This window comes from Undibacterium hunanense (genome assembly GCF_014284335.1).
GTDB classification, from domain to species: Bacteria; Pseudomonadota; Gammaproteobacteria; order Burkholderiales; family Burkholderiaceae_D; genus Undibacterium; species Undibacterium hunanense.
Genome location: NZ_JACOGF010000007.1, coordinates 221262 through 278932, shown reverse-complemented (window position 1 = coordinate 278932; position 57671 = coordinate 221262). Strand labels below are relative to the sequence as shown.

The 57671-nt window shown below is 52.6% G+C and carries 38 protein-coding genes and 1 pseudogene (1 of these 39 only partly in view); 23 read left to right on the top strand and 16 right to left on the bottom strand.

The window, feature by feature from the left end; translation table 11 throughout:
• Positions 1-608 carry the 3' portion of an HDOD domain-containing protein gene (locus H8L32_RS15490; protein WP_186948143.1) on the top strand. The gene continues 265 nt to the left of window position 1, outside the view, so only the last 608 of its 873 coding nucleotides appear in the window; its start codon lies beyond the left edge, outside the window; the stop codon is at positions 606-608.
• 127 nt (positions 609-735) lie between these two features.
• Here the strand turns inward: H8L32_RS15490 and H8L32_RS15485 are convergent, their stop codons facing one another.
• Positions 736-930 carry a hypothetical protein gene (locus tag H8L32_RS15485; RefSeq protein WP_186948142.1) on the bottom strand — a complete coding sequence of 65 codons (195 nt, stop codon included), beginning with the start codon at positions 928-930 and terminating at the stop codon, positions 736-738.
• 402 nt (positions 931-1332) lie between these two features.
• Between H8L32_RS15485 and H8L32_RS15480 the strand changes: the two genes are divergently transcribed.
• The 4 genes from H8L32_RS15480 to H8L32_RS15465 are packed head-to-tail and all read left to right on the top strand — an operon-like array spanning position 1333 to position 5117.
• On the top strand, positions 1333-1977 hold the full coding sequence (locus tag H8L32_RS15480; protein ID WP_186948141.1) for a TetR/AcrR family transcriptional regulator: 645 nt from the start codon (positions 1333-1335) through the stop codon (positions 1975-1977).
• Positions 1970-3010, top strand: coding sequence for an HlyD family secretion protein (locus H8L32_RS15475; protein ID WP_186948140.1), 1041 nt, complete (start codon positions 1970-1972; stop codon positions 3008-3010). Before H8L32_RS15480 ends, H8L32_RS15475 begins: the two co-directional genes overlap by 8 nt.
• Positions 3007-3987: an ABC transporter ATP-binding protein gene (locus tag H8L32_RS15470; RefSeq protein WP_186948139.1), complete on the top strand. Its 981-nt coding sequence runs from the start codon at positions 3007-3009 to the stop codon at positions 3985-3987. The genes H8L32_RS15475 and H8L32_RS15470 overlap by 4 nt, the downstream gene beginning before the upstream one ends.
• The gene (locus H8L32_RS15465; RefSeq protein ID WP_186948138.1) at positions 3984-5117 is read left to right on the top strand and encodes an ABC transporter permease; all 1134 of its coding nucleotides are present in this window, start codon (positions 3984-3986) and stop codon (positions 5115-5117) included. Before H8L32_RS15470 ends, H8L32_RS15465 begins: the two co-directional genes overlap by 4 nt.
• Here H8L32_RS15465 and H8L32_RS15460 read toward each other — a convergent pair.
• Genes H8L32_RS15460 through H8L32_RS15450 form a run of 3 tightly spaced genes read right to left on the bottom strand, consistent with a single transcriptional unit; the run spans position 5114 to position 7496 of the window.
• The gene (locus H8L32_RS15460) at positions 5114-5638 is read right to left on the bottom strand and encodes a M15 family metallopeptidase (RefSeq protein WP_186948137.1); all 525 of its coding nucleotides are present in this window, start codon (positions 5636-5638) and stop codon (positions 5114-5116) included. The two genes, H8L32_RS15465 and H8L32_RS15460, sit on opposite strands and share 4 nt — an antisense overlap.
• The gene (locus tag H8L32_RS15455; RefSeq protein ID WP_329605191.1) at positions 5635-6510 is read right to left on the bottom strand and encodes an N-acetylmuramoyl-L-alanine amidase; all 876 of its coding nucleotides are present in this window, start codon (positions 6508-6510) and stop codon (positions 5635-5637) included. The genes H8L32_RS15460 and H8L32_RS15455 overlap by 4 nt, the downstream gene beginning before the upstream one ends.
• Positions 6507-7496 carry an N-acetylglucosamine kinase gene (locus tag H8L32_RS15450; protein ID WP_230412243.1) on the bottom strand — a complete coding sequence of 330 codons (990 nt, stop codon included), beginning with the start codon at positions 7494-7496 and terminating at the stop codon, positions 6507-6509. Before H8L32_RS15450 ends, H8L32_RS15455 begins: the two co-directional genes overlap by 4 nt.
• Positions 7497-7737: 241 nt before the next feature.
• Here H8L32_RS15450 and H8L32_RS15445 point away from each other — a divergent pair, with 241 nt between their 5' ends.
• The 5 genes from H8L32_RS15445 (at position 7738) to H8L32_RS15425 (ending at position 14117) form a co-directional block, all read left to right on the top strand.
• A complete protein-coding gene (locus H8L32_RS15445; RefSeq protein WP_186948136.1) occupies positions 7738-9033 on the top strand; it encodes an MFS transporter in 1296 nt (431 codons plus the stop codon).
• 3 nt (positions 9034-9036) lie between these two features.
• Positions 9037-10038: a M14 family metallopeptidase gene (locus H8L32_RS15440; RefSeq protein ID WP_186948135.1), complete on the top strand. Its 1002-nt coding sequence runs from the start codon at positions 9037-9039 to the stop codon at positions 10036-10038.
• On the top strand, positions 10035-11870 hold the full coding sequence (locus H8L32_RS15435; protein ID WP_186948134.1) for an ABC transporter substrate-binding protein: 1836 nt from the start codon (positions 10035-10037) through the stop codon (positions 11868-11870). Before H8L32_RS15440 ends, H8L32_RS15435 begins: the two co-directional genes overlap by 4 nt.
• A 185-nt stretch (positions 11871-12055) precedes the next feature.
• Complete coding sequence (locus H8L32_RS15430; RefSeq protein WP_329605190.1) at positions 12056-12655, top strand: M15 family metallopeptidase; 600 nt, start codon at positions 12056-12058, stop codon at positions 12653-12655.
• Between the two features lies 1 nt (position 12656).
• Positions 12657-14117: a serine hydrolase domain-containing protein gene (locus H8L32_RS15425; protein ID WP_230412242.1), complete on the top strand. Its 1461-nt coding sequence runs from the start codon at positions 12657-12659 to the stop codon at positions 14115-14117.
• Between the two features lie 14 nt (positions 14118-14131).
• Here the strand turns inward: H8L32_RS15425 and H8L32_RS15420 are convergent, their stop codons facing one another.
• Positions 14132-15034 carry a LysR family transcriptional regulator gene (locus tag H8L32_RS15420; protein WP_186948132.1) on the bottom strand — a complete coding sequence of 301 codons (903 nt, stop codon included), beginning with the start codon at positions 15032-15034 and terminating at the stop codon, positions 14132-14134.
• A 60-nt stretch (positions 15035-15094) separates the two neighbouring features.
• Positions 15095-15985, bottom strand: a complete 891-nt coding sequence (locus tag H8L32_RS15415; RefSeq protein WP_186948131.1) for an N-acetylmuramic acid 6-phosphate etherase — start codon at positions 15983-15985, stop codon at positions 15095-15097.
• A 202-nt stretch (positions 15986-16187) separates the two neighbouring features.
• Here H8L32_RS15415 and H8L32_RS15410 point away from each other — a divergent pair, with 202 nt between their 5' ends.
• Positions 16188-16757 (top strand): L,D-transpeptidase, encoded by a 570-nt coding sequence (locus H8L32_RS15410; protein ID WP_186948130.1) that lies wholly within the window; start codon positions 16188-16190, stop codon positions 16755-16757.
• 112 nt (positions 16758-16869) lie between these two features.
• On the top strand, positions 16870-18204 hold the full coding sequence (locus tag H8L32_RS15405) for a serpin family protein (RefSeq protein ID WP_186948129.1): 1335 nt from the start codon (positions 16870-16872) through the stop codon (positions 18202-18204).
• 77 nt (positions 18205-18281) lie between these two features.
• On the opposite strand, the gene H8L32_RS15400 is transcribed toward H8L32_RS15405, so the two are convergent.
• The 3 genes from H8L32_RS15400 to H8L32_RS15390 all read right to left on the bottom strand — a co-directional run bounded on the left by H8L32_RS15400 (position 18282) and on the right by H8L32_RS15390 (position 24370).
• Entirely contained in the window at positions 18282-21122 is a 2841-nt protein-coding gene (locus H8L32_RS15400) for a TonB-dependent receptor domain-containing protein (RefSeq protein ID WP_186948128.1), read from the bottom strand.
• A gap of 395 nt (positions 21123-21517) precedes the next feature.
• Positions 21518-23137, bottom strand: coding sequence for a glycoside hydrolase family 10 protein (locus tag H8L32_RS15395; protein ID WP_186948127.1), 1620 nt, complete (start codon positions 23135-23137; stop codon positions 21518-21520).
• Positions 23138-23215: 78 nt separating this feature from the next.
• On the bottom strand, positions 23216-24370 hold the full coding sequence (locus H8L32_RS15390) for an acyltransferase family protein (RefSeq protein ID WP_186948126.1): 1155 nt from the start codon (positions 24368-24370) through the stop codon (positions 23216-23218).
• Between the two features lie 666 nt (positions 24371-25036).
• Between H8L32_RS15390 and H8L32_RS15385 the strand changes: the two genes are divergently transcribed.
• The 3 genes from H8L32_RS15385 to H8L32_RS15375 are packed head-to-tail and all read left to right on the top strand — an operon-like array spanning position 25037 to position 33614.
• Positions 25037-26650 (top strand): ShlB/FhaC/HecB family hemolysin secretion/activation protein, encoded by a 1614-nt coding sequence (locus H8L32_RS15385; protein ID WP_186948125.1) that lies wholly within the window; start codon positions 25037-25039, stop codon positions 26648-26650.
• Between the two features lie 36 nt (positions 26651-26686).
• Complete coding sequence (locus H8L32_RS15380; protein WP_230412241.1) at positions 26687-32902, top strand: beta strand repeat-containing protein; 6216 nt, start codon at positions 26687-26689, stop codon at positions 32900-32902.
• Complete coding sequence (locus H8L32_RS15375; RefSeq protein ID WP_186948124.1) at positions 32871-33614, top strand: FecR family protein; 744 nt, start codon at positions 32871-32873, stop codon at positions 33612-33614. Before H8L32_RS15380 ends, H8L32_RS15375 begins: the two co-directional genes overlap by 32 nt.
• Positions 33615-33673: 59 nt before the next feature.
• Here H8L32_RS15375 and H8L32_RS15370 read toward each other — a convergent pair whose 3' ends face one another.
• The 5 genes from H8L32_RS15370 to glyQ form a co-directional block, all read right to left on the bottom strand.
• Complete coding sequence (locus H8L32_RS15370) at positions 33674-34588, bottom strand: M48 family metallopeptidase (RefSeq protein ID WP_230412240.1); 915 nt, start codon at positions 34586-34588, stop codon at positions 33674-33676.
• A gap of 173 nt (positions 34589-34761) precedes the next feature.
• Positions 34762-35511, bottom strand: a complete 750-nt coding sequence (locus H8L32_RS15365; RefSeq protein ID WP_186948123.1) for a lysophospholipid acyltransferase family protein — start codon at positions 35509-35511, stop codon at positions 34762-34764.
• Between the two features lie 32 nt (positions 35512-35543).
• Complete coding sequence (gene gmhB, locus H8L32_RS15360; RefSeq protein WP_186948122.1) at positions 35544-36107, bottom strand: D-glycero-beta-D-manno-heptose 1,7-bisphosphate 7-phosphatase; 564 nt, start codon at positions 36105-36107, stop codon at positions 35544-35546.
• Between the two features lie 109 nt (positions 36108-36216).
• Complete coding sequence (gene glyS / locus H8L32_RS15355) at positions 36217-38301, bottom strand: glycine--tRNA ligase subunit beta (protein ID WP_186948121.1); 2085 nt, start codon at positions 38299-38301, stop codon at positions 36217-36219.
• 69 nt (positions 38302-38370) lie between these two features.
• Entirely contained in the window at positions 38371-39333 is a 963-nt protein-coding gene (gene glyQ / locus H8L32_RS15350; RefSeq protein ID WP_230412239.1) for a glycine--tRNA ligase subunit alpha, read from the bottom strand.
• A 496-nt stretch (positions 39334-39829) separates the two neighbouring features.
• On the opposite strand from glyQ, the gene H8L32_RS15345 reads away from it, so the two are divergent.
• Both H8L32_RS15345 and H8L32_RS15340 read left to right on the top strand, forming a co-directional pair.
• Positions 39830-42313 carry a GGDEF and EAL domain-containing protein gene (locus tag H8L32_RS15345; protein ID WP_186948120.1) on the top strand — a complete coding sequence of 828 codons (2484 nt, stop codon included), beginning with the start codon at positions 39830-39832 and terminating at the stop codon, positions 42311-42313.
• Positions 42306-42578 (top strand): hypothetical protein, encoded by a 273-nt coding sequence (locus tag H8L32_RS15340; protein WP_186948119.1) that lies wholly within the window; start codon positions 42306-42308, stop codon positions 42576-42578. The genes H8L32_RS15345 and H8L32_RS15340 overlap by 8 nt, the downstream gene beginning before the upstream one ends.
• Positions 42579-44172: 1594 nt before the next feature.
• Here H8L32_RS15340 and H8L32_RS15335 read toward each other — a convergent pair.
• Complete coding sequence (locus H8L32_RS15335) at positions 44173-44610, bottom strand: PGDYG domain-containing protein (RefSeq protein WP_186948118.1); 438 nt, start codon at positions 44608-44610, stop codon at positions 44173-44175.
• A gap of 193 nt (positions 44611-44803) precedes the next feature.
• Here H8L32_RS15335 and H8L32_RS15330 point away from each other — a divergent pair, with 193 nt between their 5' ends.
• Genes H8L32_RS15330 through H8L32_RS15320 form a run of 3 tightly spaced genes read left to right on the top strand, consistent with a single transcriptional unit; the run spans position 44804 to position 51212 of the window.
• Positions 44804-46192 carry a toll/interleukin-1 receptor domain-containing protein gene (locus H8L32_RS15330; protein WP_186948117.1) on the top strand — a complete coding sequence of 463 codons (1389 nt, stop codon included), beginning with the start codon at positions 44804-44806 and terminating at the stop codon, positions 46190-46192.
• Positions 46189-50310: a YHS domain-containing (seleno)protein gene (locus tag H8L32_RS15325; RefSeq protein WP_186948116.1), complete on the top strand. Its 4122-nt coding sequence runs from the start codon at positions 46189-46191 to the stop codon at positions 50308-50310. The genes H8L32_RS15330 and H8L32_RS15325 overlap by 4 nt, the downstream gene beginning before the upstream one ends.
• A gap of 14 nt (positions 50311-50324) precedes the next feature.
• Positions 50325-51212 (top strand): hypothetical protein, encoded by an 888-nt coding sequence (locus H8L32_RS15320; RefSeq protein WP_186948115.1) that lies wholly within the window; start codon positions 50325-50327, stop codon positions 51210-51212.
• A 411-nt stretch (positions 51213-51623) separates the two neighbouring features.
• Here the strand turns inward: H8L32_RS15320 and H8L32_RS15315 are convergent.
• Positions 51624-51950: pseudogene (locus H8L32_RS15315) on the bottom strand (helix-turn-helix domain-containing protein); the annotation flags it as partial.
• Between the two features lie 391 nt (positions 51951-52341).
• On the opposite strand from H8L32_RS15315, the gene H8L32_RS15310 reads away from it, so the two are divergent.
• The 3 genes from H8L32_RS15310 to H8L32_RS28170 all read left to right on the top strand — a co-directional run bounded on the left by H8L32_RS15310 (position 52342) and on the right by H8L32_RS28170 (position 56975).
• Entirely contained in the window at positions 52342-52920 is a 579-nt protein-coding gene (locus tag H8L32_RS15310) for a 3'-5' exonuclease (protein WP_186948114.1), read from the top strand.
• 60 nt (positions 52921-52980) lie between these two features.
• A complete protein-coding gene (locus H8L32_RS15305; protein ID WP_186948113.1) occupies positions 52981-53751 on the top strand; it encodes a hypothetical protein in 771 nt (256 codons plus the stop codon).
• A gap of 131 nt (positions 53752-53882) precedes the next feature.
• Positions 53883-56975, top strand: coding sequence for a S9 family peptidase (locus H8L32_RS28170; protein WP_222619374.1), 3093 nt, complete (start codon positions 53883-53885; stop codon positions 56973-56975).
• Positions 56976-57671 lie beyond the last annotated feature (696 nt).

The window sequence follows — 57671 nt, the reverse complement described above, 5'->3', positions numbered from 1 at the left end:
TGCTGGGTATAACCCAGTGCGGTAATTTGATGACCGGCATTATTGCCCGGCAAAGCATACAGGTGGAAAAAGTATCCCTGGTCAAGTTCTGGGACTTTTCTACCAAACGGGCGCAGGCCATGACGCAACTGGCACGCCGCATGCGCGTCTGCCCTGGTGATCTGGCGCACACTTTTGGCCTGTTTTGCGATATTGGCATTCCATTATTGCTGGAACGTTTTCCCGATTATGCAGAAACGCTGGAACTGGCGTACAAAGAGGCGAATGAAAGCTTCACAGCAGTAGAAGAGCGACGTCATGCCACATCGCATGCAGCAATCGGCTCTCTTATGGCACGTACCTGGGGTTTGCCAGAAAACGTCTCAATGGCAATCCTGTTGCACCATGATTATGGCGTGCTGAATGACCCGGGCACCGAAGAATCAGTGAAAAGCCTGATTGCACTGGCCTTGCTGGCCGAATACGGCATACAGAAATACCATGGGCAGGAATTTTCCTGTGAATGGGAAAAGGGTGGGGAAGCCGCCTGTGAATTCCTGGGTTTGTCGGCAGATGATGTCGAAGACCGCTTTGAGGAATTGCACGAACTATTCAATCATAGCCAATAACGTATAGCACATAACGAATAAGCATTAGCCAGTATCAGTTGATATTAACTGAATGAGCTGAATTAGCTGACTTAGCTGGAATTAAGCTTGACCAGGTAAGTACTTGGTCGGCATTGTACAGCGCCCATCAAGGCCGGTTCCCCAGTATGCGGGATGGCAACAGGAAGATGGCGCGCAATAATTCAAACACGCCATCAACGGCAAAACCCAGTATCCGGAACGGTAGCAGCAGTAACCATACTACCGGGTAGATCACCAGCGCCAGCAATGCCAGTGGCCAGCACAAGACAAATAAAGCCAGCCAGATCAGAAATGTCAGCATGATCTGCTTTCCTTAAGCGATCAGGACATGCAAGAGATTACTCAGCATGACCAGGGCGATAGTAGCGATGACTACGGCGTCCATGTTTGCGGTGATGTTCATGATATTTCCTTTCAATTCGGGTGGGAGTGATTGCACTGTAGTTGTTTGCAGAATTGCTTGCCATGGCAACGCGACGAAATGCATTTTTACAGGTGCAGATTGCTTTTGCAGCGGATGGATTGAGAGTGACTTTGAGCATCTTGCCCGGATGGCTTTTCATCTTCAATCCAGGCCCTTCGATTTTTTAATATGGGCTTTGCAAATTCACAGGTGCTTAAAAAATATGCTTGACATGCAGGTCCGGTGATTGCAAACTTCAATTATTAGTCAGCTGCATAGTAATGATGGAATTGAAACAGCATGGCACGCCCCTCACAACAACTTGATGAAGTCCTGCTGCAAAGTGGGCGAGTGTTATTTGCCCAATATGGCTGTAGCGGCTTGTCCCTGCGCCTGCTGGCAGAACATGCGGGTGTCAATGTCGGCATGTTTCATTATCACTTTCGCAGCAAGGACAATTACCTGACCCAGTTGCTACAGACCATGTATGAAGAAATGTTTGTGCAATTGCAGGCCGAAGTGGATCACGCCGGTTCACCACGACAGCGCTTGCGTCAGGCCTTGTGTCTGCTGGGTCGTTTACTGCGTGAGCACGGCAACTGGATAGGGCGGGTCTGGACCGATGCCAGCATGGGTGAAACCGTGGCGACACAGTTCCTGCAAAAAAACGGATCACGTCATGTGCAACTGATTGTCGGCCTGCTGATGGAAGCCATGCAGGCAGGTGAGCTGGCCATGCAGCCACCCATGCAAGCTCTGACCTTTCTCATGGGCAGTGTTGCTGCCCCCATGCTGGTGGCACCACGTGCGCTGGAACTGGGTTTTGTACCCGCCATATTGCAACTGCCCTTGCAGCATGTACTCAGTGATGAAGGCATTGCTGACCGCGTCAACCGCGCCCTGTATGCCCTGGCCGCAAGCAAAGAGGATATGAATCATGACTGATCAATTTCGCCGCATCAAAAATGTCCTGAGTGTACTGAATGTATTGTCACTGGGCAGCCTGCTCTTGTTGCTGAGCGCCTGCAAGGACAAGATTACGACAGGCTGGTCTGGCTATGTTGAAGGCGAATACGTCTATATCTCGGCCCCGCTGGGTGGCCGCCTGGACCAGATCAGGGTGCAGGTTGGTCAGCAAGTAAGCAAGGATGCTCCCTTGTTTTCATTGGAAGCCGAAGTGGAAAATGCCGCACGTGATGAAGCACAGGCACGTCTCTTGAGCGCCAGGGCGCAGGCCAGCAATACCGAAAAAGGCAGGCGCAGCGAAGAGATCGCTGTCAGCCAGGCACAGCTTACCAGCGCCCAGGCCCAGGCCGCACTGGCAAGACAGGAACTGGCGCGCCAGCAGCAATTATTGACCCAGGGTTTTGTATCGAAATCACGTATCGACGATGCTCAGACCAATGTCAAACTGAGCGAGGCAAGAGTTGCCGAACTAAACGCAGCCCTGAGTGTAGCGCGTTTGCCTGCACGGGTAGATGAACGGGCGGCGGCACAGGCCAGTGCTGATGCTGCAAAGGATGTGGTACGTCAGAGCGCATGGCGTTCCGACCAAAAAAATCAGGCCTCGCCCACGAATGCCCTGGTGGCTGAAGTGTTTTACCGTCAGGGCGAATACATACAGGCAGGCCAGCCTGTACTGTCCTTGTTGCCACCAGAAAATCGCAAAGCCAGGTTCTTTGTGCCCGAAGGCGAGCTTGGCAGTGTCACGGTTGGCCAGGCTGTCAAATTGAATTGTGATGGTTGCGGTGCCGCTATTCCTGCCCATATCTCGCGCATTGCCAGCAAGGCTGAATATACACCGCCCGTCATTTATTCGAATGTTCAAAGAGCAAAACTGGTTTTCCTGGTGGAAGCCATACCCGATCAGCCCGCTCGTTTGTTGCTGCATCCGGGGCAGCCACTGGATGTCAGTCCTGTCAGCCCTGTCAGTCCCGTGAGTGCTGTCAGTAATGGCACTACCGGAGCATCAAGGTGAGCGCAGTCAGCACGTTCACTGAGCAGGGCCAACTGGCCATAGACGTTCACAGCCTGAGCAAATCATATGGAGGACGTGCCGTTGTCGACAAGGTCGAATTGCAGGTCGCCAAAGGCCGTATCTGTGGCTTCCTGGGGCCGAACGGCAGTGGCAAGACTACCACCATACGCATGCTGTGCGGCTTGTTGACTCCCGATGCCGGCGCTGGTACCTGCCTGGGGCTGGATATCATCAAACCGGCGGAACAGATCAAACGCCAAGTCGGTTACATGACACAAAAATTCGGTCTGTATGATGATTTGTCGATACGCCAGAACCTGGATTTTGTCGCCCGCCTGTTTGAATTGCCATCCCGTAAAAATGCAGTCGATCAATCGCTGGAAAGACTGGGCCTGACGGCACGCCAGCATCAACTGGCCGGTTCATTATCCGGTGGCTGGAAGCAAAGGCTGGCATTGGCTGCCTGCCTTATCCATGAACCGCGTCTGTTGCTGCTGGACGAACCAACTGCCGGGGTAGACCCCAAGGCACGCCGTGATTTCTGGGACCAGATCCATCTGCTGGCTGATCAGGGTATTACCGTACTGGTCTCCACCCATTACATGGATGAAGCAGAGCGCTGTCATGAACTGGTGTACATCGCCTACGGTAAAATTCTGGCGCGCGGTACAGAACAGGAAATCATTCGTGACTCCAAACTCAAAGTCTGGACTGTACAGGGCGAACAATTGGGTAGTCTGCTGGCACCTTTGAAATCCGCACCGGGCGTATTGAGTGTTGCTGCCTTTGGCAATGCCGTACATGTGGCCGGGCTGGATGAAGCGTTGGTGTTACAGGCGCTGGACAGTATCAGCAGCAAGGCTGCTATCCAGATATCGGCATCCGCAGTCAATCTCGAAGATGTCTTCATCAGCCTGATAGCCAGCGCGCCCGACAATTTCTCGAAAGATGAACTACGGCAGAAGGTGGGCGCATGAAGCGTTTTTCCTGGGCGCGCATGTTTGCCATCTTCATCAAAGAGTTTCAGCAAATGATGCGCGACCGTCTGACCTTTGGCATGGCAGTCGGCATTCCCATCTTGCAGCTCATCCTGTTTGGTTATGCCATCAACACCGATCCCAAGGGTTTGCCAACCGCAGTCGTCAGCACAGACAACAGCCCCATGGCACGCAGCTTTGTGGTCGCCCCGCAAAACACGGGCTACTTCCGCGTCGATTCAGTCGGGCAAAGTGAAAAAGAAGCCGAGGCCCTGCTCGAAACAGGCAAAGTGCAATTCCTGCTGGTGATACCACCCCAATTCACCCAGCAACTGGTGCGCGGTGAAAAACCCGCCTTGCTGGTGTCGGTAGATGCGACCGATCCTTCCGCATCCGGCAATGCCATCGCTGCCCTGAACGTGATTGCCACCCAGGCCCTGCAACATGACCTGACCGGCCCTTTACGTTATTTGCAGACCGGCTCACCCGCGTATGAGGTCAGGGTCCACCGTCGCTACAACCCCGAAGGCCTGTCGCGCTACAACATCGTCCCCGGTCTGATAGGCACCATACTCACCATGACCATGGTGATGCTCACTTCACTCGCCATGACACGTGAGCGTGAGCGCGGCACCATGGAAAACCTGCTGGCAACGCCAGTACGTCCGGCCGAAGTCATGGTAGGTAAAATCCTGCCCTATGTATTGATGGGCTATATTCAATTGGCCGTCATCATCACGGCGGCATTCCTGTTGTTTGAAGTCCCCATGGTGGGTAGTTTCAGTCTGCTGATGGCGATGATAGGGGTGTTCATTCTTGCCAACCTGGCGGTAGGCTTCACTTTTTCCACCATCGCCAGGAATCAGTTGCAGGCCATGCAGATGACCTTCTTTTTCTTTCTGCCATCCATGCTCTTGTCCGGCTTCATGTTCCCTTTTCGCGCCATGCCGGAATGGGCACAGGTCCTGGGAGAAGTACTGCCACTGACCCATTTCCTGCGCATCGTGCGCGGGATTTTGCTCAAAGGAAATGATGCAGGCCAGCTCTTGCCTGAACTCTGGCCCATGTTGGTATTTTTATTGCTGGCGGGGGTGTTGGCCTTGAAGAGATACAGGCAGACCTTGGATTAATTTTTTTGATGAGCAGTCTTTGTTTCAGCAAAACACCAATGCCATGGTTCATACTGAAAGCCGCTGCTATTGCCCGGTGGGTAAGACAGATGAAAGCCAAAACGGCTGGCATTTGCTTGTAGCCAGGCGAAAGCCGCAGTGGTGTCGAAAGAAATTTCCAGTTCCGGATCTTCCGGTGTGGCGATGTCGATGGCGCGGCCTGTATGGTGTTCGCTGTAGCCAGGTGGTGCGCATACCTGCAGGATGTCCTGCAATACCATGCCTGCAGCCAGCTTGTCGCTGATGATGTCAGTCTGCCTGGCGATGCTGCGAAAGGCCGATATCATCAGCAGGGCGATACCATCCTGCGTGGCAGCGGTTTTCATCGCTTGCCATGCCTGATTGGTGGCAGGGGTCAGAAAATATTCCCTGCCATCTTCGCCAGTTTCTGCCAGTACCAGTTCCTGTGCTTCATCCTGCTCTGTCAGACCACGTTGCTGTATCAGTTGCGGCGGGATGACGAAGCTAGCAGCCATTTTCATTTGGCTTTCAGATTGGCGAGCAGGGTATCAAGCATGGCAGCGGTTTCTGCATCAGGGGTACCATCAAACTTTGCCGGACGATACTTGGTCTGGAAGGCCACCAGCACGCTGCGGGTCGCTGGATCAAGCACGCCATTTTGCGGGACGCCATAACCATATTGTGCCAGCTTTTGCTGGAACCATTTTACGTCGGGCAACTGCGATTCGAAGGCTGACATGCGTTGCGCTACTTCCGCTGGCTGTGGCCACGGTATCAAACCGGCATCGGCCAATTGCTTCCATGGGAACATGGGGCCCGGATCAGATTTGCGTTGTGGCGCAATGTCGGAATGGCCGAGTATGTATTCAGGGCGTATCTGATAACGGGCAGAGATATCTTTCACCAGTGTGATGACGCGGTCTATCTGCGCTTGCGGGAAGGGGAAGTAGATGCGGCCTTCGGGCGTATCCTTGAAACCCTGGTTGACGATTTCTATACCTATGGAACTGGCATTCAGGCGGCTATAGCCTTTCCATTCGCTCAGGCCAGCGTGATAGGACATGCGATTTTCTGGCACCAGTTGCCAGACCTTGATGGGGTCTTCATCACCGACCAGATAATGGGCGCTGACACCTTGTTCGCTCAGCACCCGCAAAGAAGTGGGCTGATCGATGGCGGTGTAATGCAGGATCAGGAACTGCACACGTTCTTCCTGGCTTTTGGCAAAAATACTTTTGTCTATCCCATTTTCAATATAGGGCGCCGCCACTTTGACAACAGGTGGTTTTGGGATCGTGTTGATGGTCGTTGCGGTATTCACGCTTGTGCTGGCACAGCCGCTGATGAAGATGCTGAATGCTGCCATCAGGCTATATAGATTGGTTTTTTTCATGGTCTGTTTTTGAGTTGTCGGGCAGCCAGTCTGGCTGCGGAAAAGTGGGCCTGACAGGTACTCTGGCGCAGGCTGATTTCTGGCGGCAGATGGGTGCGCAGGGATTCAACGATGGCGGGGTGCAGCTCCTGTACCCTGCCACTTAGTGCAATCGGTTTATTGCCAAAACGGGTGCACATGGCCATGCCGAGACGCGCCAGTTCCTTGCCCGCGCTTTGCAATATCTCCATGGCTACCGGGTCGCTGTTGGCGGCAGCGGCAACCGCCAGCGCCAGTTTGCCGATATCGCCACGGCTGCGGTGGTAGATGAAATCACGCGAGATATTCCAGTCATTGCCACCTATCAGTTTGAACAGGCGTCTCGCCATGTCAGATTCTTTCCAGTGGTCAGGATATTCATCTTCGGCGCGCCATAATTTGCGCATGGCTTCACGGGCGATCCAGAAACCACCACCGGCATCATCCAGCAAATAACCACGCCCACCGGCACGATGGAATTTGCCTTCGGCATCAATATAGGCGGCGATGGAACCGGTGCCGGCATAGATCAGATAACCGGTACCGGGTTTGAAAATGTCCAGATAGGCGATTTCTATGTCATTGCTGACGGAAATGCAGTTGTCTTCCAGACCAAAACTGTCGGCCAGCATATCCGGCAAGGTATGGGCATCGCCGCCAAAGCCGGTAATGCCGGCACGTATGCTGCCGACTTGCCCATGGCTGCCTGCGGTGGCCGCCAGGCCGGCAAAAATCTCGCGTAATGCTTCTATGCCTTCGACAGTATCGGTTTGCAGGGCGGTCAGGCCAGCGGCTGTGCCACTGGCAAGTATCTGTTCATCCTGGGTTGCCAATGCCCAGCGTGTTTGCGTGCCGCCTGCATCTATGCCCAGAGCAATCGGCCTGGTCTGGCCTGGCGCCTGTTCCTGCTGGTCAGATGCCATTTCAGCGAGCATAAACGGATAATTCCTGGGAAATTGATGGGCCATCGTTGAACTGAATCGTAATAACGTGCAGTTGTTCGTTTATCATAGGGCGCTTCTGGCGCTGGCTACGAATGAAAAGATGCACCCGGGTTATAACTTTTTGCTATGAACCGGTCGCAAAATTTCAATCGCGTTCTTCCTGCTTTACTGGGAACATGTACCGTAAATATGTTCTAAGGCCCGCCTTGTAACCTGGTTCAAAATCAGATCAGAATCAAAATCAGCTCTCAAGAAAAAGACGACAATGACAAGCGAGATAGCAAACAGCAAGCAATCCACCCAGGTACCAGAATTATGGCGCTGGATACCGTCATTGTATTTCAGTCAGGGAATTCCATACGTAGTCGTCATGACACTTTCCGTCATTATGTACAAAAAGCTGGATATTTCCAATGCAGACATTGCTTTTTACACAAGTTTGCTCTATTTGCCTTTTGTGATCAAGCCCTTGTGGGCACCTTTCGTGGATATGTACAAGACCAAGCGTTTCTGGATCATCACGCTGGAATTGCTGATCGGTGCGCTGTTTGGGGTAGTGGCGCTGATCATACCCATGCCCGGCTTCTTCCAGGCGACGCTGCTGGTATTCTGGTTGCTGGCATTCAGCGCGGCCACGCATGACATCAGTTCTGACGGTTTTTATATGCTGGCGCTGGAGCAGCATCAACAGGCGGCATTTGTCGGTGTACGCAGCATGTTCTTCCGCATGGCCATGCTGACCGGCCAGGGCGTCCTGGTGTATCTGGCTGGCACCTTGCGCGATCTGACCGGCAATCCCAGATTGGGCTGGATTGCAGTTTTTGCTGTGCTGTCGGTGATGTTCATCGGCCTGTCTGCCTACCATAAATATGCCTTGCCACAGCCTGACAGTGACCGTGCGCATGGTGATCCGAATCAGGTGGTCGCTACTTTCCTGACGATCTTTGGCAAATTCATCAAAAAGAAAAATGTGTTGATCAGCATTGCCTTTCTCTTGCTGTATCGTTTTGGTGAGGCACAACTGGTAAAGATAGCGCCGCTGTTTTTGGTGGATACGGTTGATAAGGGCGGGCTGGGGCTGACGACACAAGGTGTAGGCCTGATCTATGGCTCCATGGGCATGGGAGCACTTACCGTGGGCGGGTTGGCCGGCGGTGCACTGATTGCACGTTATGGCCTGAAGCGCTGTCTGTGGCCCATGGCCATGGCGATCAATGTGCCCCATCTCGTGTATGTGTACCTGGCATTTGTGCAGCCCCAGAGCGAAATACTGATCGCTATTGCCGTCGCTTTTGAGCAAATGGGTTATGGCTTTGGTTTTACCGCCTATGTGCTGTATATGATCATGATTGCAGATGGTGAACACAAGACTGCCCATTATGCAATCTGTACCGGTTTCATGGCCATGAGCATGATGCTGCCGGGTCTGTTCAGCGGCTGGTTGCAGGAGTTTTTGGGCTATTCCCACTTTTTTGTCTGGATTTGTATCGCTGCCATCCCCACCTTTGTGGTGACGGCCCTCATTAAAGTAGACCCGGCTTTTGGCAAGAAAGCCGAATGAACCATGAATACAAGAAACTATCCTTATGTCTTCCAGAGCAGTAGCTTCCAGTCACCCCAGACCGGGACTACCGTCATCATTACTGGTGCCGTACATGGTAATGAAACCTGCGGTACCAAGGCTATCCGGCGCGTAATCAGCGAACTCGAAAGTGGCATCCTGCAACTGGTTGCCGGTCGCGTGACTCTGGTGCCGGTATGTAATCCACTGGCTTACCAGTTAGGACAACGCGAAGGCGAACGCAATCTGAACCGTCGCCTGATCCCTACGGAGGATGTCAGCGAATTTGAAGATCATGTCGCCAACTGGCTATGCCCTCTGTTTGCCCAGCACGAAGTCTTGCTTGATCTGCACTCTTTCCGCAGTCAGGGGGAGGCCTTTGTGCTGATCGGACCGGAAAATAACCGTGGTCCGCTCGAATCCTTCAGTTACGCCAAACATGAACTGGCCATGGCCATGCGTCTGGGCGTACACCGGTTGGTCGATGGCTGGCTGAGCACCTATGCGCGCGGTGTGCAGCGGCGCCAGCAGCGACTTGCTCATGATGCGGATGTCAAAACCCTGGCGAATGCGAATACCCAGTTTGGTGTCGGCACTACAGAATATATGCGTTCTGTCGGTGGTTATGCGATGACACTGGAATGTGGTCAGCATCTTGATCCGCAGGCGCCTGAAGTCGGCTATCAGGCTATCGTCAACAGTCTGCGTCATCTTGGCGTGATTACCGGTACCGTACCCGAACCAGTGACACAGATGGAGGCATTGAGAATCTATGATGTCATCGATAAATTCCATGTGGATGACCGCTTCGTACGTGAATGGCGCAGTTTTGATGCATTGAAGCAGGGTGACCTGATCGCCATCAGGGCAGATGGCAGCGAGCTCAGGGCTGACCAGGATGGTCGCATCATCTTCCCCGATGCCGGCGCCAGCCCGGGCGAAGAATGGTTTTACCTGACCATGGCGAACCCGCGTCTGGCCAGTTTGTCTGAGGTCAGTGCATGAGCCACCGTCTGCTTGTTAGTCTGAGCTCGAGCCTGTTTTTGTCGCTGGCTGCCGCCGGTATTGTGTCCCTGGCACATGCAGCACAGACCGCACAGGCCACACAAACTGCACCCGCTGCCGATAAGGTATTGCGGGTGCTGGTCACCACGCCCGAAGGTGCGCTGGACCCGGCTGTGGCATCGGATGTGCCCTCGGTCAGCATTAATGAAAATATTTTCGAGCCCATGCTGCGCTATGACTACCTGGCGCGGCCGCTCAAACTCAAGCCAAATACCCTGAAATCCATGCCCGAGGTGACGGATGAAGGCAAGACTTATACCCTGCATTTGCAGCAGGGTATTTTCTTTACACCCGACCCGTCACTCAAGGGCAAGCCGCGCGAACTGACCGCGGATGATTACATCTACAGCGTCAAGCGTCTGTATGACCCTGCCGTCAAATCACCCTGGCTCTTCATGTTTGAAGGCAAGTTGCTGGGTGATGAGAAACTGCGCCCGGGCAAAGATGGCAAGGGGCAGGAATTCAGTCTGCAGACCAGTATCCCCGGCTTGCAGGCGCTGGACCGGTATACCTTGCGTATACGTCTGAATGCACCGGACAGCAATTTCCTGTTTATTCTGGCCACCACTGCCACGGGGGCGGTAGCGAGGGAAGTAGTTGAGGCTTACCCTAATCAGGTAGGCAACCATCCGGTGGGCACCGGCCCGTTCATGCTGGGTCAATGGCAACGCAGTTTCAGGATTGAACTGCTGGCCAATCCGCAGTATCGCAAGGTGGTCTTCAATGATCAGGGTATCGATGATGTCTCCCGCAAGATCGCAACTGAGCTTGCCGGGCAGACTTTGCCACGCGTCAGCAAGGTGGAAATCAAAGTCATGGAAGAACAGCAGTCGCGCGTGCTGGGATTCCTGAACCACGAATTTGATTACCTGGAGCAGGTGCCAGCACCCTTGTCGAATATGGTGCTGGACAATGGCAAGCTGAAACCTGCGCTGCAGCAGCAAGGCGTGCGGCTGTCTTTGTTCACACCCTTGCAAACCTATTACATGTGGATGAATATGGAAGATCCGGTCATAGGTGGCTATACCCCGGAAAAAATCGCCCTGCGCCGCGCAATTGCCTTGGGCTATGACAGCCGTGAAGATATCGCTCTGATGGAAAAAGGCCTGGCCATGCAGGCGCAATCTCCTTTGCCGCCAAATGTGCTGGGTTACGATGCTGCTTATAAAAGCCCGGTGCAATATGACCTGAAACTGGCGAATGCCTTGCTGGATAAATTTGGCTATAAACGTGGTGCGGACAATTATCGCAAGCTGCCGGATGGCCAGCCCCTGCAATTGCAGATGCATACGCTGGCCAGCACCACCGGACGCCTGCGTGATGAAGTCTGGCGCAAGAATCTGGATGCACTGGGTATCCATGTCAGTTTCAAGACCGACAAACATTCGGAAATCATACGGGCAGCCCGCCTGGGCAAAGTGCAGATGACCGAGGCCAACTGGATCGCTGATTTCCCCGATGCCGAGAATTTTTACCAGCTATTGTATGGCCTCAATGCAGGCCGTGCCAACTATGCACGTTTTAACCTGCCCGCATTCAACAAACTGTACGAGCAGGCAATACGCCTTAGTGATTCGCCGGAACGTACTGCCCTGTACCGCCAGATGGCACAACTCATGCATGGCTACACGCCGTGGGTGACACGTATTCATCCGGTTACGGCCGATCTGACGCAAGCCTGGCTACAGAACTATTATCGTCATCCGGTGGACTTTACCAATTGGCGTTATCTGGATATTGATACTGCGGCACGTAGCAAGGCGCTTAAATAGCGGCTGTAATTCGCTGCTGTAATTCGTGGCTGTAAATCGCGACTTTAAATAGATGTTGGACGGCAGGAGGAGCATGAAAAATGATTATTCCTTCTGGTTATATGTTATCGGTAAGTTTTCATTGGCAGGGGCGGGGGACTATCCCTATGCTGCCAGTATGAAAAACTCTGTTGTATGGAGCCTTTGTGCGTTGTGAAATCATTGCTGATCATCCGGATTTTTGCCGGCTCGATACTGTAGACGGTGTTGTCATCGATTTGCGTTATGTCGGCGACGACAATTTTGTCGGGCGCGATTTATATGGCGATCTCGACTGTCGCTGGTTGCACCGGGAAGCGGCACAGGCTTTGCAGTCAGCCGTCAACTGGCTGCGCGAACATTATCCCGCGTACCGTATTCTGGTACTGGATGCTTTGCGTCCGCACCGCATTCAGGAAATGCTGTGGCAGCATCTGGATGGCACCCCGCTGCGCATGTATGTTGCTGACCCTGCACGTGGCTCCATCCATTCCTTTGGCATGGCGGTCGATGTCACACTGATCGATGCTGATGGCAAGGAACTGGACATGGGCAGTGGCTTTGATGCCATGGAAGAAAAATCCCATCCTGTACTGGAACAAAAAATGCTGGCAGAGGGGCAATTAAGCCAGATTCACCTTGATCAGCGTAATATTCTGCGACAAGCCATGTTTCATGGTGGTTATCGCGGTATCAACAGCGAATGGTGGCATTTCAATTGTGGCGACCCGGTCGTCGTGCGCCAGACCTATCTGCGTATAGACTGATATGCACACCATCATGCAGGCTGGGCAGCCAGGCCGGCGCCAGAAGGTATGTCAGCGCCTGTTGCTCATCTGTGCATCAGCCGCTGCAATAACTGCACTGGCCATGCCATTCTGGACCGGGACAGCCATGGCACAAACATCTTCTGCATCTTCTACGTCTTTTGCATCTTCTGTTCACCAGTCCAGTCTTGACAGCCAGGTGACAAAAAAACTGGCAAGCATCGTCGCAGACCCCCAATTACCCCTTGCCGGACTATCGGTACTGAGCATTAAAAACGGCAAAATCATTTACCAGCAGCAGTTTGGTCAGCGTTATATAGACCGCGAGAATGCTGGCAATAATCTGGCGGTGGATGCGCGCACGCTGTTCCGTGTGGCGTCCGTGTCCAAGATGGTGGCTGCCATAGGAGCGATGTGCCTGGTCGAACAAGGCAGGCTGGACCTGGATGCCGATATCAGTCGCTACCTTGGTTATCAAGTCAGAAATCCGCATTTCCCCGATGTCGCTATTACTACCCGCATGCTGCTCAGTCATACTTCATCGCTGCGGGATGATGGCGGCTACAATTTCCCAGCCAATGTGAGCTTGCAGAGTTTTCTGTTGCCTGCTGGCGCACATTTTGATCGTGGTCTGCAATGGGCTAGTCCCTCCGGCGAGCAGGCGGATGAATCTCGCGCGCCGGGTAAGTACTTTCATTATGTGAACCTGAACTGGGGTGTCCTCGGTACCGTCATGGAAGCTGCCAGTGGTCAGCGTTTTGATATGTTCATGCGGGATACCGTTTTGCGTCCGCTGGGTGTGACAGGTGCTTACCATCCCGAACTGCTGTCGCCGGATGAATTATCCAGGCTGGCCGTGTTATACCGCAAGCAGGAAAATGAAATCTGGAACCTGCAAGGCCCCTGGGTCGCCCAGACCGACGATTTTCGTACAAAGCCGCTGATCAAAAGGTCGCTGGATAATTATGTCCCTGGCAGCAATGCTACCTTATTCAGCCCGCAAGGTGGCTTACGGATTGATGTACAGGGCCTGGCCCGCATCATGCTGATGTTGATGAATGAAGGCGAGCTGGATGGCAGGCGCTTCCTGCAGCCTGCCAGTGTCCGTGCGTTGCTCAGTGAACAATGGCGCTATGATAAAAATGCCCGCAACGGTGATGATTATCACGGATTGTTCCAGGCCTGGGGTCTGGGTTTTCAGCGTTTCAGCGATGTCAGCGCCCAGCACTATGGTGACAGGCTGGTATCACCGGTGAAGGGGAAATCTGCATTCAAGGCAGTCGGGCATCTGGGTTTTGCCTATGGCCTGCAGTCCGGCTTCATGTTTGACCCGACAACACGCAATGGCATGATTTACATTATCAGCGGTGTTGCTGCCGACCCCGAAAAAAATCCGGGCAACTATTCCAGCCTTAGTCTGTGGGAAGAGCAGATACTGACTGCCCTGTATCGTTTTTATTGATATGAATTAGGACCTTACGAGGTGCGGGCAATAAACTCTGTACCGGCTTCCTTGATGGATTCTACAAACGCCCGTGCCGAACGTGACAGGGGCGTAGCTTTGACGGTCAGCAAATACAAATCTACCGGTACATTGGGCGACAGCGGGCGGCACTGCACCTTGCTGTGATCTGATGTCGCCGCAGTGAAGGGGTCAATGACTGCCGCACCGGCACCCAGTTCCACCAGAGTCCTTGCCAGCAGGTAGGTTTGCACTACCGTGTAGGACGTAAAACTCAGGCCCTGTTCTTCGCAGGCGTCCATGACACGACTGACCAGATGGTCATCCAGATCGAGTGCGATCAGGTTCTTTGGTAAATCACTGACCGGCAAGGCCGTGTTATCCAGTTGTCTGGACCAGGTACCTATGGGCGCAATGGCTGTCATGCAGCCGCGTATCAGCGGTTCAGATGCAATATTCGGGTGGCAGGGATCATACAGGGACAGGGCAAAATCCACGTCACCCAGCAACAGGGCGTTCACGATTTCACTGGTATGGTGAGTCGCCAATGTGCAGTGGACATGGGCAAATTTCTTGCGCCATGCTGCCAGTGCCGCAGGCACGACCGTAATCGACAGCGTAGGGGTGGATGCCAACCGCACCGCTTCGTCGGGATGGTTTTTCAGGTTGCTGGCCAGCCGGCGTACTGATTGCAGGTCGCGGTTCAGGCGGTCCACTTCGGCAAACAGCTTGTGTGCTTCCGGTGTCGGATGCAATTTTCCCTTGATGCGCTCAAACAGCTTCAGGCCCAACTGAATCTCGCAATGTTGCAGGACCTTGGTTGCTGCCGGTTGTGAGATATTCAGCAACTGCGCAGCGCCACTGATCGTGCCTGCCTGCATGATGGCATGGAAAACTTCTATGTGACGCAGTCGCATGATTCAACCTGGGAGACAAAAGACGAACTAAATTGTAACGCGTTGCCAGCCTTGCTGTGCTTACTTTTGCTGTACCTGCAAGGCGCGTCGCAAATCGTCACCACATGCGGCCAGCCTGGCGCTGGCAGTTGCGACGCTGATATCGCTCAAAATGGCAAGAATGGCGGTCTTTACATGGAAGTCACATTCTTCCAGCACACGGCGGCATTCGGCTTCGTCACGACCGGTGGCATGCATGGTCAGGCTGACTGTGCGTCGCAACAGTTTGACATTGGTCGGTTTGACATCCACCATCAGGTTGCCGTAGACCTTGTGTAGTCTCACCATCAATGCGGTAGAAAAACTGTTCAGTGCCACCTTTTGTGAGGTACCTGCCTTTAATCTGGTACTGCCGGAAATAACTTCATTGCCGGTATCGAGGGTAATACCGATGTCGGCAGCGCCGGTCACTTGCGCATCTGGATTATTCGCAAAACCTATGGTCAGGGCGCCGCTGGCGCGTGCTGCCTGCAAGGCCCCCAGCACGTACGGGGTGGCACCGGATGCCGCGACCAGCAACACCACATCATTTGCGGTCAATGCCAGTTCACGAATTTCGCTGGCACCCTTTTCGGCATCATCTTCCGCCCCTTCAACCGCAACAAACATGGCTTGTTTACCGCCTGCCAACAGGGATAACGCACGCTCGTTGGGCCAGGAAAATGTCGGCAGCAATTCCACGCCATCGAGTACCCCCAGGCGACCGGATGTGCCAGCACCTACATACACTAGCCGGCCACCAGCCAGTATGCGCGGGGCAGCCGAATCCACTGCGCCAGCAATGCGGGCTGCTACCTGGCGCACGGCCCGTATGGCATTGAATTGGTCATCAATCAGAACGTGCAGCAATTCTTCAGTGGGATACAAGTCCAGATCGGTATGGCTGCTGCTGGGTGTTTCGGTATTCAACATGGTGTTCTTTCCAGTGCTTCAGCACCCGCATGCAAGAGGCATTCAGGTACACATTCCCATAACTTATAGGCTGGGAATGAAGTGCACAAATGAAAGCTCATAGCTGGTCCATAACTTCAGGTAATGCATCAAACCACAAGAATTATTTGCCGGCAGCTTTTGTTCAGCTTATGCTCGGTTTCTATTCAAGGAGAGATGAACAATGCTTACACTGTGTCGTAACAATTTCATCGCGCTGATGTCAGCATTGCTTCTGGCAGGTTGCCAGTCAACCTGGTTTCGGTCAGCCGATACGCGACATCAGTTGATCATTTCCGTTTCCGAACAAAGAATGCATGTGCTGGAAGACGGCAAGGAAGTTGCCAGCTATCCGGTATCGACGGCCAAGCGCGGCGTCGGAGACATGCCAGACAGTTATATGACCCCGGGTGGTCGCATGCAGGTGGCCGAGAAATTTGGTGACGGTATGCCTATGGGCACCGTTTTCAAGGACCGCAAGCCAACTGGCGAGATCGTGGCAGTCGATGCGCCTGGCCGTGACCCCGTCGTTACCCGCATCTTCTGGTTGCGCGGGCTGGAAGAACGTAACCGCAATGCCTATCCCCGCTTTATCTATATCCATGGCACACCACAGGAAAGCCTGCTTGGTACACCGGCCAGCTTTGGCTGCATACGCATGCGCTCAGTCGACATTGCCGAACTCTATGAGCGTGTCGGTACCGGTGCCCAGGTGGATGTCATAGAAACGCCATTTGTTGCCAGCCTGCTATAAAACAGGTTTACTGCCTGGCCTTACAATTTAATGACAAATTGAATACATTTGTAAGCTGATTTGTTTTTTTGTTCTGCATATGATCGCCGTGTAGTTGTTACGGAGACAAACAATGCATACAAAAAAATCTAATCACTGCCTGACCTGCTGTTTCAGTCTGGTTGCCTTGCTGTGTCTGACTGCTTGCGGTGGTAGTGGCACCCCGGCCTCTGCAAATCAGGCCACCAGCAACCCGTTGGCTGTCAGCAGTGCGAAATCCAGCCTGACCAGAAATCCTGTCCCTGCTGCTAGCGATGCCGATGTTGCTGTGGTTGTTGCCGGGAATACTGAATTTGCACTGAAAGTTCTGCCCTTGCTGGACGCCAGTGGCGACAGTAATCTGGTGTATTCCCCATATAGCATTACCCAGGCACTAGCGATGACTTCTGCCGGTGCGAAAGGGGAAACGCTGGCAGGGATAGAGCAGGCTCTGGTATTCAAGTTGCAGCAAAACCGCTTGTTCCCGGCCTTGAACCGCCTGGATTTGCAACTGGCGGAAAAGACCAATGCCGCCGCCAATACCAAATTGCCAGGCTTGACCATTGCCAATGCCTTGTGGGCACAGCAGGGTTACAGTCTGCAGCCAGCTTACCTGGACGCACTCGCAGTCAATTTTGGCGCCGCAGTCAATTTACTGGATTTCATGAAAGCGCCGGACGCTTCGCGCCTCAGTATCAATAGCTGGGTGGAACAGCAGACCCAGCAAAAAATCAAGAATTTGCTGGGCCCGAATGATGTGTCATCGAATACCAGGGTGGTACTGACGAATGCCATCTGGTTTAAATCTGACTGGGCCACAGCTTTCACCGCAGAAAAAACCAGTAACCAGAACTTTACTGATCGCAAGGGCACTATCCGCAGTCTGCCTTTCATGTCGCAAGACATACGTTTGCCGTATGCGCAGGGCAAGAATTATCAGGCCGTAGAGTTGCCATACGTAGATAACAAACTGAGCATGTTGCTGATCATGCCGGAAGCAGGCAAGTTTGATGGCTTTATCCAGAGCCTCGATGGCAACACAGTGAGCGAAATCAATTCTGCGCTGAAGGATCAGTATGTCGCTCTCAGCCTGCCAAAATTCAATTTCAGTTCTGCGGCAACGCTGGCAGATGTGCTGGGCAAGCTTGGCATGAGTGCGGCTTTCGATGCCAGCAAGGCGGATTTTTCCGGTATGACGGGTAATCGGGATCTGTCTGTGTCGGCCATCGTGCACAAGGCATTTATTAGCGTCGATGAAAAAGGCACTGAAGCGGCAGCGGCAACTGGCGTAGTGGTTGGGGTGACCAGTATCATTGGTGACACACCTCTCAAGGTGACACTTGATCATCCTTTTTTGTTCATGATACGTGACCGTCAGACGGGCCTGATTATCTTTATCGGCAAGCTCATGAATCCAGCGATCAGTTGAAATGTAAAAACTTAAATGCAGACATAAAAAATCCCCTGATGTTTTTTAACATCAGGGGATTTTTATTCGTCAGAGAATTACTTGAACTTGTAATTCGCCAGCAAGGTGAAAGAACGGCCACGTGGATCTGCTACGCGCGGTTCCCATGAACTGCCAGCACCGGTATTGCTGTCATAGGTGATGGCAAACGGCGGGTCGGTATTGAAGATATTCTTCAGACCCGCTGTCAGCGTCAGGCTCTTGATGCCGGTATACGTCACGCTCATGTTGTAGATGGTATAGGCTTTGACATCCGGATTGTAGTCCGGAGGCGTGACCAGACCGCTTTGTACACCTGGCAATACCTGGTCTTTATAACCGGCACGATAAATCTGTGTCAGCATACCTGTCCAGTTACCTTCTGTATAAGTGACAAAGGCTGTGTGCTTCCACTTCAGGCCCAGATCGCCAGTGAAGGTGAACCTGCCAACTTCGCTGGCACCATATGGCGCGTTAGCCATAGGGCGGGATTTTTTCTCCAGCAGATAAGAACCATCGATACCGGCTGTCCATTTACCACGCCATACCGCACCGTTTGCCTTGGCACCGACTTCGACACCACGGGTGAGGCTGGAACCGGCGTTTACCCAACGCTGGTCGATAAAGGCCAGATTGCCGCTGCCGTCACGGATAAACTGTGCTTTGAACAGTTCATAGTTTTGCAGCATGGTGGTCAGGTCGATGGACATGATGGTGTTTTCCTTGCGGATTTCCCAAATGTCGGCATTGGCACTGAAATTGGTGCTTGGTGCCCACACTACACCCACGGTTCCCTGCTTGGCGGTTTCTGGTCCCAGGTTGCTCTTGCCACCGGTCAGGGTATTTGGCGTGACGGATGTACAACCAGGTTTGGTGCTGTCTACCTTGAGTGTAGGGCAAGTGGCCGGATCGACCAGGTCCTTGCCTGCATAGGGTGAATCAGTCACGCCGTTAAACAACTGGTTAAACGATGGTGCACGGAAGCCAGTGTTATACGAACCACGGAACAACAGGCTATCTGTGGGCGTATAACGGAAAGCCACTTTGGGATTGAAAGTACTGCCGAAACCCGAATAGTGATCCTGACGGCCAGCGACCGTAACTTCCAGCGTTTTCAGTACCGGTACCAGTACCTCGGCGTACACCGCACGGATATCACGGCTAACGTTAGGCAGGGCATTGGCATCGTCAAATGGAGCATTCAGAATCGCAGGGCGCGCATTCGATACGCGGGCATCACCGTTGAACGCATATTCTTCTTTACGCAAATCCATACCCACGGCGGCCATCACAGCACCGGCTGGCAATTGCCATACTTCGCCTGACAGGGCTGCATCTGCCTGTGTCAGCGTGGTTTTGCCACCGTACAGGGTGACGCCGGCAGCAGATGTACTGTTGATCAGGTCTATCGCTGCCTGTGTTTGTTTTTCGCCTGCTTTCAGGAAAGGATTGATGATCCCGGTTCCCAGTGCATTCGCCAGTGCGACGGTATAGTTATATCCGGTACCCAGTTTGGATTCGGATTCGCTGTACGCACGCGATACACCCACACGGTAATCCCATTTGCCGATCTGGCCATCTGCACCAAATTGCAGGCGACCAGCTTCTGTTTTGGTGGTGATTTCACGGTTGCCGCATTCCATACAGCGCCAGCGGTAGGCGATAGGGGCACCACGATTCGCTTCTATGCTGGGGAAGACAGCGACAATCGCATTAAAGACAGAATTATAGGCAGCCCCGGTACTTGGATAGAATGAAGACGCAGGGAAGTTGGTGCCTGGCGAAACCTGGTTAGGCGAAAAACGTTTGGATACTTCAACCTGCGAGCCGACTGCTTCGGCAAACAATTGATGGGTACCGATCTTGAATGTGGCACGTCCGACAAAGTTATCGTTTTTGACTGGCTGTTGCAGTACCGCTGCGCGGCCTGTATCCCAGGCACAGGCATATTTGGAAGAGGCAACATCCCACAACTTGGCATCATACGCTGCCATGCCATCGACAGAATTACAGCCCGCGCCACCCGGCAGGTTCAGCACATTGATGGCATTCATTACCTGTGTCGTACCAGGAAAGACCGGGCCGTTATTACTCTTGTTGCTGAGTATGGTATTGGCCAGTGAGGTTGCAAATATCGTGGCGTTAGGTGTGCCACGGGTATCGACCGACAGGCCGCGATTTGGCTGGAATGTATTTACAAAATCACGCTGGTCACCGCGCAGCGCATCATTTTCGCTATGGGTTGCCGTCAGCAGGACATTGTAATTGTCCTTGTCCAGATCACCAAAACCACCAACGACGGAAACACGTTTGATATTGCCGCCACCCTGTTGCGTCACATCGGTGAAAGCCTGTGCTTCCAGACCACTATAGTTCTTGCGCAGGATGAAGTTGATGACACCGCCGATGGCGTCGGTACCATAAATTGCCGAAGCGCCATCTTTCAGGACTTCAATTCTTTCGACTGCCGCCATGGGGATGGAGTTCAGATCAACTGCCGAGCCTTTCATCCCATGGGTGGCAACGCGTCTGCCGTTCAGCAGGACCAGCGTACTGTCTGAACCCTGGCCGCGCAGATTGGCAGAAGAGGCGCCATTATTGCCACGTTGTGCACCGGAGGTGACGTCTGCATTACTGGCCAGATTGTCAGAGCCATTGCCGTTGATGTTCAGATTGGCAATAAACTGCTCGGCCGTCACGATACCTGCGGCTTCCAGCTGTTTGCGGGTGATGATCTCAATCGGCACAGCGCCTTCTACCGCAATACGCTTGATGCTACTGCCAGTAATTTCAATTCTTTGCGGTGCATCTGCAGGTTTTTCCTGCGCCAGCACCCATCCGCTACTACCGGCTGAGATGCCTATCAGGGCGATGCACCGGGCTATGGTCTTTAACTTCACTGGTCTCTCCTTGAGGTCAAACTACATTGATTTTTAAGCTGAATTGTGGGCAATTTCGACGAAATACGATCAAAATTGATATAAATATTTATTGATGTATCCCAGACTAGAGTTTTGCGGTCGCTGGTGACAAATGAAAATTTCATGACGGGCGATAACCAAAAGATATGGGGTTTGGGTACTGTGTCAGCCTCCCCAAGCATGGCGCAGATTTTGCCCGGATCGCAGAGGAAAATGCCGTAAAAAATGTGCGTGGCACGCCTTGCAGAACGTATCTAAAAACCACACTTTGATATCTGTTTTTTACCTGATGCTGAAAATTCAGGCAATTCGGCAGGCCATTGCATCCCAACCGGCCAGCAGTGGCCGGGTGGGGAAACCAGCCCTTGCTTACGCTATGGCAGGCTATAACTGGAACGCATGCTTTCCTGACCGGTACGGCTGATGGCCGATACGGTAATCTGCCTGATTGCGCCCGCCTGCGGGTCATCTGACAAGTCCAGGCGCATGCTTTGGGCCGGGACAACGCTGAACAGCCATTGTTGGCCGGTACGCTTCCAGATTGCCAGCAGGCGGGTATTCGCCGGATCGGGGATGGATACCTGTAGTGACTTCTTGTCTTCACTCAGTTCCAGCACCGGACTGCCTGGCAGTTTCTTGTCCAGCCAGGGGCTGGCGGGTATCAGCGCCTGCGAGGTGTATTTTTCGGCAGCCAGGCGCTTGCGTATGTCCTTGCGATTCTGGTTCAGTGCCGCCATGCTGAAATGCACATGGCCGTTACCACCTTTTTCGCGCATGGCATCGACCTGGTTCAGGATTTCGTCTGCTGTCCAGGATTTATCACTATTGTCGATACGGCTGGTGTACAGACCGGGCCAGACATGGCGGGCCATGACATTCTGTTCCAGCCAGTAATCATGCAAGACCTTGAACGCCTGCGGCGCCTGACCGATGGGCCAGTACAGTTGTGGCGCCAGGTAATCCAGCCAGCCATTCGCCAGCCACAATTCCACATCGGCATACAGCTTGTCATACTGGCTAAAGCCACTGATGCCTGCTGGCAGCCGGTCGGGGCGACCTATGCCAAAAGGGCTGACGCCAAATTTGACCCAAGGTTTTTCCTGATGTACACGCAGGTTGACGGTTTCCACCAGATGGTTCACATTGCTGCGCCGCCAGTCAGCCCGTGCCATGCGTCCACCGGATTGCAGATAGGCTATCCAGGACGGATCATCCGGAAAATCAACCTCATTGCCATTCGCTGCCTTGATTGGATAAGGATAAAAATAATCATCAATATGGATGCCATCGACGTCATAGCGGTGCACGACATCAATGATGACGTTCAGGGTTTGCTGCATGGCGAAAGGCTCACCCGGGTCCATCCATTGCAAGTCACCATAGGTCTTGACGGCTTGCGGGGCTATCCGGCTGATATGGTTACTGGCCAGGACACTTTTTGATTGGGCAGTCCGGGAGCGATAGGGATTGAACCAGGCATGCAGCTCCAACCCACGGGCATGGGCCTGTTCGACCCAGAATTGCAGCGGGTCATAATACGGTTGTGGCGGACGACCCTGTTCACCGGTCAGGAATTCTGACCAGGGTTCGATACCGGATGGATAGATGGCATCCGCAGCCGGGCGTACCTGCAAGACAATGGCATTGAGTTTCAGTTGCACCGCATTGTCGAGGATGGTGATGGCTTCGGCCTTTTGTTTGTCGCTGTTCAGGTCGCGTCGTGAAGGCCAGTCTATATTGGCGACGGTTGACACCCAGGCAGCCCGGAATTCACGCGGCAACGGTGGTGCTTCGCGCGGCATCACCGGAAAATTGACCGGCGCATTTTGCGGAACGATAGTCAGGTCAGTTTTATTGCCCTTGACAATGGGCAGTGGTTTTTCTGGTGCTGTGCTACAGGCCAGCAGCATGGCGGCCATGCTGCTGGCTAATAGTGGAAGCCTGATCTTTTTCAGGGAAGAAGCCGTGAAGGCAAAATTTTGAAACGAAAACATGCGTATGCTGATGCCGTAAGGAGGCGACAATGCGCCAAAAAAATGCAAAAACTGCGAAAGACCTGAGATGCTACTGCATTACACTTTCACAAACCAGCGTTTCTTCCACATTCCCCAGGCAAACAGTAACATCATCAGGTTGAACAGCACTGCGTAGAGCAGAGAGGCATTCACTGCCGTCAGCGGCAAAGCCTTGATCGGTGCATACAGTACCGCTTGCAAGCTGGGCTTGCTGTCATCGGCGGCACTGATATGGATAAACCCCAGCATCTTGGCGATCAGGCCAGACAGGGTAAACAAAAACAGCGCGTTCATGCCATACATGACCAGCGGATGGCACAGGCGGGCCATACCAGTTTTCAGACGGACAGAAGGATTCGCATCCAGCAGCCAGTAAAAACAGGCAAGGCTGATCAGGGCCCAGCCGGTCATGAAGATGCTATAGGAAGGTGTCCACAGGCTTTTATTGATAGGCATCAGCACACTGTCCAGTATTTGGCCCAGGCCCAGACAAGTCAGCCCTGCTGTGAATAACCAGGCGGTCTTGACTGCACGGTCCAGGCTGGTCGACAGATAACGCCCGGTCAGGACTCCCAGCATGACACTGGCCACTGCCGGCAAGCTGCTCAGCAAGCCTTCCGGATCCCAGGTCTTTGCCCGTTTCCACAGATGGCCATCCAGCAGCCAGCGGTCCAGGTAAGCACCGGCATCTTTGCCCGGTTCGAGTGCTGCCCTGGCCCAATTGCCATCTGCATCCGGCACGCTGACACCCAGCATGATGATTGAATACAGAGCCATCAAGGCGAGTATCCACCAGCACTGCTGTTGCCAGTTGCAGTAAATGACCAGCGGCGCTGCCAGCATGGTGCACAGCGCAATGCGCTGCAATACACCGGGAATGCGTACGGACTGGAAATCAAAACTGGGGATCAGATTCAGCATCAGGCCAATCAGGAAAATCCAGCAGGCACGTTTCAGCAACTGTCGTAGCAAAGGCCCTTGTGCATAACCCGCCAGGATTTTCTGATTGGTCGACAGATGCAGGGATACACCGACAATGAACAGGAAGAAAGGGAAAATACAGTCGGTAAATGTCCAGCCCGACCATTCTGCATGGGCCAGTGGCGGATACAGGTGGCCCCAGTCACCCGGATTATTCACCAGGAACATGCTGGCGATGGTGAAGCCACGAAACGCGTCTAGTGACAGCAATCTTGATGTATTTGTTGACATGCTGATCCGGATGGCTGGATGGAAAAAAAAGGGCGCTTGCGCGCCCTTGAAAAATCTCAATCTTCTTGGGGGAGTCCTGAGAGCAACCCAACAAATTCTGAAGGATTGTCATCATCATATTCACTAATACCAGTTTACTGCGATTGACTTTTTGTTAGGCACGTATAGACGGGGGTTATCCTCGTTCCCGGCTGGCAGGAATTGTATAGCTTTGCTTTTTTCTTTTGAGCAATTTTATGCAAGAGCAGCGTATGCGCATGACAAAAGTCATGCTGCTTGAATTTTCTTTAGTTGTTGAAATGCAGCAACAGGATAAATGCGCTGACCAAATGCGCAAGCAAGTCAGTGTGCTTGGTGTGCATTAACACGGCAGACGCAGAAACATCAAGTCCAATTTGACGGCAGGGCAGGAGATGTCAGAAATAGCAACATTCCGCTTGTGGTCCGAATTGGATTGCAGGATACTTCGCTTGAGTAGGCAAGTCGCCTATTTCTTTTGCGCATGTTCTGATTCCAGAGTCCGGAGAGCTGCGCCCGTATGTTCGTACTGGCTGTATGTAACACCGCAGTATTTTTCGATCGCTACTATCTGTGTGGGGGAATGCAATCCCTCCTGCGACAAGAACTTGTTGGCATGGCACGACTCAGCAACTGGGAAATCTTAGTATGAGACTGTTGAAGAACAAGCATTTCACACATCATCTTTCTGTTTGCCTGGCATTTGCCATTGGCCTGGGTGCGAGCTATCCGCTGGCAGCGCAAGACACTGAAAGCGTCGTTGGTCGCTTTGAGATCAGCAGTTTTGATGTCAAGGGTAATAATTTACTGACGCCAGCAGCGATCAATGCCTTATTGGCCCCCTTCACTGGCAAGAGCCGCAGTTTTGCCGATGTGCAGAGAGCGCTGGAGGCATTGGAAAAAGCCTATCGCGACAAAGGCTATAGCCTGGTGCAGGTGGTGTTACCGGAGCAGGAGTTGAATCAGGGCGTGGTCAAGTTCATTGTGGTGCAGGCCCGCATAGGCAGTGTCAGCGTCAAGGGCAACAAGTTTTTTGATGAGGCCAATGTGCGTCGCAGCCTGCCGCAATTGCGTCAGGGTGATACACCGAATGTCAAAAAACTGTCTGAGAGTTTGAAGGCAGTGAATGAAAATCCCGCCAAGAAAACCAATCTGCAGTTCCAGACCGCCAGTGATGAGGGCGAAGTGAATGCAGTATTGAATGTGACCGACAGCAAGCCCTGGACCATCGGTGCGAATCTGGACAATTCTGGTGACAGCAATACCGGCAAGAACCATGTGGGCTTATTGTTCCAGCATGCCAATATCAGTGGCCGTGATGATGTGCTCAGCCTGCAATACACAACGACCATGCAAAAACCCAGCCAGTATAGTGTGTTTGGCGTTGGCTACCATTTGCCGTTGTATGAGCTGGGAGATACGGTAGACCTGTATGCCAGCTATTCAAATGTTGATTCTGGTTCGATAGTTGCAGGCATCTTTGACTTGGCAGTCAGTGGCCGCGGTTCTGTGGTCGGTGCCCGTTATAACTATAGCCTTGGCCGCAAGGAAGATTTTGATTCACGCCTGAGCCTGGGGTTTGATTACAAGGCCTACAAGAATAATGTTTCACTGCTTGGTGTACAACTGGGCAGTGATGTCACTGTGCATCCGGTCAGCCTGACGTATTCCGGCACACTGAGTTCTGCCGGTGGCGAAACCAGTGCCTACCTGACCGCCCTGCATAATTTGCCTGGCGGTGAAAAAGGCAAGACCGAAGATTTTCAACGTGTGCGCAGTGGTGCTACTGCCGGTTACACCATCTTCCGTTATGGCGTCGGTTTCAGCCGCGTACTACCTGCTGCATGGCAACTGAAGCTGATGTTGAGCGGCCAATATACGCGGGATAGCCTGGTTCCCGGCGAGCAGTTTGGTGCCGGTGGTGCCAGCAGCGTGCGCGGGTTCACAGAACGTGCACTGGCCAATGATTATGGCACCCTGATCAGTGCAGAGATTTATACGCCCAACCTGTGCGCCAGTTTTACTGCCAGTTTCACGCAGTGCCAGTTACTGGGGTTTTATGACGCCGCCCATCTGTCGCGTAACAAGGCTTTGCCTGGCGAACCTGGTTCGTCTTCCCTTGCCAGCGTCGGCATAGGCGTCAGGCTGGCGATGTCGCGCGCCATGTCGCTGCAAATGGATTATGGCAAATCCCTGAAAACACCTGATGAACTGAGCAAAGATGACAGGCGCTTGCATGTCAGACTTGGCGTGAACTATTAATGATTGGTGAGGAAGAGCATGAGGAAAGAAATCAGTATGTTCGCTCAATCTGAATCCACATTGGCGGCGAACCGGCGCATCGGGTCTTTACCCACGCTATTACCACAGTTATTACCGCAGTTGTTGCCAAAGCTTTTGCCAGCTTTGCTGCTGGCCTGTTTTTGCCACGCGCCCGGCATGGCCAATCCGGTCGGGCCGCAAGTGGTCAATGGCAAGGTGATTTTCAACAAGGACGGTAATCTGTTCACGATTACCAATACGCCGGGTGCCATCATCAACTGGCAGGACTTTTCCATCAATGCCGGTGACATTACCCGCTTCATTCAGGAAAATTCGAATAGCGCGGTATTGAACCGCGTTACTGGCCAGAACCCTTCACAGATACTGGGTGCATTGCAGTCGAATGGACGGGTATTTTTGATCAACCCGAACGGCGTCCTGTTCGGCAAGGGTGCACAGGTGGATGTGAATGGCCTGGTCGTGTCCAGCCTGGGCATGAGCGACAGTGATTTCAAAGCCGGCAAGCTGAACTTTTCTGCTGGTGAACAGGCAGGCAAGATTACGAACCAGGGTGCCATTACCACTCCGGCAGGCGGACACGTGTATCTGATTGCGCCGGATATCGAAAACAGCGGCATCATCACGTCTCCCAATGGCGACATCTTGCTGGCTGCAGGCCAGTCAGTGAAACTGGTTGATTCCGCCAATCCTGACGTGCAGGTAGTGGTCAGCGCCAGCAAGGATCAGGCTGTCAATCTGGGGCAGGTGATTGCAGCCGGTGGCAAGATCGGTATTTACGGTGCACTGGTTAATCAGCGTGGGCTGGTCAGTGCCAACACAGCGGTGCTTGGCGAGAATGGAAAAATATATTTCAAGGCCAGCCAGGATACGGTCCTCGATAGCGGTAGCCTGACTACGGCGACTGGTGCCGGTAAAGGCGGCGACATCCAGATACTGGGACAACGCGTGGCGCTGGCCGGCAACGCAAAAGTGGATGCCAGCGGCGATACTGGTGGTGGCCAGGTCCTGGTTGGTGGCGATTATCACGGCGACAATGCCGGTGTCATGAACGCGCAGCGCACCTTTGTCGGCAGCGACGCGACTATTGCTGCCAATGCTGGCAAGAGTGGTGATGGCGGCAAGGTCATCGTCTGGTCGGATGAAGTGACACGTGTCAACGGCAGCATTTCTGCACGTGGAGGTAACCAAGGTGGCAATGGTGGTTTTGTCGAAACATCGGGCAAGCAAAGCCTGGATTTTCATGCCAAAGTGGATGTCAGTGCCGCACGCGGCAAGAACGGCAGCTTATTGCTTGACCCTTCTTCCATCACGATTGCCGGTGGTACTGGTGACGGTGCATCGGATGGTGTCGGCACCTTTCAGGGTTCAGGCATAGGCACGATCAATTTTTCCGATGCCGGCCCGACCACTGTATTTCAGTCCGAACTACAGGGGCTTACCCCGGGCACGAACATCGTGCTGGAAGCTGCCAATTATATTGATACCAGTGGTACTTTTTTTGGTGGACAGATATCCCTGCCAAGCAATTCCAACCTGACGCTCAGAACTCGCAATGCGGCCACTGATGTCAGCGCTACCCGTGGCATTAATCTGACCGGCGCTGATCCCAATCTGGAAATAAGGGCAGCCGGTACCGGCACCATCACGCTGCAAACCGGCACTGGCGCATCACCCCAGACGGCCGATATTGTAGTCGCCAGACTGACCACCAGTAGCGCGCAGATCAGTACCAGTGCCAGTGGCAATACCACATTCAAGACATTGCTGACGACCCCGGGTACGGTAGGCGTGGGTGGCAATATTCTGGTCAATAGTACAGGGCTCATCAATGTTGGTTCAGGTGGCATCGATGCCCGTGGCAATTCTTCAACGAATGGCAATGTCACGCTTACCACAGGCGCGGATGTTATCCAGCAAAACGGTACGACCATCTATGCCAACGACCTGAAGATGACGGCCGTGAATGGCTTGCACGGGACGACCTCAACTGACAATATGGGTGTACAGGCAAGCAGGCTGAATGCCCTCAATACGGGTAGCGGTGATATCCGTATTGCCAGTGTTGGCGCCAATCTGGTGGTTGGCGATGTCGGTGCTACCGGCTATGGCATCAAGCAGCAAACAGCAGGCGGGGCGATTTACCTGAGTTCTCCCAGTGGCTCCAGTACGAATATCAGCGCACCGGTGCTTACCAATAATGGTGTGATCACGATCAATGGTCAGGGTGGCATCAATCTGCTGGCAGGTGGCAATATTAATAGCGGTGGCGGTGCAATCAGCTTGCTGGCCACCGATACGAATGCCATGACCAGTACAGTGGCGGGTACGCAGATCAATAGTTCTGGCGCTGCTATTTCCATCAAATCTGACAAAATGGATTTGCTGGGTACGGTCAATGCGGGTAGTGGTACTGCAACGCTGGATTCTAATGCGGCGGGTGCCATCCATCTGGCAACAGGTGCGACAAATGTTTTGACCAGTACTCTGGAGTTGTCTGCTGCCGAATTGAACAATGTGACGGCGGCGCGCCTGCGTATCGGCAACATGAGCGGTGCCGGTATCGACATCAAGGGCCCCATGACTTCTGGCGCTGGTGGCGCTTTGCAAAATATCAGTACCTCGCTGAGCCTGAATTCCGGCAATATCATTTCGCAGCAGACTGGTGCCATTATTGATGGCGCAAGCTCGGTGCAGGCGCGCGGTTATGCCGTTACCCTGACGGAAGCGAATACTACGGGCGTTATTTCCGGTTCGTCCAGTACCGGTAGTTTCCTGTACCGTTCGGTCAATCCCATCAATGTATCCACCGTGGATGCTTATAGCGGTATCAACGCGCCGTCGAGTGTAAAACTGACGTCTGATGCCGGCATCAGTCAGGCAGCGGGTAGCGCCATTGTGACCGGCAGTCTGGCCGTGCAGGCCAAGGGGGCGGTCAGTCTGACCAATACCGGCAATACTTTCGGCTCACTGGCTGCAGACCTCAATCCTGGCGGCCAGGGAACGGGTGGCCTGAATATCTTCAACTCCGGCAATCTGACTGTCACCAACGTTTCTTCCATTCCCGGTATTACTACCAATAATCAGCCTGTGACTGTCAGCTCGGGTACCGGCACCCTGACGATTTCCGATGTTGTCAATGCCGGTACGTCCAGGGTTGGTTTTGTCGCCGATCAACTGGTGCTTGGTGGCCCCGGTAGTGTGACCGCAGGCGATTTCGGTGTTCGTCCTTATACCGTGGGGCGTGCCATTACTGTCGGTTCGGCCACATGTAGTTCGTCCCCCTGTCTTGCAGTGACCAATCTGTACAAGGTCAGTGCGGCCAATATTTCTATCGGTAGTGACAATGTGACAGAAGCATCGGGGCCAATTTCCGTCCTCAGTATCACTGATACCAATACCAGTGCCGCCACCGATATCAAACACCTGACCACGACACGCATCGGTTTGTTGAGCGGGTCGAACATCACGCAATTCAATGCCATTACCGTGCAGGATTTGGGATTAAGTGCCAATGGCTCTATCACACTGAACAGCCTGAATGCGGTCAGCAACCTGGCAGCAAAAAGTGCAAGCAGTTTCAGTTTTGTGAATACCCAGGGCATCAATGTAAGTAATCTGACTGGCGGTAATGGTGCCGGCAGCTATAGCCTGAACGGCATCAACACCAGTGGTAACGTCTATCTGACGGCCAATAGCGGCAATATCAGTATTGCTGCCCCCATCAATGCAGGCACTGGTGCGGTGACCCTGTCGGCAACGGGCGGCGCGATCGTACAATCTGGCGGTTTGATCAGCGGCGCGGCGCTGGATGCGACTGCCGGCAATGGTATCGGTAATGGAACAGCCTTGCAGACCCAGGTGCCTTTGCTGCTCGCAAATAATACCGGTAGCAACACCGATATCAAGATCAATAATACCGGTGCCCTGAACTTGCGCAATGTCACGCAAAGTTCTACGGGCAGCACAGGCAATATCAGCATCGACAATGTGGGTGCCATTACGCTGGACAATGGTGATGCCGTGCGCACCAAGGCGGGCAATATCAGCCTGGTGGCGCATAGCCCCCTGACTGTCAACGGTACTGTGGCCAGTGCCAACGGTGGCAATATTACTCTGGAAGCGGGTGCCAGCGGCAGTACTGCCGACAAGCTCACTGTGGGAACCACTGGTGTGGTGACGACCTCGGGTAATATTTTGCTGAAAGCTGGCGACGCCATTCTGATCTCTGGTACCGTCAGTGGTGGTAGTGTTACCCAGCAAGCCTTTCTGAATGCACCGTTGCCTAGCCTGGCGGCCTGTATTGCTACACCAACTTTGGCCGGATGCAGTTCAGTATTGCCCAGTCTGGCGGCCTGTATTGCCAACCCTAACCTGACTGGTTGCAGCGTGGTCTTGCCCAGCGTCGAGACTTGCCGTGCATCGCCGACTACCGCAGGATGCAGTGCGGTACTTCCGACTATCGGTGCCTGTATCGCCAATCCTTCCCTTTTTGGCTGTGCCAATGTCTTGCCCAGCCTGAGTACCTGTATTGCCAACCCCAGTGTTGCCGGATGCAGTGTGGTCTTGCCGACGCTGGCTTCATGCATTGCCAATCCATCGATTGCGGGTTGCAGCGTCATATTGCCAAGCCTGACAAGCTGTATTGCCAACCCCGGCATCAGTGGTTGCAGTGCGGTGCTGCCTAGTTTGTCGCAATGTACGGCTACACCAACGCTGCAGGGATGTAGCGTGATCCTGCCAGCCCTGGCGGCCTGTATTTCCGCGCCGAATATTGCTGGCTGTTCTGCCGTATTGCCGTCGGTCGCAGCATGTACTGCCAATCCTTCTCTTGCGGGTTGTAGCGCGGTCCTGCCTACACTGGCTGCCTGTACACAGAACCCGGCTTTGGCCGGTTGCAGTGCTGTTTTGCCCAGTCTGGCAGCCTGTACCGCCAGCCCCAGTCTGCCCGGCTGTAGTGCGGTTCTGCCTACTCTTGCAGCCTGTATAGCGACACCGACACTGGCTGGTTGCAGCAATATCTTGCCGAGCCTGGCAGCCTGTACTGCGACGCCAACTTTGCCAGGTTGCAGCGTGGTGTTGCCCACACTGAGTGCCTGTATCGCCAACCCTGGCTTGTCTGGTTGTTCAGCAGTCTTGCCCACCCAGGCTGCTTGTGCCGCCAGCCCGAGCCTGCCTGGCTGTAGCGCGGTCCTGCCTACTCTTGCCGCCTGTATAGCAACACCGACACTGGCAGGTTGTAGCAATGTCCTGCCGACGCTGACGGCCTGTATTGCCAATCCTGGTCTGGCTGGTTGCTCAGTGATACTGCCTGGACTGGCGGCCTGTATTGCCAGCCCAACTTTGCCGGGTTGCAGTGCAGTCTTGCCAAGTATCAGCGCCTGTATAGCGACACCAACGCTGGCCGGTTGCAGCAGCGTTCTGCCGGGCCTGGCCAGTTGTCTCGCCACACCGACATTGCCAGGCTGCAGTGTGGTATTGCCAAGCATCGCCAGTTGCGTAGCCAACCAGAGTCTGCCGGGTTGTTCACAAATTTTGCCGACACTGGCGACCTGTATTGCAGCACCTTCTACACCCGGTTGCAGCGTGATATTGCCAAGTCTGGCAGCCTGCACGGCTAATCCTGCGCTGGCAGGTTGTGCGGCGGTATTGCCGACCCTGGCTGTCTGTACCATCAATCCAGGTACGGCAGGATGTACGGCAGTGTTGCCAGGCTTGAGTGCCTGCGTGGCCAATCCTGCCTTGCCAGGATGCAGTGTGGTTCTGCCTACCCTGGCAGCCTGTATTGCCGCGCCGTCTGCGGCGGGTTGCAGCGCTGTATTGCCGAGCTTGAATGCCTGTATCGCCAGACCGGCTGCCACCGGCTGCAATGTCGTATTGCCAAGTCTGTCCAGTTGCGCAGCCAACCCGGCGATAGCCGGTTGTTCGGCAGTCTTGCCTACACTGGCGCAATGTGCGGCCAATCCCGGTTTGCTGGGTTGCACGATCGTCTTGCCTATCGGTGATATCAGGACTGGCAATGTGCTGACCAATTCCATCAATGCTGCGTTGAACAGCTATATCAGTTCGACCCTGTCCATTACCAATGCCATCACCAATTCCTCGAATTTCTTTGAGAGCGGCAACGGTGATTCAGGTCGTGAAACCAGGTTCGAACAAAGAAGCAGTATTGCCGGCACAAGTGATAACGGAGTATCAAAAAATGCTACTGATAAAAAACTGTACTGCAATTAAGTTTCTTTTCCTGTTGTCGCTATGCCTGAGCTGCGCATTCAGTTTCGCAGCCCAGGTCGCGGGTACCGTCACGCACCTGAGCGGGCCTTTGCTCGTCAAGAAAACTGATGGTACGGTCAAGGTATTGACACAGAAATCCACGGTCGAGCAGGGCGATATCCTGATTGCAGAAAAAGATACCTACGCCCGTATCAAGTTTGCCGATAACAGTGAAGTCACCCTGCGTCCCAATACGCAATTGCGCATAGACCAGTTTTCTTTCGAAGAAGACAAACCAGCTAATGACGGTTTTGCCATGACCCTGATCAAGGGCGGCATGCGTGCAGTGACCGGTATTCTGGGCAAGCGCAACAAGGAAAGATTTGGCCTGAATACACCAACGGCATCGATAGGCATACGCGGCACCACCTTCATTGCCGAATATGTACCGCCTGAATTATCAGGCGCCAATGATCCGCAGGGTGCAGGCAGACCGCCCGGCCTGTATGTCCAGGTATTGGATGGGACGATCTTCCTGAAAAACGATGCCGGCTTGCTGGAGGTGTCAGCCGGACAGTTCGCCTATGCCGTCAGCTTCTCGAAACCGCCGGTACTGTTGCCGAATAATCCAGGCATGCAGTTCAGCCCGCCGGTCAGCTTCCCGGCTGGTAACAGCCAGGAGAATGCCAGCAATGAAAACAAATCGGGTAGCCTGATATGTGAGGTGCGTTAGCTTGTCCGGGTTCTGATCAATCCTGCCTGGTTCATCAGTGCAGGATTGGCAATCAAGACTTAAAAGGCGGGCAGATCGGCGCTGGCATGCTGGCGCAACTTGTTGCGGGCCAGTTCAAAGTCGGGGAATACGGATTGTACCGTCGCCCAGAAACGCGGACTGTGATTCATTTCCCGCAGATGTGCCAGTTCATGCGCGACGACATAATCAATAATCATCGGTGAAAAATGAATCAGTCGCCAGTTCAGGCGTATTTTTCCTTGTGAGGTACAAGAACCCCAGCGCGTGGTCGCCGCTGACAGCGCCATGCTCTGATAGCGCACATTCAGTTTTTCTGCAAAGACCGGCAGGCGCTCATTGAATACCCGCTTGGCCTCCTGTTGCAACCAGGCTTGTACACGGTCTTTCAACTGCTGCTCGCCGGCATTGGCGGGCAGGTTGATGATCAGCGTGCCCTGGTCTGCCAGGAAATGGGTGCCACTGACAGAGGCTGGCGCTATCTGTAGCGTGATCTCACCACCCAGATAGGGGAGTTTTGCCCCATCTTTCCAGTGCATTTTTGGTTCCAGCTGACGTTGCGTACGGTCCCGGCGCTCGGTCAGCTTGCGTAATATCCAGCTTTGTTTCTCGTGTATGGCTGTTTCAATATCAGCTATGGTCACCCAACGCGGTGCCGTGATGCGCAAACCATCTTCATTGATCAGAAAACCGATGCTGCGGCGTTTCGAACGCTGCAAATCATATTCAAGCAAATAATCCTGTATCAGGATGCGCCGCTTGTTGCTGGTGTTGACAAAGGTGGATGGTGGCGGCGCGAGCGGACGCACTTCATCCTTCTGGACACTGTCTTTGGCTGGAGTGGGGGGACTGGCAGGTGCGGGACGCAGTTTGTCCGGCACCAGAAAATCACTGAATAAATCCAGTTGCAAAGCCATTTGTATGGCTTTGCCAATAGATGGAATGCGGGGTTTCATTTCAGCCTGGGTAATCCTGATTCAATATCACATGGAACTTTTGGCCAGCATTTTTTGCTGACATATTCAATAGTGTGACCTATTTTCAGGGTTTCGTGTTTTTGTGGCTGAAATTGAGAATTTCTTGAGGGGGAGGGGAATGGGCCGACGCAGATCGCATCAGCCCGGATAGCTTATCTGGCTTGCTCAGATTGATACACCTGCGGCGAAATCACGCGCATTTCTGCTTCTATCCATTTTTCCACTTCAGCCATCAGTTCAACTGCATTCATGTCATTGGGGGCTATCGGTTTACCGACAGACACAGTGACAGTACCTGGCAATTTGGTGAAAGAGTTTTTGGGCCAGCATTCGCCAGAATTTACCGCGATAGGTACAACCGGTGTATTTGTTTCCACTGCCAGACGGGCACCGCCGCCTTTGTACTGGCCTTTTTTACCCACGGCGATACGTGTACCTTCAGGGAACATGATGATCCACTGGCCATCGGCCAGGCGCTTGCGGCCCTGGGTGACGACGTGGGCGAAGGCATCCTTGCCCTTGCTGCGGTCAATAGGGATCATGCGCAGCATGGATATTGCCCAGCCAAAGAAGGGGATATAGGTGATTTCTTTTTTGAAGACGAATACCAGCGGACGCGGTGTTGCCATCAACAGAAAGATGGTTTCCCAGGCGGACTGATGTTTACATAGCAGGATGGCCGGTCCATCCGGGAAATTTTCAAAGCCTTTGGTCTGGTAGCGTATGCCACAAATGACTTTTGCTGCCCAGATGATGGTGACATTCCAGCGGGCCGTGATGTAATAGCGCTGGTTATACGGCAAAAACGCAAACAGCATACTGATGGGAGCCCAGACGATGGTCACTATGCCCATCACCAGCAAGAATATCAGTGAGCGTACAAAAAGGGTAAAACGAAGCATGTAGTCTCCAGTTGCGGCGATGCTGAAAGCGTTCAGATCGCGATATTAAATTCGGATGGTGAGTTTTCCACCAGTTTGTCCACCATCGCTGCCAGGTTGGGATAGACCTGCGTACCAGGGGGTAGCCCGCCTTTTTCCTGGGTTTTGGTGCCTTTGCCAGTCAATACCAGGTGCGGGATACAACCAACGACAAAACCCGCCTGCAGATCGCGCAGCGAATCACCGACGCAATGCACACCTTTCAGATTAATGTCATAGCGACGTGCAATTTCCTGCAACATTCCGGGCTTGGGTTTGCGGCAGTCGCAGTTTTCATCTGCCATATGTGGGCAGAAAAAAATCGCATCGATAGTGGCACCCAGTTGCTGGGCTGCGGTATGCATTTTCTGGTGTATCGCATTCAGGGTCGCCATATCAAACAGTTTTCGGCCTATACCAGACTGATTGGTGGCCACGACCACGCAATAACCTGCCTGGTTCAGGCGCGCAATTGCCTGTAGTGAACCGGGGATGGGTTTCCATTCATCGGGCGACTTGATAAAGTCATCCGAATCCTGATTGATGACGCCATCACGGTCAAGGATGATGAGTTTCATGGCCTGTCCTTCTCATTGGTCATCAGTAGGCATCGGTTTACAAGGACAGTGCCGCTGTTGCGGGTACTGTCCTTGCGTGCATGGTCTTGGTTTGTACTATATAACTTTATCAGGCGGCCAGCTTGGAAATGTCGGCTACCTGATTCATCATGCCATGCAGGCTGGCCAGCAAGGCGAGGCGGTTGTTACGCAAGGCCAGGTCTTCTGCATTCACCATCACATCATTGAAGAAACTGTCCACCGCTGCACGCAGGGCGGCCAGGGTTTTCAGGGCGCTGGTGAAATCACCTTTGGCAAAGGCTGCATCGACTTCTGGTTTGACATCGGCCATGGCTTTGGCCAGGGCCTGTTCTGCGGCTTCCTGCAACAGCGATGGATTCACTGCGCCTGGTGCAGCTTCGGCCTTCTTGAGGATATTGGTAATACGCTTGTTGGCAGCTGCCAGCGCTTCTGATTCTGGCAGGGCAGCAAAGGCTTGTACGGCTTGCAGGCGTTCAACGATGTTATCCAGCGTGTCTGGTTGCTGGGCAACCACGGCTTCCACTTCGCTTTGTGAAAAACCCTTGTCGCGCAATTGACCACGCAGGCGGTCAAACAGGAAGTTCAATACATCGGCTGTCGGGTCGGTGAAATTGGCATTGCCGGCAAACAGTGCCACGGCTTGTGTCAGCAAGGTGTTCAACGACAGGTTCAGGCGTTTTTCTACCAGCATGCGCAAGATGCCCAGCGCATGGCGACGCAGGGCAAATGGATCACGATCACCGGTAGGTTGCAAGCCTATGCCCCAGATACCGACCAGGGTTTCCAGTTTGTCTGCCAGGGCTACGGCAGTACCTGTCAGCGTTGCTGGCAGCGCATCACCGGCGAAACGTGGCTGATAATGTTCAGATGCGGCAGCGGCGACATCAGCGTGCTCGCCATCGTGCTGGGCATAGTAGGTACCCATGATGCCTTGTAGCTCAGGGAATTCACCTACCATGTCGGTCAGCAAATCGGTCTTGGCCAGCAGGGCGGCGCGTTCGGTCAGGGCGATGTCGCCTTTCAGGCTGGCAGCAATCTTTCCTGCCAGGGTTTTGACGCGTTGGGTACGTTCTGCCTGGCTGCCCAGCTTGTTGTGGTAAACCACGTTCGCCAGCAAAGGCAGGCGTGATTCCAGTGTCTTTTTCTTGTCTTGTTCAAAGAAGAATTTTGCATCTGACAGGCGCGGACGCACGACGCGTTCATTACCCTGGATGATATGTTGCGGGTCGCTGGTTTCCAGATTCGAGACGATCAGGAAACGTGAACGCAATTTGCCATTGGCATCCGTCAGGGCAAAATATTTCTGGTTGGTCTGCATGGTCAGGATCAGACATTCTTGCGGTACCGCCAAAAATTCCTGCTCGAAATTGCATTCGTACACGACTGGCCATTCCACCAGGGCGGTGACTTCATCCAGCAGGGCTTCTGGCATCAGTACCTGATCGCCACCGGCTTTGCCCAGCAGGGCAGCACGTATCTGTTCTTTACGCTCATTGAAGCTGGCGATGACCTTACCTTCGGTTTTCAGGTTGGCGGCATAGTCTTCAGCCTTGGCAATACTGACTTCACCAGCAGACAGGAAGCGATGGCCTTTGGTAATGCGGTCGCTGTTCAAACCCAGCAAAGACAAGGGTACGATATTGACACCATGCAGCGCAATGATCTTGTGCACAGGGCGCACAAAATGCACCGTATCACCATCCGGGCGTTGATAACTCATGACTTTCGGGATAGGCAGTTTGCCTATGGTGTCTTCCAGTGCAGTCTGCACGGCGGGTGCCAGCGCGGTACCTGCGGCTGTATAGCTGTAGAAGAAGCTCTCCGCCTTGCCATCAACAGCACGTTCCAGATCGCTGACTTGCAAATTGGGAAAGCCCAGCGCTGCCAGTTTCTTGGCCAGCGGTGGTGTGGCATTGCCAGCTGCATCCAGTGCAACGGATACCGGCAAGACTTTTTCACGCATCAGTTTGTCTGGCGATGTGGCACGTACGCCAGTGATGCTGACCGCCAGGCGGCGTGGTGATGCATAGCTGGTGGCGCTGGAATCAGCGTCGAGAAAATCGCGTGATTTCAAGCCAGCCACGATGCCGGCACTGAATGCCTCGCCCAGTTTGGCCAGTGCCTTGGGTGGCAGCTCTTCGGTAAATAATTCAACTAACAGTGTTTGGCTCATGTTTCTTATCCTACGTTCCGGCGCTGTGCCAGAATCTGTTTAATGATGTTCTTGTTGGCTATGCAGTGCTTATGCAGCGGCGACCGTAGTTGTAGTGACAGCGGCGGGAGCAGGCTTGTGCCTGTCATCTGCCGCGCACATGGGGAAGCCCAGTGCTTCACGCGATGCATAGTAAGCCGCAGCCACTGCACGCGACAGATTGCGGATGCGGCCTATGTAGGCGGCACGCTCGGTCACGGATATCGCTCCACGCGCATCCAGCAAGTTGAAGGTATGTGCCGCCTTCAAAATCATTTCATAGGCTGGCAGCGCCAGGGATTTCTCGGTCACTTCCAACAGGCGCTTGGCTTCTGCTTCGTAGTTGGTGAACAAAGAGAACAGGAAATCGGTATTGGAATATTCAAAATTGAAGGTCGATTGTTCGACTTCGTTTTGATGAAAAACATCGCCATAAGACAGGCGCACGGTCTGGCCATTTTCTTCACGTTCTGTCCATACCAGGTCGTATACGTTTTCCACGCCTTGCAAATACATGGCCAGACGTTCGATGCCGTAAGTAATTTCACCCAGGATAGGCTTGCAATCAATGCCGCCGACTTGCTGGAAGTAGGTGAACTGCGTGACTTCCATGCCATTGAGCCAGACTTCCCAGCCCAGACCCCAGGCACCCAGGGTAGGGTTTTCCCAGTCATCTTCCACAAAGCGAATGTCGTTTTGCTGCAAATCCAGACCCAGGGCCTTCAATGAACCCAGATACAGATCAAGAATATTTTCCGGTGCCGGTTTCAACACCACCTGATACTGGTAATAGTGTTGCAGACGGTTAGGGTTTTCGCCATAGCGGCCATCTTTAGGACGACGGGAAGGCTGTACATAGGCCGCACGCCATGGTTCCGGCCCGATGGCGCGCAAGAAAGTACCTGTGTGCGAAGTACCCGCACCCACTTCCATATCGTAAGGTTGCAACAGGGCGCAGCCTTGTTTGTCCCAGTAATCTTGTAATGTCAGGATAATTTGTTGAAATGTGAGCATCGTGCTATCTGCCTTTGTCACTTCTTGAAGAAGCGATGAATAAAGTTTGCCAAACCTTAGATTTTAACGGCTTTTGCGCTGTATAGGCTAATTTGCTTGATGTTGTTTTATTAATTTTAACCTGTAGATTGTTGAAATACTAAAGACCTTTCACCACAGAGACACATAGGCACAGAGAAATTCAAGGGAAAACCGAAAAAGATAAAAACAGGAAAATTATTCTTTTTGTAAATATTTTTTAAAAATCTGCGCAGTTCTCTATTTGTTTGAACGCAATTGCAGCATAAATAGACAGCGCTGCTTTGGCGGTTTTTGTTGCAATTCGTGTGGCTACAAGGTATAAAAATTCACTTGCCCAGTTAGGACTTACGCAAAATTGTCCCATCAAGGCGCAGCGACGAAGACAGTACTTTAGTACGGCTAGGAGCTGCAACGCAGATGGGGCGGTTTTGCGTAAGTCCGGAAAACAGCGTGTTGAACAGGAGACCGCGAAGCAATGGCTATTATCGACCAAACGAATGCTTTGGATGTCGAGTCACATCGGCTCGAAGAGTGGTATCTGTTGCTGGGGGAGATTTCCCATTGCCTGTGGTATTCGTCAGCGTTACCAGAGATGTTGCGTGGTTTTTGTCGCATCCTGGTACAGCGTGCCGGTTATCTGTGTGCTGAAATCGAACTGGATCTGGGCGACAAGTCAGAAATTTATCGTTTTCGTGCTGACAGGCAAGCTGAACAAGGCACGCAATATCTGGTGTTGCCGCTACAGCATTATGGCCATGCACTGGCGCAGTTGCGGGTAGGGGCGGAATTTGACCTCAGCAAAAACAGTGATGCCTACAACATACTCAGCCGCTTCGCAAAAGAACTGGCGCACGCCGTACACTCCCTGAGCAGCACACATGAGCACCACGATTTACAAGACAATATGGAAATGCTGGCATTATCCGTGCAGCAAAGTCCATTTGCCGTGGTGATCACCAATGCCGGCGGTGAACTGGAATATGGCAATGACAGTTTCTGTCGCATTTCTGGCTATCGGCTCAATGAAGTCCTGGGTCAGCATGTGTTCTGGAATTCTGGTGATCCAGCTGACGAGAAAGTCATGCGGGTTATTCTTGCCCTGAAAGTTGGCGAACACTGGCAGGGTGAAGTGCTCAGCCATCGCAAGGACGGTACGACGTATTGGGAAAGACAGATCGTCAGCCCGCTCTGCAATGCGGACGGTGTGATCACACATCTGGTGGCAGTCAAGCAGGACATCACTGACAGTAAATTCCAATTGAAGGAAGTCGAACAGGCTTTGCTCTTGCGCGAACAGGCACTGGTGTCGAGCAGCAATGGCATCATGATTACCCGTAGCGATGACAGCGATCATTCCATCGTCTATGTGAACCCGGCTTTCGAGAAAATCACTGGCTACACGGCGCAGGAAGTCATAGGGCGGGAAGGGCGGTTCCTGGTCCGGGAAGACCTGGCCCAGCCTGATTTGCAAGAGATACGCTCTGCCCTGCGTGAAAAAAGAGCGGGTTGTGCGCTATTGCGCAATTACCGCAAGGACGGCACACAGTTCTGGAATGAATTGCACATTTCGCCCGTCAAGGATGCCAGTGGTGCAGCCACTACACATTTTGTCAGTGTCATCAATGATGTCAGCGAACGTGTCAATTACCAGAAAGAGCTGGAATACCAGGCCACGCATGACAGTCTGACTGGTCTCGCCAATCGCAATTTATTGAATGACCGCATCACCCAGGCCATTGCCTGGGCCAAGCGCCAGGATCTGTCGGTGGGTCTGATGCTGCTTGATCTGGATCACTTCAAACTCATCAACGATGCATCCGGCCATGGTGCCGGAGATGAAATGCTGAAACAGGTTGCGCAAAGGCTCAGTCACTGTGTGCGCGAAACAGATACCGTCGCCCGCCTGGGCGGAGATGAGTTTGTCGTCATCCTCACCGATTTGCCAGAAACCAGTGATGTGGATGTTGTCGCCGAAAAAATCCTGGGCGCATTGTCACGTCCGTTTGAAATCAATGGGCATGATGTATTTGTGACGGCCAGTATTGGTATTTCCCTGTACCCCAGGGACGGTGACCATGGCGAGATACTGTTGCGCTATGCTGATATCGCCATGTACCGCGTCAAGGAACATGGACGCAACAGCGTGCGCCAGTTTATCCCTGAAATGGGCGTGACAGCCATCAGTCGCCTGAATATGGAAGGTGCCTTGCGGCGCGGGCTGGAGCGGCATGAATTTACCCTGCATTACCAGCCCAAGATAGAACTGGCCAGTGGCCGTATTGTTGGTGCCGAGGCGCTGGTGCGCTGGCATCACCCGCAGATAGGCTTGATACACCCCATAGAATTTATTCCACTGGCAGAAGAAACCGGGCTGATCATACCTCTGGGCGAATGGGTTCTGGCTGAAGCCTGCCGGCAGCAAGTGAGCTGGAAAAAAGCCGGTATGGCAGACCTCAAAATTGCCGTCAATATGTCGCCCCGGCAGTTCCGGCAAGAAGACCTGTCCGAAAGGGTGGCCAGTATTTTTACTGAAACCGGCGCTGACCCCGCACAAGTCACACTGGAACTGACCGAGAGCATGGTGATGCAGGATGTCAGCAGCACCCTGGTGGCACTGCGTGCGTTGAAAAACTTAGGTCTTTCGATTTCACTCGACGATTTTGGTACCGGCTATTCCAGTCTTTCCTACTTGCGGCGCTTTCCTATTGATGAACTGAAGATTGATAAATCCTTCATCAATGATATCCATGAAAATCCGGACGATGCAGCCATTGCCAGTGCCATCATCGCGATGGCGCTGAGCCTGGGTCTGAGCGTGGTTGCCGAAGGGGTGGAGAAGAAAGAACAGGCCGAACTTTTGCGCAAAATGGGCTGCAACCAGGTGCAGGGTTATTATTTTGGTCGGCCCATGGATGCTGCCGGTTTTACTATCAAATTCCGCGAGCACGTCAATGAATAAACTACTCTGGCGCACCGGCAAGGTGACAGAATTGCCAGACTTGCTGATGCTGGCAACCCTGGAGAAGTCGGCTGCCGTTGGCGCGGCCACGGTCTACCATTTCAAGCATGACGGACAGGAAAAGCTGGCGATTTCACTGCCCGATGGCCAGGCTCTGATCATTGAGGCCTTGTCCAGCACCAGACCACGCAGGCGGCGCATTGATCCTTTGAAAGCGGATCAAGCAGATGCATTGTCTGAAACTGCTGTTTTGCCATCCGATTAGCAAACGGAACAGCGCAAAAAGCACGAAAAACACGAAAGGAGTGAGGCCATATATTTGCACTGAACATGCGCATATGGCAACTTCATGTGCCCATCCTCACAATAACCCTCACACATCATCAAAGTTACGGCTTAACTTTGACGATTTCGTGTTAATGAGTTGATTTCTAATATCTTTTTAGTAAAAACGCATGGACTAAGGGATTTTTCGATACTTTTTAGGTAATTTCTTTGTCTCCAATTCCGTATCGTTCAATACGCAAAATATCGTGCACATTAGTGCTGTCACAATAATGCAATTTAAGATTGGCACTGATACTCATCGCATGGAAAATACTGGATTAAGCGCTACTTCGTAGCTCGCTAATCAGCTTGACTACCTTGGATTTATCTCTTGTACCAAGCCGGTGAAAATCAACCAGCAACTGCGCGAGCAAATCGTTATCAGCATAGAAATGTGCCACAGGTACATTCAACGCCTTGGCAATGTGCGTCATGATTTGAATATTAGGTACGTGAACACCACGCTCGTATTGATTGATTGATTAATTCTTGCAGATGCAGAATTTTCATCGATTCCTGCGGCAACATCTAAAGCCATTTGGGAAACTCCCATCATCTTTCTCGCTGCCTTTAATCGTGCTGGTAGCTGCGTCATCCCGATTCTTAGCCTAAATACTAAGATAATCTGAGTTTTTAGTTAACGTAACACTAAGACTTACTTAGTATTTTCCCTATTGCACGCTTATTTTTAATTATTTATTTTTCCCGGGACAGAACAATCATGCGACTGCACTCCCCATTTACAAAGGATGTCATCCGGGATAAGGACGCCTTCAAACTGGTTTGGAGCTTTAAGTTATATCGGTTTCTTACACGAATCACACTCACGTAACCGGTAGCGGGCACATTCATATTTTTGAGGGGAGTGGAAACGGAAATCAAAGATCAGGTCTAGGACTCAAGAGTGAACAGATATCTGGTATTTGACTGCAGATGGTAAAGAACGTGACATACGTCTTCCTGGCCGCTTATCGATCCGAGAGGGACATGTAATTTTTACTTTGTTAGAGGGCGAGCAGGTACTGATTAAATCTGGTTAAGTGAGTAATGTCGACAATGCTAGTGGTCTTTTCATTTCCCTATTTAATCGCTCCACGAGTCAATTTGTATGGAATAACCTTGAGGAATAGTACACGAAAATGGACCGAGACTTAGCGTGGATACCTAGTACATTTGTGATTTGCGTCTCGTTATGTGCAATCATTATTTATGGAATTGGTGTTATCACTACCGTTTATCTGATCCATCAGAGTTTCCGAGGAATGCACATTATCGTCGACCATCAATTAGCGCAGAAAAAAAGAATTGAGGGCGAATTGAAAAAATTAGTCCTCGAATGGAACAAGCAGAGAGATCTGCTATTCAAATAGACAAAAATACTGTTTATGCTGCTGCGATAAAAGCCACAATGCGCCAAATTGCCGCATATTAGCCGCAACTGGAAGGCGTCCTGCCAGAGGATGTATATTTTTGCCTAACGCGCTTGGAGCAATATAAATCCCTCCCTAACAAACTGCTGGTGGCCTCAATATTTAGGTACGCACCCACAAACTTGGCCGATAAGACTGCGCAAAGATAAGCTTATCTACAACACTAAGATGACCAATAGCCGTCTGCACCACCCAATCGCCCGCCTTGCCAGTTAGGAAAACCAACCCATCAGCGGTAACAGGCACGCGAAACGCATAAGGCAATTGCGTAGCGAGTACCGATTTTACCTTTACGTACCAGCCTGCCTTACCTTCCACTGGCCGATACCACTCATCAAATTGATTGCGTTCCACAGGCCATTGCTCACCTTGGATGCCAAGCAACAGTGCGTCGCCAACCCGATAGGGCACTTTTCCTTCCAGCGTTTGTAGCAAACCATCAGTTTTAGCGAAGCTGACGTAGACCTCAACAGTCTTTACAAAGCTTAGCGCTCCGGCATCAATGCTCAATACACTAACTATAGGGAGTTCCTGGCCCATGCATTTGCCTTAGCTCGAGCATTCTTCAGTGATTTTTTGTCTTTTATGCCACAAACTTTTAATCTTCACTTTAAATTGTAATTGTAATTTACTACAATCAGCAACTCGGGCTATTTGCACATGTCTTGCCCTTTGATTTGTCCATCATACATCAGATCGAATTCAAAGAAGGGGCTGTGCTATGCAAGGGTCTATGACGGATAGCGATTGGCGCGACTTGCTTGACGAGATCGATGCGGGTCGTGTGGTGCCAGTGATTGGTTCGGCTCTCATCACTGTTCCCGACGAATTTGGTATTCAGAAGCCGTTGTACACGCTGCTCGCCCAGCGGCTGGCAACCGAGCTTGGCCTAAGCGAGCCGCAAACGTATGCGACGACTGGTGCTGCGGCCGCAGCGCATGTATTGTCCGGGCGTGAACGAATTCCGATCTACCGAAGCTTGCGCATGCTTCTAAAGACAATCGATGCTCAGCTTTCAGCGTCTGCCCCTGATGGCCGCTATCTCTCCCCTTCATTGAGCCAGCTTGCCAGAATACGTGGGTTCGGGCTGTACCTCGGCACCACGCCCGATCATCACATGCTAACAGCTCTTCGTGCTGGGCGTCCATCCTTCGATGCCCAGCGTCATCATGTTGTTTTTCATCCGAACGAGGCACCAGCCGAGCGCGATCTGCCTACGGCAAAGCTACGCGGTGGCGATGCCTACCTTTACCAGCTACTTGGCGATCAAGACGCGCAGCAGTGCCGAGACTTCGCTGTTTGGGAAGAAGACCTGATGGAGTTCGTCTGTGGGCTGCTCGAACATGCCGATCAGTTGAAGAACTTGTTCAATGCGCTCAAGGAACGCAGCCTGCTCTTTCTCGGTGCGCCAGCCGACGACTGGACAGTACGTTTTCTACTACGTGTGGTGCGCGGCGAACGCCTAAGTAGCCGTAGTCGCGATCACATTGGTGAATATATCGCCGACGATGGTCCGGAGCTTAGCCGTTCGACCGTGTTGTACTTCGACCAAGCCGTAAAGACCACACGCCTCGTTCGCGGCAATCCGAATGACTTTGTTGCCGAATTGTTCTCGCGCTGGCAGCAGACCTTCGGCGTGGAGGCCGATGATCGTCGTTTCCTAGAATCACTACCGCGCGATATGCCTGCTGGCGCTGTGTTTATTTCGTATGCCAATGAAGACCTCGCCGTTGCGCTAAATGTCGCGCGCGCCCTGCATGCCGCTGCTGTGTCGGTGTGGATAGATCGCCGTCAACTACAAGCTGGCCAGCTCTATGACGAGCGGCTGGAAGCCGCAGTCAGGCTGCGCAGTAGTCTGTTCATAGCACTGGTTTCGAGCGCCAGCGAGTCTAACGCCGACCGCTACGTCCATCGCGAAAGGGAGTGGGCGGCACAACGGCAAGGTGGGCTCACCGAGGAGTTTTATCTACCGGTGCTGGTAGATATTGCCTCGCCTAAAGACGTACGCCTAGAGCCACAAGTCGCGATGCGACGACACTTCCACAACTTGGGCGATGATGGCCTGAATGAGTTGGCGCGCCGGGTGGGTGACCTGCACCGGGCTCGCGGGAGCCGCACATGACATCTACCTCACAAATGGACACAGTTGACGTCAACCCAGATCGCCCGTGGCTGGGCCTGTCATCGTTTACCGAACAGACACGCACACTGTTCTTTGGCCGCGATCGGGAGATTCAGGAATTACTTGACCGCATTGAATCTCTGCCGCTCACTGTGCTCTTTGGCCTATCGGGGCGGGGCAAGTCCTCTCTGCTCGGTGCTGGCATAGTGCCGCGTTTGCGAGAGAATGGAGCCCGCCCGGTTGTGGTTCGCTTGCGCTACGACGGCCAGCCGCTGATCGTTCAAATCCGTGATGCGTGGGATCAGGCTTTGGGGTGCGAGGCGAGCGAGCGCACACTATGGGAACGTGCCCACAGCCGGAAGGATTTTGTTGAACTACGCGCACATCCGCCGGTGATTGTGCTGGACCAGTTTGAAGAGGTGTTCACAGTAGGCCAGTCGCAAGGCACCGAACTGCAGTTGCTGTTCAGGGAACTCGCCGGTCTGGTGGAGAACCGTGTACCACTGGAGTTGCGTGAACGATTGGCGGATGATGACGAGTTTGCGTCCCGGTTCATTGAACAGATCACTCCTGCCCGCTTGGTCATCACGCTGCGCGAAGATTTTCTTGCCCAATTGGAGGCATGGAAGGGCCAACTGCCCGCGCTGATGCGCAACCGAATGGTACTCCATCCACTGAACGGCCCGCAAGCACTCGACGCTGTGGTGCAGCCCGGCAGTCTAGGAAGCCGTCAGCTAGTGGATAAAACGACAGCAGCAGCGATCGTTCGCTTTGTTGCCCAAGTGCGTGACGACGCACCCTTGAGCGAGATTGAGGCTGTACCGCCTTTGCTGAGTTTACTGTGCTTTGAATTGAACGAAGTACGCTTACAGACGGGCGAAGAACGCATCACCCTTGATCAGCTACGCGAGCAAGGTTCTAATATCTTGCAGAATTTCTATATTCGATGCTTCGAGGGCTTGCCTGAGTCTGTGCGCGACGTGATTGAAAGCCCGCTGATCGTCAGCGAAAGCGGGCACCGCAACAGTTGTCCGCATGTGGACTTGATACTTGCACTGCAAGCAGGCGGCGTGATGGCGCACGAGGCAGAGTCTGCTCTAACAAAATTGATGGACGCGCGTCTATTGACCCAAGAGCGCATCGGTGCCACCCAGCGGATTGAATTAACCCACGACCTGCTTGCCCCGCTGGTAGTGAAATCGCGCAATGAACGTCGCGCCAACCAGCAACTGGCAGTGGCCGAAGCCAGCCGCAACGCGGCTGAACAACGAACACGCGAACTGGAGCAGGGACGCAAGCTGCTACAACGCTGGGTGGCCACCACCTCGGTGTTGGCTATTGTCGCCGTTGTTGCGCTGGTTTTCGCCTGGAACTCAGAGCGGCACGCCACCAACAACCTCACGCTGGCAGAGAAACAGACGGCACTCGTGAAACAAGAATCTGTGCGGGCATTGCACGCCGAGACCGATGCGAAAGAAAAGAGCGCACAGGCAGAACTGGAGGCGGACAAGGCACAACGGGCCGAAGTGAAGGTAAACCAAAGTTATGCAGAACTTAAGGCGCAGACCGATGCCCTGCAAAAGTCGCAAACGGTGACCGCCGAAACTCTGGCCATTGCGCGCCAAAACATCGACGACGTGCTCAACACGCTTGAACGTCCCGACATGGACGATGTCCACGGTTTTGGCGAAATCGAGCGAGAACTCCTCGGTAAGCTGGTGCCTCTGGAACGTCAATTGAGCGACAAGCTGGGCTCGGACCAGTCGCCTGCCGGCCTGCTACGCACGGCTCGCCTCAAGACGCGGGCGGCCGTTCAGCTTAACAGAGCGGGGGATCAGCTCGGTGCAGCCAAAGCTTGGCAACAAGTGCACGAATACATTGCCCAATTGCCCGAGCGGCAGGTGTCCCCACAATTACATGAGGTGCACTTCCTAGCAATCTATCGCCTGTTCATGCTTTCTCGTCTCCTAGATAATTTTGACAAGCAGGCACTTGTCAAGTCCACGCAAGCACTGCTGGAACGGACCCGCACCATACCAAACGGTGAGTATTGGCGGGAAGCAGTGTTCGATCCAATCGCCAGTTATCTCCGCGAGCAGGGCAATGTTATGGAAGCGATAGCGGCGCTGGAAAAGACTTGCGCGCAACTCGAAGGGCAAGTCGGCCAGTACCCCGACAATCGTGCCGCACTGGAGGGGCTGATTGTCATGCAACAAGGACTACATGATGCACTTACACATGCAGGTAAAAACGATGAAGCCTTGCGGATGAACTTGGCTAGAGAAAGCTCTATCCACCTTGGTCGCAAGCGATTCCCTCGCTCAACATCCATGGCCCGCCAACATTTGGTACTGGTCTTTAGTCAGCTATATAGTGCCTTGAACGCAAAGTCTGCGACTACTCATGCAACTCTGGCTGCCGAAGCCCAAACCATCATCGACCGTTTTCGTGGCGCCCGCACTGACAAAACTTTCGAGGCGGCCGAAGCAAGTTTACTCTTGCAGCGTGCCAAATTCGAGCTCTATGTAAACGAAGATGCGACGCGAGCGAGCGAACTGAGTCTGGCCAGTCTAAAGGCATATGGAACTCTCTACAACCAACGAATTGTAGAGTTGCAAAACTTCGACGAGACGGGAAACAGCATGGCCGCTTTTTCAGCAGCCTTGGAAAAACTAGAAGAACAGGCCAAACCGCAAGAGCGCGCTACGCTCATAGTGCGTCATGGCCTTGAGCTGGGCAAGCTGAGTGCGCCCTTCCTTTCCTGCGCTCGCTTCATGGGGCCAAATGCACAGTGCAGCACACTGGTACGGAGCGCGACCATTAAGGCAATTGAGCTGTTGAAGAACGACCGCCCGGATCATGTGGCAAAGCTGATAGCGGAGCGTAAATCGCTGTTTGACGTTTCTGCGCGTCAAATGCAGGCCGTAGACAAAAAACTACCGCCCCAAATTCCACATCAAGACCGGCCATCGACCGAGCCTCTCTTTGAACTATGTGGCTTGAAACGCGACCTTGGCAATGCACTGCGTGGAACGGCTCAACCAGCAGCATTGCGAGACGAATTGCGCGCAGCAGCGGCAGACTGCCTCGCCTGGGCTGATCAGTATGACTGGGACTTTTATCTACGCGGTAGTGCAGGCGGTTTGATGAACGCGCTATCGATGCTTGAAGAACAAATGGGCGCACTTGCCGATGCGCGTGCAACAGCCAAACGCTGCTGGGATGCAGCCCTACTGGGCTGTCGCGACCGCTACCTTAGTATGGTGCGTGAGGGGCGCGGCGGGAAGAAGGACGAGGCATTGGCTACGCAGATCGAAAAAGTTAGTATTAATATGAAGCGCTTTACGATCCCCGTCAAAGCCAAGACCACCCCCAAGGATGGGCTCACTTTTCCATTTCAGGTCTACATTGTTGGAGTTTCCGGCAATCGGCGTTATAAGGGTATTGAGGATCAGGCCATTTGGCTGCTGCGCAATCGTGGCTTAGTGATTCCTCAAGATGTTCGGGATTCGTTTCTCAAGCTGGAACAGATTGCGAAAGACAATAATCTTTCGTTCCCCGAACTAGCTATGTACGCACTCAATGCAGCTCAAGCCGAGACCATTACTGACGCAGAGATTTTGGCCATCCGCCAAGAGATGAAGCGAGCGGCGTTTAAGGCCGATGCCCGCATTGCGTCAGACAACAGCGGTGTGGCCTTGGCCGGTGACGATATGGTGGAGTTGTTTGAGCAGGAAAAGTCAGTCAGAGGATCGCATCAATTCCGTCATTTCTATGCCGGTGCGATATGGCTGTTTAAGGATGCCAACAACCACGATCGCTTTGCCGCTGCACCGCAAAACTTCTTACCGGAATTTGGCGGCCATTGCATTGGGCGCCTGATGATAGGACTCAAGGAACCTGGGTCTACGCAATTCCCGATACGCCACGAAGGGCGCCTATACCTAGCCTGCTCTCAGAATATACTAAATGAAGTACTGAAAGACGTGGCGGGCATTGTGTCCTCCGCTCAAATCCAATGGAATCGCTTAGCCGATCAACCAGGTACGAAGACGCCGATGACTGCCTTGGGACAACGCCTCGAGCAGGCCGAGACCTCAGGTAAGACAACAAAATAACTTGAGGTCTCCCAATGCTAGAAATGATATACACACAGTACTTGAAGATCGTGACTAAAGTTGGTATGGGTCGGGAGGAGAATGCCGCTCGCTCGCCTGCGCTTGGGTTAGCCCACGATGAGGCTGACAACGCAAAATTTACCTACGAGGAATCTGATGCTAAGGCACTGTTATTCGGAAATAGATACCGGGGGCTTGGCTTAACCGTAGGTCTGCTGGCCATTTGTGTGATGTTCTGCGCCATTGCTCCTTATGGTTTTGTCTTGTCGCACGAGGATGCCTGGCTATTTGGGACCGTCGAATTGGGCCTGCTCATCGTGATGTCGGTGTTGATCTTGCATGGAAGTCGCTCTCGACTGCGCCAGGACTGGATCAAGTTCCGGCGCATCGCAGAAGCGAAGCGATACGAATTCTTGAATGAGCAGATTGACATTGCACGTACGAGCAACGGCCTAGCAAACATGGCAGAGGTAGCAGAGAATGTTCGGCATATCGTAGATGATCAGCGGGAATATAACCAATCCAAAGCAAAGCTTTATCACAATGTTCACCATGCGGGCAACCTATTTTCTTGGGCATCCTTGGCGCTTGGCATTGTTGGCGGAGGAGTTCACGTGATAGGGTATGAAGCGCATTGGCTAATTTTTCTGACAACCTTCGCGCCCGCCGTCGCCGGCATTGTCCACGGCATCCACAATTTTTTGCGCATTGACAAGCTTGCTGAAGCACACGAATTGACGGCGGAGTACATGCAAGAGATTTTGCAAAAGCTTGACCAGATTTCCGGTGAGCGTCAAGGTGATGACTTGGCCGATTTGGCAGAACTAACCAGAACACTATTGACACACCGCGACGTCGAATGGAGCAAGCAGGCTGAAAGACTGGATATCAAACCCATTTGAGTGCGGAAAAAATTGGCATACACGCTAGCGTGTGTTGATATTTACCTCAACCCAATCGCCGAGGCGATAACTATTTTGACACCGGGGGGCCTAGTAACCCTTGAGCCGCCTAAAGGCGGCTACAGTCCCAATTTCATTTGATCGTTTCGCTCACCTATTTTAAGGGGACAGCCGCTTTAAAATTTGACCGAGTTATCCGCCCAAAAATTTTGTAGCTCTAATTCTGTCCCATCGAATTTATCACGATCACAATGTCTAATTCCTTCGACGATATGCGGCAGCGGGCTTACCTCTCCGTCGGTGTGTTGCCAGATGGGCCACCGCGACCAAACTTTTGGTAGGAGTGGAGCTGCGCAATCCAAAGCCAACACTGTGTTTGCTAGCTGAATTGACCTTGTCAGTTTGATCCACCTTCCACTTCCTGGCGAAGGCTGCCACCGGGTCATACGACCCTTCAAATCCCAGTTCTTTCAGATCCAGATGAAGTTGTTTTAAGCTTCGTCGCTGCTTCCGATTTTTACCCGCCTCGGTTTTAAGCCAGCTTGAAAGCTGTAATGCATATTTATCGATGGCGCTTGTTGTTTGTCGATCCGCATAGGCTGGCTCTGTGACTTCAGAGCGCAGATAGCGCCGGACAGTGTTGCGAGAGATGCCCAGTCGTCTGGCGATCTCCCGTAATGGAATCTGGTCACGAATTTGCCAGCGTCGAATAATACCTAGTAATGCCACGTCAATCACTCCTGTCCCCTACTCATCAAGATAAGTAGGATTGTGTGCTAAACGTGGGTCAATTTTCAGTGTAAATTAACAACTTTGGCAATGATAAAATGACATTTTCGCTAAAAGTTGGCTTAACTTTGACGATTTAAGCTATTTTTAAGTTACACAAACTATTTCTAACTCATTGTTTTTATTGATATGAACAGTTCGCTTAACTTTGACGATGGGCACATGCTCTTTACCTGCGGTCTTTGCTGCGCATGTTACGAGTAAGGATATTTTTAGGAAATTATAAAAAAGATATTGATTTGTTGGGATATGGGGGCTTCAAAAAGGAATTTCCAGATTTTTTCAGGCTGTGTTGCCCACAGCGACAGCCAGATACCCGCATTTCCCTTATCATGCTGGCATGACAGAAGATCAGGTAATTTCCCTCCCCCCTTACCCGGGCATACAGGCCAGCGACGTGTTCCTGGTACAGACAGCAGCAGATGCTGAACAGGCTTACGCCCATATGTGTGATGCCGATATCCTGGGTTTTGATACCGAATCCAAGCCGGTCTTTTTTAAAGGCCAGCAATCCGATGGTCCCCATCTGATACAACTGGCAACCGACACCAGGGCGTATTTGTTTCCAGTGGTGAAGGCCATCAATACCGATGCCGTACGCGCCTTGCTCGAATCCAAAGTAATACTGAAGGTTGGTTTTGGCCTGGGTGATGATGTCAAAAGACTAAAAATCAAGCTGGGCATCACCCCGCTGAATGTCCTTGACCTGGCACGCGTCATGCGCGAAAGCAAGCAAAGTGACATGGGAGCCAAGGCGGCAGTTGCCAAATTTTTTGGCATGAATCTGCAAAAATCAAAGAAAACCTCAACCTCCAACTGGGCTGCTCCGTTGAATGACAGGCAAATCATGTATGCGGCCAATGATGCGCAAGTGGCATTGCTGGTCTACCGCAAATGGCTATCTGGCCGTCCAGGCTGAACTATTCCGCGTAGCGATGGTCTGACCCGGCTGATTCTTGAATAATGCAATGGGGATTTCATGTCGCTAAAAAAGAAGTTGCTGGTATTGAGTGCGACCTGCCTGCTCAGTGCGGCCGCTACTGCGGCCAGAGCCGACGGATTGAGTGACCTGAAAGCCGCTTTGGCCCGTTTGCCAGGACAATCGCCAGTCAAAGCCCTGGTCGAAGCAAAAACCTGGAGTCGCCAGGGCGAAGGCAAAGAGCAGGAAGAACAGAACGGTCAGGCCAGCATCCTGCTGGAAGACAGCCCACGTGGCTTGCAGCTCTTGTTTGGCAAGGATTTGCTGGCCCGGCTGGAAGTGGAAGAACGCGCGCGTGAAAAAGACCCCAAAGCCAAAACCCCTGGTCTGGCTGCCATACGCGAAGTCAATGCATCCGAATTGCGCCCCATGATTTCAGCGGCGGGCAATCTGACGCGGGCAATGGAAAAAGCCATATTCAAAACCGAAAAGACAGAAACCTACAATGGCAAGCCGGCACGCTTGCTGAGCTTCGAAATACCGGTCGACAAGCTGACCGAAAAAGAACGCAAGTACGTAAAGAAATTTGAAGGCAGTCTGGATATCTGGATCGCTGCTGATGGCACACCCATTGCCAGTCGCATGCATCAGGCTATTTCAGGACGTGCATTTGTCGTCATCAGTTTCGAAACAAAAAATGAAGAAGATCTGGTCTATGGCCTGAGCGGTGACCGTCTCATCGTTATAAAAAAAGAAACGCATAACAGCGGTTCAGGTGCCGGTGAAAAAGGCGAAATGCGCGTGACAAAAACTTTGCAACTGCAATCCTGAATCACAAAATAAGCCGGATAATATAAATTTTTTTTGCAGACAACGGTGATCCTGTCTGCTCGTGTCATTAATTCAAGTAATGCCAACCAACATCAACTAACACCAACAAAACAAGAAGAAAGGTTTTCTCAGTGAACATCGTGCATCCACGTTTTTTGCCATTTTCTGATATGCCCTCCATCCCGTCTTCAACGCGCCAGCTTTGTGCCATCGCTCTGCTGATAGGTCTGAGTTTTGGTATGCATACCCCGACTGTCCACGCGGCTGCCTTGCAGGCTGAGGCTACTGCTGGCAGCGCAATCCCGGTATCTGCCAAAAAAATCATCACCCATGATGTATATGCCAACTGGCGCAGCATACAGGGCAATGTCATCAGCCGTGATGGTAACTGGGCGGCCTATGCCCTGGTCGGACAAGAATCGGACGGTGAGGTCGTAGTAAAGAATCTTAAGGATGGCCGCGAATGGCGTGCCCCGCGTGGTACTGCGCCAGTGTTCAGCGCAGATGGCCGCTATGTGGCTTTTGCAGTGGCAGCCACACGCGTGGAACTGGACAAGGCAAAGAAAGAAAAGAAGAAGGGGGATGAGCTTCCCAAATCTGGCCTGGGCATCATGGACCTCGCCACTGGTAAAATCGAACATATAGAACGAGTCAAACGTTTCGCCTGGCCGGAAGAAGGTGGTAATTTCCTCGCCGTCTTGCTGGATGCACCGAAAGAAGTAAAGAAAGACGCGAAGAAAGAAGCCGAAGCTGCCAGCAAGGATGATGAATATGCTGACGATGATCAGCAGGCCGCTGCAACTGGGACTGCAACTGCGGCTGCGGCTGCCGCCAGGAAAAAAGAATCAGGCACAGAATTTCTTTTGATTGACGTCGCCAATGCGAAACGCACTAGCTACAAGGACGTGGCAGATTTTACCTGGTCCAAGAATGGTGAATTGCTGGCCTTTAATGTGCTGACCAAAGATGCCACCAAAGAAGGTGCACGCGAAGGTATTTATCTCGTCAGCCCACAAGAAACCACGGCACGCTACATCATGGCAGGCGCGGGCAGCTACAAACACCTGCGCTTTGATGAGGCAGGACGCCAACTGGCCTTTGTCAGCAATCGTGATGACCTGGCAAAGAAACGTGCTGAAGCCGATAAGGCCGGCAAAAAAAATGCTGATGCAGACAAGTCTGATAAAGCAGACAAGGACATCACCGCCTTCAACCTGTATTACTGGCGTGCTGGCGATACAGAAGCCAAAGCCATCGTCACCGTAGACACAGCAGGTTTGCCAGCAGGCTGGTTACCCAGTGAACATGCCAGCCTGAGCTTCAGCAAGGATGGTCAGCGCCTGTTCTTTGGCACTGCAGAACTGGCAAAAGCTGATCCTAAAGATGCACCGGAGCCATTCAAGGTTGATCTCTGGCACTGGAAAGACCCCGAGCTGCAATCCATGCAAAAGGTCAAGGCAGAAAAAGAAAAACAGCGCAGTTACAAGGCCGTATTCCATATAGGCGAACAACGTTTCGTGCAGCTTGCCAATAAAACCATTCCCAATGTTCTGGTGAATGATAATCCTCGTTTTGCCATGGGTGCCAGTGATGTACCTTACAAGATGCAACAATCCTGGGATGCCCTGTATCACGATGCCTATGCGGTAGATTTACAAACTGGGCAGGCACGCTTGCTGGTGCAAAAATTGCGTTACGTACCGAGCCTGTCACCTGGCGGAAAATATGTGCTGGCTTTTGATGCGAATAACAGTATCTGGTTCAGTTGGTCTACCGCTGATGGGAGCAAGACCAATCTGACAGGAAAAATCAAGGCACGCTTTGAAGATGCCAAGCGTGACACGCCAGAGGTCAAGGATGCCTATGGTTTTGCCGGCTGGACTGAAGACGATGCCAGTGTGGTTTTATATGATCAATTCGATCTGTGGGAAGTCAATCCGCAAAACCAGTCCAGTCGCAATCTGACTGCTGGTTACGGTCGCAAGCATAGTCTGGAACTGCGCTATGTACCTGTCGACATGGAGAAGAAACCACCTGCTGACGAACCTTCGCCGGTTGCCGAAGCCAAGGCTTTGCCGACCGATTCCTGGATACTGGCCGCGACCAATGAAACGAATCGTTCCACTGGTTATTATCAGCAAAATCCCAAATCAGGTGAGCCAGTAAAACTGATACACGCAGATAAAATGATTGCCGGCCTGATCAAGGCCAAGAACGCAGACAAGGTCTTGTTCACGCAGCAAAGTTTTACAGAGTTTCCAGATTTGTGGAGTAGTAATCTGGCTTTGCAGAACCCGCAAAAAATCAGTAATGCCAATCCGCAGCAAGCCCAATTCAACTGGGGCAAGCAAGAGATGATTGAATATACCAGTCTGGATGGCAAGAAGCTGAAAGCACTGCTGGCCAAGCCTGAGAATTTTGATCCGGCAAAAAAATACCCGATGATGGTCTACATCTATGAAAACATGTCGGACAATCTGCATCGCTATGTTCCGCCTGCACCGAGCCAAAACATCAATGTCACCCGTTATCTGAGCAATGGCTACATCGTGTTGCGTCCGGACATCGTGTACAAGACCGGTCATCCAGGCAAGAGTGCCTATAACGCCGTGATACCGGCAGTACAAAAAGTGCTGGCGCAAGGCTATGTCGATCCCAAACGTGTCGGCATACAGGGTCATAGCTGGGGTGCTTACCAGATCAATTACCTGATCACGCAAACCAATATGTTCCGCGCGGTGGAAGCTGGCGCATCGATGGCGAATATGATCAGTGGTTATGGCGGTATACGCTGGGGCACCGGTATGAGCCGTGCCTTCCAGTATGAAAAACAGCAAAGTCGCATGGGTGGCGCACCCTGGAACAAGACTGCGGAATATATAGAAAATTCACCGATATTCCATATCGAAAAAGTACAGACTCCTTATCTGACCATCCACAATGATGATGACGATGCAGTACCTTGGTACCAGGCCATAGAATTTTTCACCGCCTTGCGCCAGTTGGGCAAGGAAGCCTACTGGTTCAATTTCAATGGTGAAAAGCATGGCTTGAAAGAGCGCGACAACATGAAGTATTACACCGTGCACATGGCGGAGTTCTTTGACCATTATTTGCTGGGTAGCCCGCGTCCGGAATGGATGGATAAGCCGGTGCCTTATCTGGAGCGGGGGAAGAGGGATGTGATGGGGCAGTTCAAGCCTTTGGGGGCGAAGGCTGAATAGTATGGCAGGGCCATTCATGGCTCTTTGCTATATGGCATATTGTGAACCTTGGATTGGTGTTGACTCCTTCTCCTTCAAGGAGAAGGATGGGATGAGGATGGGGTTCTGTCAATAAACTGCAATCATCATATTGTTGCTCCAGCGAAGGCTGGAGGCTACCGGGCTGGCGCTCCAGCGGTGTTCGTTGTGTGCCCCGTACTTTGATTAAATGATTGTCCTCCGTGGACACAAGCCGGATTCGAGGTAAACAACGGCAATCACAGTCTCGTCGCTCCAGCGAAGGCTGGAGCCCAGCGGCGTTGCTTGTATGCCGTACTTTAATTAAATGATTGCCCTTCGTGGACACAAGCGGGGTCTCGGTCAAGCAACAGCAATCATCATATCGTCGCTCCAGCGTAGGCTGGAGCCCAGCGGCGTTGCTTACATGCCGTACTTTGATTAAATGATTGCCCTTCGTGGACACAAGCCGGGTCTCGGCCCGGCGGCCGAGATACTTTCTTTTGCTTCGCCAAAATAAAGTATCCAAAGAAAAGGCGACCGCAGACTCGCCCTTCGGGTGTTTACGCTACGCTTCAGCATAATTTGTGCATCCCAAAAAATGGGAAGATCCGCAACTCGCTTCGCTCAAACATCGGATCTTCTTTTTCCATTTTCTGTGAAGCACAAATTACATCGTCCCAAGCGGATTAAAGTCAA

Coding starts and splice junctions, on each gene's coding strand:
- H8L32_RS15425 (WP_230412242.1), top strand. CDS start 12,657: ATGCACACCATCATGCAGGCTGGGCAGCCAGGCCGGCGCCAGAAGGTA.
- H8L32_RS15390 (WP_186948126.1), bottom strand. CDS start 24,370: ATGTCAACAAATACATCAAGATTGCTGTCACTAGACGCGTTTCGTGGC.
- H8L32_RS15435 (WP_186948134.1), top strand. CDS start 10,035: ATGAGCCACCGTCTGCTTGTTAGTCTGAGCTCGAGCCTGTTTTTGTCG.
- H8L32_RS15480 (WP_186948141.1), top strand. CDS start 1,333: ATGGCACGCCCCTCACAACAACTTGATGAAGTCCTGCTGCAAAGTGGG.
- H8L32_RS15485 (WP_186948142.1), bottom strand. CDS start 930: ATGCTGACATTTCTGATCTGGCTGGCTTTATTTGTCTTGTGCTGGCCA.
- H8L32_RS15385 (WP_186948125.1), top strand. CDS start 25,037: ATGAGACTGTTGAAGAACAAGCATTTCACACATCATCTTTCTGTTTGC.
- H8L32_RS15305 (WP_186948113.1), top strand. CDS start 52,981: ATGTCGCTAAAAAAGAAGTTGCTGGTATTGAGTGCGACCTGCCTGCTC.
- H8L32_RS15365 (WP_186948123.1), bottom strand. CDS start 35,511: ATGCTTCGTTTTACCCTTTTTGTACGCTCACTGATATTCTTGCTGGTG.
- H8L32_RS15325 (WP_186948116.1), top strand. CDS start 46,189: ATGACATCTACCTCACAAATGGACACAGTTGACGTCAACCCAGATCGC.
- H8L32_RS15475 (WP_186948140.1), top strand. CDS start 1,970: ATGACTGATCAATTTCGCCGCATCAAAAATGTCCTGAGTGTACTGAAT.
- H8L32_RS15345 (WP_186948120.1), top strand. CDS start 39,830: ATGGCTATTATCGACCAAACGAATGCTTTGGATGTCGAGTCACATCGG.
- gmhB (WP_186948122.1), bottom strand. CDS start 36,107: ATGAAACTCATCATCCTTGACCGTGATGGCGTCATCAATCAGGATTCG.
- H8L32_RS15440 (WP_186948135.1), top strand. CDS start 9,037: ATGAATACAAGAAACTATCCTTATGTCTTCCAGAGCAGTAGCTTCCAG.
- H8L32_RS15375 (WP_186948124.1), top strand. CDS start 32,871: ATGCTACTGATAAAAAACTGTACTGCAATTAAGTTTCTTTTCCTGTTG.
- H8L32_RS15420 (WP_186948132.1), bottom strand. CDS start 15,034: ATGCGACTGCGTCACATAGAAGTTTTCCATGCCATCATGCAGGCAGGC.
- H8L32_RS15460 (WP_186948137.1), bottom strand. CDS start 5,638: ATGAAAATGGCTGCTAGCTTCGTCATCCCGCCGCAACTGATACAGCAA.
- H8L32_RS15405 (WP_186948129.1), top strand. CDS start 16,870: ATGCATACAAAAAAATCTAATCACTGCCTGACCTGCTGTTTCAGTCTG.
- glyS (WP_186948121.1), bottom strand. CDS start 38,301: ATGAGCCAAACACTGTTAGTTGAATTATTTACCGAAGAGCTGCCACCC.
- glyQ (WP_230412239.1), bottom strand. CDS start 39,333: ATGCTCACATTTCAACAAATTATCCTGACATTACAAGATTACTGGGAC.
- H8L32_RS15310 (WP_186948114.1), top strand. CDS start 52,342: ATGACAGAAGATCAGGTAATTTCCCTCCCCCCTTACCCGGGCATACAG.
- H8L32_RS15465 (WP_186948138.1), top strand. CDS start 3,984: ATGAAGCGTTTTTCCTGGGCGCGCATGTTTGCCATCTTCATCAAAGAG.
- H8L32_RS15445 (WP_186948136.1), top strand. CDS start 7,738: ATGACAAGCGAGATAGCAAACAGCAAGCAATCCACCCAGGTACCAGAA.
- H8L32_RS15335 (WP_186948118.1), bottom strand. CDS start 44,610: ATGGGCCAGGAACTCCCTATAGTTAGTGTATTGAGCATTGATGCCGGA.
- H8L32_RS15395 (WP_186948127.1), bottom strand. CDS start 23,137: ATGTTTTCGTTTCAAAATTTTGCCTTCACGGCTTCTTCCCTGAAAAAG.
- H8L32_RS15380 (WP_230412241.1), top strand. CDS start 26,687: ATGTTCGCTCAATCTGAATCCACATTGGCGGCGAACCGGCGCATCGGG.
- H8L32_RS15340 (WP_186948119.1), top strand. CDS start 42,306: ATGAATAAACTACTCTGGCGCACCGGCAAGGTGACAGAATTGCCAGAC.
- H8L32_RS15450 (WP_230412243.1), bottom strand. CDS start 7,496: ATGGCCCATCAATTTCCCAGGAATTATCCGTTTATGCTCGCTGAAATG.
- H8L32_RS15410 (WP_186948130.1), top strand. CDS start 16,188: ATGCTTACACTGTGTCGTAACAATTTCATCGCGCTGATGTCAGCATTG.
- H8L32_RS15330 (WP_186948117.1), top strand. CDS start 44,804: ATGACGGATAGCGATTGGCGCGACTTGCTTGACGAGATCGATGCGGGT.
- H8L32_RS15415 (WP_186948131.1), bottom strand. CDS start 15,985: ATGTTGAATACCGAAACACCCAGCAGCAGCCATACCGATCTGGACTTG.
- H8L32_RS15370 (WP_230412240.1), bottom strand. CDS start 34,588: ATGAAACCCCGCATTCCATCTATTGGCAAAGCCATACAAATGGCTTTG.
- H8L32_RS15320 (WP_186948115.1), top strand. CDS start 50,325: ATGCTAGAAATGATATACACACAGTACTTGAAGATCGTGACTAAAGTT.
- H8L32_RS15455 (WP_329605191.1), bottom strand. CDS start 6,510: ATGAAAAAAACCAATCTATATAGCCTGATGGCAGCATTCAGCATCTTC.